Here is a 56,718-nt window from a genome sequence, read left to right as displayed (position 1 = left end):
GCGTACAGGTTGATCGCCCCGATCACCTGGTCGTCGATGTCGACCGGCGCGGAGATCACGCCGCGGACCCCGAGGTCGCGGGCGCGCGCCGTCCAGGCCGGCCACCGTGGCTCCCCGGCCAGGTCGACGGCGAGGATCATCTCCCGGCGCCGGATCGCGCTCATCGCCGGCGAGTCGGGCCCGTTCCGCAGGTCGTCCAGGCCGGCGAGCCGCTCGTCGGAGGCGGCCACCCCGGCGGGCTCGCCCGCGCGCAGGGCCGTGAACCCGCACCAGCGCACGCCGGCGACCGCGTCCCGGGTGACCCGGACCAGCGCCAGCAGCGCCTCATCGAAATCGGTCAGCGTGATCAGGCCGGCGGTGAGCTCGCGCAGCAGCGCGGCGGTCTCCAGCACACCGAGGCTCTGCAGCACCGGCTCCCGCGTGTCCAGGTTCACCGGTCCACAGCCCCCGTACGCCCCCGCGCACACCCAGCGAGCCTCGTCACCTGTGTCATCGTCTGCTCTCTCCCGGACTGGACCGACCAGCCCTACTACCCTCGCAAACCCGGGTCGAAACGGCGTAAATCGGGGTCCCTGCGGCGCGCGTACGCGCAACAGGGACCCCGAAAGCCGCTGAGCCGTCGCGTCAGCGCGGAGCGCCGCTGAGCCGCCGCCCGATCGCCGCGATCAGCCGGTCCAGCTCGGAGCCGAACGGGTTGTCGTGCACCAGGTACGTCCAGGTGGCGGTCGGCCGGACCAGCGCGCCGTCGTCCGGGTCCCAGTCCTCGTCAAATTCGGTCTCGGCGAACGTGGCGAGGGTGCGGGCCTCGATCTCCGGCACCAGGTTGTTGAACGCCGGCACCGCGGCCCGGTGGAACTCGTCCAGCGGGTCGAGCCGGCCCAGCGCGCGCAGGTGCACGCCCTCGCGGACCTCGGACAGCTCGGCCAGGTGCTCCGCCCAGAGCCGGTCCAGGTGGTAGAGCGCGATCGACCGGGCCGCCCGGGCGAGCACGTCCTCGTCCATCTCGCCGGCCTTCTCGGGCATCTTGTCGAGCAGCATCAGCGCGGCCACGTCGCTGGTCAGCAGCCGCTCCCGACGCAGGGCGAGGGCCTTGCGCTGCTGCTCGATCACCACGCTGTAGCGCCACGTGTTGCGGTGGATCTCGTGGTTGACGCCCTCGGCGACCCGCTGGGCGTGCTCCACCGCGTAGTCCACCTGGTCGTCGGTGACCAGGCCGTCCGCATTCATCCGCGGCGACGCCGGCACGGCGTCGGCGGCGTGCCGGACGACCAGGTCGTCCTCCAGGCTGACGAAGAAGACCGAGCCACCCGGGTCGCCCTGCCGGCCGGCCCGGCCACGCAGCTGGTCGTCCACCCGACGGCTGTCGTGCCGGCCGCTGCCGATCAGGTATAGACCGCCCAGCTCGGACACCCGCTCCTGGTCAACCTGGTCGCTGCCGCCGAGCCGGATGTCCACGCCACGGCCGGCCATCTGGGTGGAGACCGTCACCGCGCCGTACGCGCCAGCCTCGGCGATGATCGCCGCTTCCTCGTCGTCGTTCTTGGCGTTCAGCACCACGCAGGGCACCCCGGCCGCGTTCAGCCCGGCGGCCAGCCCCTCGGACTCCTTGACGTCCAGCGTGCCGACCAGCACCGGCCGCCCCGCCTCGTGGCAGCGGCGGATCTCGTCGATCAGCGCCTCGTCCTTCTCCGCCCGGGTGGCGTAGATGCGGTCCGGCTCGTCCTCGCGCACGCACGGGGTGTTCGGCGGGATCACCGCCACCTCGAGGCCGAAGAACTCCCGCAGCTGGTCGCCGACCAGCACCGCGGTGGCGGTCATCCCGCAGACCTTCGGGTAGAGCGCGATGTACGCCTGCATGGCGATGGTGCCCAGCACCTCACCCTCGGCGGTGGCGTCCAAGCCCTCCTTGGCCTCGACCGCCGCCTGGAGCCCGTCCGGCCAGCGGCGGCGCTGGGCCACCCGGCCGCGCATCTCGTCGATCAGCTCGACCGAGCCGTCCCGGACGATGTAGTCCACGTCGCGGTGCAGCAGGGCGTGCGCGTGCAGCGCCACGTTGACCGCGGAGAGCTGTGCGACGTGCTCCTCGTCGTACAGGTCGATGCCGAGCTTGGCCTCGACGGCGGCCAGGCCGGCGGCGGTGAACGCCACGCTGCGCCCGTCCTCGGGGATCGTGTAGTGCTTGCCCCTGCGCAGCCCGCGCACCAGCGCGGCGGCGGCGTGCACCGGGTCCTGCTCGCCCGGCACCGAGCCGGCGAGGACCATCGGCACCCGGGCCTCGTCGATCATGATCGAGTCGGCCTCGTCCACGATCGCGGTGGCCAGCGGCGGCTGCACCCGGTCGGCCACGTCGGTGACCAGCTGGTCGCGCAGGTAGTCGAAGCCCGCCTCGCTGACCGAGACGTAGGTGACGTCACAGGCGTACGCGTCGCGCCGCTCCTGAGGGGTGGAGGCCTCGTTGACCCAGCCGACGCTCAGGCCGAGCAGGGTGTAGACCGGCTCCATCCACTGGGCGTCGCGGCGGGCCAGGTAGTCGTTGACGGTGAGCACGTGCACCGGCCCGTTTCCGAGCCGGACGTGCCCGTACGCGGCGATCGCGGCGGTCAGGGTCTTGCCCTCACCGGTGGCCATCTCGGCGACCTTGCCGGACAGCAGCGACATCGCGCCGAGCAGCTGCACGTCGTACGGCCGCTGGTCGAGGCCGCGGCGGGCGGCCTCCCGACCGACCGCGCAGATCTCCTCGTAGTCGGTCGCCGCGCCGGCGGCCTCGGTCAACTCGGCGTCGTCCAGCGCGGCGAGGTCATCCTCGCGCGCCTCGATCGCCGGCAGCAGTTTCTCCAGCGGAGCAAGATCCACCGTCGAGCCCGGGCGCTGGAGGAACCGCCGGAACTTGCTCTTGAACCGTTGCGACACACCCATGAGCGGCAACGGTACGCGATTCGAACCGGCTTTTGCCGCCCGGCCGCCCAGCCACCGGCCGCATGTCGACGCCGACGCCGCCGGGTCAGCCGACCAGCAGCTGATGGGTGGCCAGCTCCCGGTAGAGCGGGTCGGTGGCGGTCAGCTCGGCGTGGGTGCCCACGGCCACCACCCGACCGCCGTCGAGGACGACGATCTGGTCGGCGTCGACCACGGTGGCGAGCCGGTGCGCCACGATCAACAGTGTCCGGCGGACGGCCACCGCGTCGATGGCGCGGCGCAGCGCGACCTCGTTGCGCGCGTCGAGGTTGCTGGTCGGCTCGTCGAGCAGCAGCACCGGCGGGCCGGCCAGCAGCGCCCGGGCGATGGCCAGCCGCTGCCGCTCACCCCCGGAGAGCAGCACGCCACCCTCGCCCACCTGAACCTCCAGGCCCTGCGGGGACCGCTGCGCCAGATGAGCCAGGTTGACCTTGTCGAGGACCTCGTGCAGTCGGTCGTCGGTGGCGTCCGGGGTGGTGATCAGCAGATTCTCCCGCAGCGTTCCGGCCAGCACCGGGGCCTCCTGCTCGACGTATCCGAGCTGGGCCCGCAGCACGTCGCGGGGCAGCTCCCGTACGTCCCTGCCGTCCAGCCGGACGGCACCGGCGCTCACCTCGTAGAAGCGTTCGACCAGGGCCAGCAGGGTCGACTTTCCGGCGCCGGACGGGCCCACCAGGGCGGTGCGGGTGCCGGCCGGCACCGCGAAGCTCACCTCGTGCAGCACCGCTTCGCCGCCCGGGTAGCCGAACCCCACCCGGTCGAACTCGATCATCGGGGCGGGGCGGCGCGGGGTCGCCGTCACCCCGGTTCCCACCGGCCGGTCCGCCCCGCCCTCCGCCGGCACCGCCAGGATCTCCTCGATCCGCTGCAACGCGCCCAGGCCGGTCTGCAACTGGGTGTACGCGCGCAACACCTGGGCCAGAGGCAGGGCCAGGAAGAACAGGTACATGACGAAGGCGACGAGGTCGCCGACGGTGATCGCGCCGGCGGCCACCCGGGCCCCGCCGATGCCGAGCACCAGCAGGAAGGCGCCCTGCACGGTGACCGAGCCGATCGGACCGACCACCGCCTGCACCCGGGCCACCCGCAGCCCCGCCGCGTACGCCGACCGGGCGCTGCCGGTGACGATCTCCGCCTCGCGGCCCTCGGCCCGGCTCGCCCGGATGGTCCGGGCCGCCGAGATGGCCCGCTCCACCGCCGAGGTCATCTCGCCGATCCGTTCCTGGGCGGCACGGGCCAGCGCCCGGACCCGCCGGGCGAAGGTGGCCGCGAAGCCCAGCCCCAGCCCCACACCGAGCAGGGTGACACCGAACAGCAGCGGGTCGAGCAGCACCATCGCCGTGCCCGCGCCGAGCACCATCACCGCCCCGGTGACCGTCTCGAACAACCCGGAGGTGACCACCGCGCGCAGCAGGGTGGTGTCCGAACCCACCCGGGAGAGCAGGTCGCCGGTGCGCCGGCTGTCGTACTCGGCGATGGGCAGCCGCAGCAGGTGCCCGGCCAGCCGCCGCCGGGTGCCCAGCACCAGCCCCTCGGCGGTGCGCTGCAGCAGGTAGTCGCGCAGCCCGCCGACCGCCGCGCCGAGCACCACCAGCACCACCAGCACCGCCACCAGGTCGGTCACCGCGCCGCCGGCGCTCACCCGGTCGAGCACCGACCGGGTGAGCAGCGGCTGGGCGAGCGATGCCGCCGCACCGGCCAGCGACAGGGCGCCCACCACGGCGAGCGTGCCGCGGTGCTCACGCAGGTACGGCAGCAGCGCGGCCAGGCCGACGGGCCGGGCGTCAGGGGTGCTCATGGCGGGAACGGTAGCCCGCCCGGTCACCCGGGAAGCCCGCTCCGGCGCCGGATCAGCCGGTCAGCACCACCTGAAGCTCGTGGCGGCGGCACTCGGCCAGGTCGGTGAGCAGGGTGGGCGCCTCGTCGAACGGCACCACCGCCGAGATCAGGTGCTTGCGGATCACGTCCCCGTACGCCCGGAGCAGGTCGACGGTCTCGGCGGAGAGCCGCTCCCGGTCCCAGGTGGGCGCGAGCCCGCGCGGCACCCGACCGATCTGCGCGCAGCGCAGCGACAGCCCGTTGTGGTGGAACTCCTCGCCGAACCGGACCGCGTCCGCGCCGCCCTGGTAGAAGGCGAGGTCGATCACGGTGCCCTGTGGCCGCAGCAGCCGCAGCGCGAGTTGCAACGCCCACGCCTGCCCCCGGCACTGGAACACCACGTCGGCGCCGCGGTCGCCGGCGGTGTGCGCCCAGCGGGTCTTGAGCACCGCAGCCGGGTCGTCCGAGCCCGGGTCGAGGGTTTCCAGGCCGAGCGCCTCGGCGACCTGCCGGCGCTGCGGGGTGGGGTCGAGCACCATCACCGAGGCGGCGCCGTGCCGCCGGGCGAACAGCGCGGTCAGCAGCGCCACCACCCCGGCGCCGACCACCGCGACCCGCCGGCCGCGCACCCCGTCGCCCAGCGAGCGGACGCCCGCGCCGTACAGGTCGGCGGCGGCGTGCAGCAGACCGTTGGCGCAGATCGGGCCCATGTGCGCGACGTAGACGCCGAGCAGCGGGTCCAGGTCGTCGGGGAGCGGCACGAACCGTTCGGCGACCGGGTCGGCCAGCCAGCCGGTGCGGTGCCCGTACGTCATCGCACCCACCACGCCCACCGCGACCGCCGGGGTGGCGCTCTCCACCACCCGGCCGACCTGCATGTAGCCCAGCCGGGTCACCGGGTACGGGGTGCTCGCCCCGCCCGGCTGGAACAGCCCCAGGTCGGCGTTCCAGGTGACGTGCAGGTATGGGTTGGTGCCTTTGACGTAGCTCAGTTCGGTGCCGGCGGAGACGCCGCTGAACAGCGTCTCGACCCGGAAGGTGCCGGGGCGCGGCGGGGCGGCGTCCTGCTCGACCAGTTCCACCCGGCCGGGGGCGGAGACCACCACGACCCTGTCACGCATCGACGGTCACGCCGGTCGCGAGCACCGTCGGCCCGACGGGTGTGGTGAGCCGCACGGTCTCGCCGGTGCGGGCCGAGTCGGCCACCGCGAGGGCCAGCCGCTGGGTGCCCAACGCCTCGGCGTACGGGACGCGCACGTCGTCGCCGATGCCGCGCACCGCGTCGATGAAGGCGCGGTCGACCGCTACCCGGGCGGCCTCCGGACCGGCGGGCAGGTGCCGCTCACCGTCGCTGTCGCGGATCAGCAGGCCGTCCTCGGTGATCGACATAGCCAGCCCGTCGGCGAGGATCTCCAGCCCGGCCCGGTGCTTCCAGCCCAGCACGCAGGCCGCGCTGAGCGTGCCGACCGCGCCGCCGGCGAAGCGCAACGTGGCGGTGGTCACCGAGTCGATGTCGGCGCCGTCCACCGGCGGCGGTGTGCCGTTGCCGTACGCGGTGACCTCGGTGACCTCGCCGACCAGCGCGCGGATCAGGTCCAGCACGTGCGCGGCCTGCTCGACCACCGGGCCGCCGGAGCGGTCCCGCCGCGACCACCAGGCCACCGGCGGCACCTTGTCCAGCCAGGAGCCGCTGACCATCCGCACCGGACGGTCGGCGAGCAGCTCGCGGGCCTGATCGAGCACGCTCAGGTAGCGCCAGTGGTGTCCGACGGCGGTACGCAGCCCGCGCCGGGCGATCAGATCGGCGATCCGCTCGGCGGTCACCAGGTCGATCGCGACGGGCTTCTCCACGAACAACGGCACACCGGCGTCGATCACCGCTTCCTCGGCCGGGCCGTGCGCGAACGGTGGCACGCAGACGTAGACTGCGTCCGGACCGGCGGCCAGCAGCTCGGCGACGTCGGCGCAGGCTCGGCCGGCGTGCTGCGCGACCAGCGCCGACGCCGCCTCCGGGGCCACGTCGGTCACGCCGATCAGCTCGACGTCATCGAACCCCGCGAGCACGCGGGCGTGCCGCTGTGCCACTCCACCGGCGCCCACCAGACCCACCCGGCATACACGCATTCGACAAGCCCTTCGAGAGCGTTTCATCTTCGATGGGAGCAGTCCCCCGGGGTGAGCGCAATCAAACGTTCATCCCCCGGGAACGCGGCGAGGTCACCCCTGTGATCAAGCTGTTCGCTGGAGGCGGTTAGCGCATGGTGGGGAATGGGAACAACCAACCTCGGTTATCCGCCCACGATTCAAAAGGGGTGCCCGTGCGGGATACGACATCGAGCGTGTCACCGGTGGTGGAGGCGTGGGCCACGTACCGGACGACGTCGGCGGCGGCGTGGCCGGCACGCCGGCTGCTGCGTGCCAAGGGGCAGAGCCGGGTCAGCGTCGTGCTGCCGGCGCACAACGAGGAGGCCACCGTCGGTGCGATCGTGGCGACCATCCGGGAGCACCTGATGGATCGGGTCGCCCTGGTCGACGAGCTGATCGTGGTGGACTCGCGGTCGACCGACCGCACCGCGCAGGTGGCCCGGGCCGCCGGCGCGGAGGTGGTCAGCCAGGACGAGATGACCCGGGGGCTGCCTCGGCTCACCGGCAAGGGCGACGCGCTCTGGGCCGGCCTGGCCGCCGCGGAGGGGGACGTGGTGGCGTTCATCGACGCCGACCTGCGGGAGTTCCGGCCGCACTTCGTGAGCGGGCTGCTCGGCCCACTGCTGACCGACCCGTCGGTGGAATTCGTGAAGGGCTTCTACCACCGGCCACTGGTGGGCACCGCCAGCGTCGAGCCGGACGGCGGCGGCCGCGTTACCGAGTTGATGGCGCGACCGCTGCTCAACCTCTTCTGGCCCGAGCTGGCCGGCTTCGTCCAGCCGCTCGCCGGCGAGTACGCCGGCCGGCGCGAGGTGCTGGCCCAGGTGCCGTTCGTCTCCGGGTACGGAGTGGAGACGGCGATGCTGATCGATCTGCTCGACCTGGTCGGCCTGGACGCGTTGGCGCAGGTCGACCTCGGTGAACGCAAGCACCGGCACCAGGACACGGCGGCGCTCGGCCGGATGTCGGCACAGATCATGCTGACCGCCTGGGCCCGGTTGCAACGGCGTGGCTGGGCGATCCCCGGCATGTCACCGGAGGTGCTGCTGACCCAGTTCCGCCGCGGCGGCTCCGACACGCTGCCGAACCTCGACCGCGAGATCGTGGTCAGCGACGTGTCCATCGAGGAGCGCCCGCCGCTGGCCGAGCTGCGCCACCGGGTGCCCCGCCGACGGGTGGCCGCGGCGTGAGGGCCGGGGCGTTCATGTCGGGCGCATGGGAGGGCCGGGACCGATGAGCCTCACCGTGCTGATGAACGCCGGCCCGTGGCTGTCCGTGCCGCCGCCGGGCTACGGCGGCATCGAGAACGTTATCGCCACTCTGGTGCCGGAGCTGCGGCGTCTCGGCGTACGGGTGGTGCTCGCCTCGGTGGAGAGCAGCAGCCTGCCGGTGGACGAGAAGGTGTCGGTGTTTCCCGACGGGCAGTTCGCCGCGCTTCAGCGGCCGTACAACCAGGTCTGCGGGATCGCGCAGGCGCACCTGGCCGGGGTGGTGCGCGAGCTGCACGCCCGCGACGACATCGACCTGGTGCACGATCACGTGGAGGCGGTCGGGCTGGCCACCCTCACGGCGATGGGGCCGAGCGGCCCGCCGACCCTGCACACCCTGCACTGGGACCTGGCCAAGCACCCCGCGCTCTACGGCAGCCTGGACGGCGGCGAGCGGGTCCGCGTCAACGGTGTGTCCGCGTCCCAGCTGGCCCGGGCCCCGCAGGCGCTCCGCGAGCACTCGGTGGGGCACGTGCACCTGTCCACCCCGCTGGCCGTGGACGCCGACCGGCGGTCCCTCCCGGAGAAGGGCGAGCACCTGCTCATCCTCGGCCGGATCAACCCGGGCAAGGGGCAGGACGTGGGCGCCCGACTCGCTCACCAGGTCGGTTTCCCGCTGGTGCTGGCCGGGCCTGTCGGCCCCTACCACCGCCCGGCCGACCTGGCCGCGGCCGGCGACGAGGCCCGGCAGAACCCGGACGTGCGGTTCTTCCTCGACGAGGTGGCGCCCCACGTCGACGGTGACCTGGTCCGCTGGGTCGGCACCGTGGCCGGTCAGGAGCGTGACGACCTGCTCGCCAGCGCCCGCGCCTCGCTGTTCCCGCTGCGCTGGGAGGAGCCGGGCGGCACGGCGGTGGTCGAGTCGCTCGCCCTGGGCACGCCGGTGGTGGCGACGGCCCGGGGGTGCCTGCCGGAGCTGATCGAGCACGGTCGCACCGGGCTGCTCACCGCCGACGAGGAGGAACTGGGTGAGCTGGTGCTGGCCGCCGAGCTGCTCGACGCCGACGAGTGCCGTCGGGTGGCCGCGCAGCGGTTCACCCCGGCGGTGATGGCTCAGCGGTACGTCGAGCTGTATCAGCGGGTCCGCCAGCCGGCCAGCGCGCCGCGCCTGCAACCGGTCTGACCGGCGCCTCCGACGGGTTTGCGATCGGCGGCGACGGGTAGCCCGCAGCGCTCACGCCCGCCCCGCAGCGAGGAGTCGGTGATGGTCGGACCGATGGCGCACTCCCGGGCCCGGCACAATCCGGCCGACGGCAAGCCACCGGTACGACGGGCCGCCGGGACCGTGGCGGTGCTGTTCCTGCTGATCGGCGTGCTCGGCTTCGTCCCGGGGATCACCAGCGGCACGTCCGATCTCCGGTTCGCCGGTCACGGCTCGGGCGCGTACCTGTTCGGCGTGTTCCAGGTGTCGGTGCTGCACAACCTGGTGCACCTGCTGTTCGGGGTGGCCGGCCTGGTGCTGGCCCGGACGGTCGGCGGCGCGCGGGCGTTCCTCGTCGGCGGCGGCGCCGTCTACCTGGTGTTGTGGCTGTACGGCCTCGCGGTGGACCACGACACCGGGGCGAACGTGCTGCCGGTCAACGACGCCGACGACTGGCTGCACCTCGGCCTCGGCGTCGGCATGATCGCGTTGGGCGTGCTGACCGGCCGTGCCCGTCCCTGACCGGCCGCGTCACCCGTGACCTGCCTCGCCCGGCCCGTAGGTCCGGTTTGACCGTGGTGCGCCTCGGGTAGTTCGCAGGTCCCGACACATCAGCGAGGTGAGGGTCCATGTCCAGCCGGATCACCTGGGAGGTGAGCGACACCGCACCGGTGGCGGTCGTCCGGCTCTGCGGTCCGCTGGACCTGGGCACCATGCGGTCGGTGCACCGCGTGTTGGACCGGGTGCTGGCCGCTCAACCGGATGCGCTGGTGGTCGACCTCGCCGAGGTCACCGTCCGGGACCGGCTGGCGCTGTCCGTCTTCGCCGCGACGGCCCGGCGGGCCGCGGAGTGGCCGGCCGTGCCGGTGGTGCTCTGCGCGCCACCGCCGGCCGCCGCGCGTTGGCTGGCCGAGTCGACCGCGTGCCGGGTGGTTCCGGTGTCCCGGGACTGCGAAGAGGCGACCCGGGTGGCCGGCGCCGCCGCCCCGCCCCGGTTGCAGGCCCGGCTGGAGCCGGTGGCCGAGGCCTGCCGGCGGGCTCGGGAGCTGGTCGTCGACGCGTGCACGCGGTGGAACCTTCCCGATGCCGCCGGCCCGGCCGCACTGGTGCTCAGTGAGCTCGTCGGCAACGTGGTCCGGCACGCGGGCACGCCGATGCAGGTGACGGTGACCCTGCGCCGGCCGTACCTGCACCTGGCCGTGGTGGACGGCAGCCGGGCGGCGGCCCGGCCGGCCGAGGCGGACCTGCGCGCCGAGGGTGGGCGCGGGCTGCTGCTGGTTCGGGAGCTGGCTCAGCGGTGGGGCAGCGTGCCGGCCGGCCAGGGCAAGGCGGTCTGGGCGATGGTGCCGGCAACGTGAGCGTTCCGGGTGGTTCCGCCAACCTCTGGCGAACTGACTGAAATTGCCGCTCTGCCCTGGTTTCATGGTCAGAGGGTCGGGTAGGTACACCCGTCCTTTTCTGTCACAACGGCGGGGTGAGCAGCCATGGCCAAGCGGGTAACCACGGAACCCAGTCGCGATCGGGGCCCGGCGATCCTGGCACCGGCCCGCTTCGGGGGCTTCCCCGGGCCACTGCGAACGCCGACCCCCGGCAGCTCTCTGATCAAGTTCCTCGCCACCACCGACCACAAGCAGATCGGTGTGCTCTACCTGCTCACCTCGTTCGGCTTCTTCCTGCTGGCCGGGCTGCAGGCGATGCTGATGCGGGGCGAGTTGGCCCGCCCCGGGCTGCAGTTCCTCTCCTCGGAGCAGTACAACCAGCTGTTCACCTCGCACGGCGCGGTGATGCTGCTGCTGTTCGCCACCCCTGCGGCGTTCGGGTTCGCCAACTTCATCGTGCCGATCCAGATCGGCGCGCCGGACGTGTCGTTCCCCCGCCTCAACGCGCTGGCCTACTGGCTGTACCTGTTCGGCGGGGTGATGGTGGTCGGCGGGCTCCTGACGCCCGGCGGCTCGGCCGACTTCGGCTGGACGGCGTACAGCCCACTGAGCAGCGCCGAGCACTCCCCCGGCGTCGGCGCGAACATGTGGGTCATCGGCCTGGTCATCTCCGGCCTGGGCACCATCCTCGGCGCGGTCAACCTGATCACCACGATCCTGACCCTGCGCGCGCCCGGGATGACCATGTTCCGGATGCCGATCTTCACGTGGAACATGCTGTTCACCAGCCTGCTGGTGATCATGGTCTTCCCGCTGCTGGCCGCCGCGCTGCTGGCGCTGTCGGCCGACCGGCTGCTCAACGCGCACGTGTTCGATCCGGGCACCGGCGGCCCGATGCTCTGGCAGCACCTGTTCTGGTTCTTCGGCCACCCCGAGGTCTACATCATCGCGCTGCCGTTCTTCGGCATCATCAGCGAGGTCATCCCGGTCTTCTCCCGCAAGCCGCTCTTCGGCTACACCGGCATCGTGCTGGCCACCGCCGCGATCACCTTCCTGTCGATGACGGTCTGGGCGCACCACATGTTCGCCACCGGCCAGGTGCTGCTGCCGTTCTTCAGCATCCTGAGCTACCTGATCGCCGTGCCGACCGGCGTGAAGTTCTTCAACTGGATCGGCACCATGTGGAAGGGACAGCTCACCTTCGAGACGCCGATGCTGTTCTCCATCGGCTTCCTGGTCACCTTCCTGCTCGGCGGACTCACCGGGGTGCTGCTGGCCAGCCCGCCGGCGGACTGGCACACCCACGACACCTACTTCGTGGTGGCGCACTTCCACTACGTGGTCTTCGGCACGGTGGTCTTCGCACTCTTCGCCGGCTACTACTTCTGGTGGCCGAAGATGACCGGACGGCTCCTCGACGACCGGATCGGCAAGGCGCACTTCTGGACCATGTTCATCGGCTTCCACGGCACCTTCCTGGTGCACCACTGGCTGGGCAGCGAGGGGATGCCCCGCCGGTACGCCGACTACCTGCCGACCGACGGCTTCACCACGCTGAACACGATCTCCAGCATCTTCGCGTTCATCCTCGGCCTGTCCACCCTGTTCTTCATGTACAACGCCTGGAAGTCCTGGCGGTACGGGGCGATGGTGACGGTGGACGACCCGTGGGGCTTCGGCAACTCCCTCGAATGGGCCACCACCTGCCCGCCGCCACTGCGCAACTTCGACCGGATGCCCCGGATCCGCTCCGAGCGTCCCGCGTTCGACCTGAAGTACGGCCCGCTCGTCGCCGACCTGGGCCGGGACCTGCCACAGCGCACGACCAAGCCGCCACAGCACTTCGCCGAGGAGTTGCGTATGGAGCACCACGTGCCGGAGTCGCCCGCCGCCGAGGGCGCGCACGGCGCCCGCGACGCGACCGAGTTCCAGCCGACCCCGCAGTCCGGTGCCCGGCCCGTGGATGTCCCGGAGCCCGAGGGCATCCGCCGGCCGAGCTTCGAGCAGAGCGACGCGCCCGAGGACAAAGAGGAGGCGCCGAAGCCGCACGAGCGGTGGCGGCACCCGCACAGCGACCAGGACCCGGAGGAGCGCTGACCGGCGGTACGCGCTGACGAGGGCCGACACCCGTGGGTGTCGGCCCTCGTCGCGTACGGTGCCCGGCTGCGCTCAGTCCCGCGCGGGTGCCAGGCCGGCGGCGGTGAGCGAACGGCGTACCGCGGGTTGGACCCGGGTCAGCCGCAGCGGCACCCCGGTCCGGGCGGCCGCGTCCCGTCCGGCCATCAACGCGGCGATCCCGCCGGCGTCGAAGCCGCCCGCGCCGACCAGGTCGACGACCACCTCGCTGGGCTGGCCGGTGACCGCCTCCAGCATCGCCCGGCGCAGCTGGTCGGCACCGTCCCGGTCGATCTCGCCGCCGACCTCGACGACCACCCGGTCGCCGTTCTGCTTCACCGAGATCCGGGTCTTGCCCGGGTCCGGCTCGGCGGCGCCGTTCTGCCAGGGCGGCGGCGCGTCGGCGAGCATCGCCTGCCGCAGCCAGGTCAGCGCCCGCGACAGCAGCCGGGAGACGTGCATCTGCGAGATGCCGAACCGGGCGGCGATCTCCGCCTGGGTCTGGTTGCCGTAGAAGCGCATCGCCAGGATCCGCCGTTCCCGCCAGGGCAGGCGGTGCAGCAGGCCGCTCACGGTCACCCGGTCGTCGACCGATTCCAGCGCGTTGTCCGATTCGCCGACCAGGTCACCGAACTCCGCGGAGCTCTCCCCGCCCACCGGGGCGTTGAGCGAGGCCGGGCTGTAGCCGGCCGCCGACTCCAACGCCGCGAGGATCTCCTCCTCCGGCGTCTCCAACCGCTTGGACAGCTCCGCGACGGTGGGCGCCCGGGACAGCTCACTGGTCAGCGCGGCGGTGGCCTGACCGACCTCCAGGATCAGGTCGCGTAGCCGGCGGGGCACGTGCACGCCCCAGGTGCGGTCCCGGAAGTGCCGCTTGATCTCACCCACGATGGTGATCGCGGCGTACGCGGTGAACGAGCCCCGTTCCGGGTCATACCGGTCGACGGCGTTGACCAGGCCAAGGCGGGCCACCTGCTCCAGGTCCTCCAGTGGCTCCCCGCGCCCCCGGTACCGGCGGGCCAGGCGGCCGGCGAACGGCAGCGCGAAGCGGACCAGGTCGTCCCGTGCCTCCTGCCGCCGCTCCGGCGGCAGCCCCTCAATTCGGGCCGCGTACGCCAGCGCTGCCGCATCGAGGTCCTCCAGACCTCGATCGGTGGGTGGTGGTGTGGTCGTGCTCGTCTGTCCGAACATCCGCGCCTCCCTCAGGAAGGTCCCCCGCCCGGATCGGGAAACCGGTCGTGCGCGTGGTCGAGCCACGCACCGGGCCGGAAAAGTGGGTCAGTGACTGGGATGCCAGCGGGCGACAACGCCTTTGCGCAGCGCAATCAGGCCGTCGCAGTCAGCGATGTTCCCGCTCCGTAGGTACTCAATCACGGGACCCCGGGTTCGCGAGGATGTTTCGGCGTGCTCCGCCTCAGGAGATCAGCAACCCCTGGTGGCCGCCGCTGTCCCGGAGCATGGAGAGCGCCTCGGCGGCCCCCAGCGGGGGCGGCGTGGGCAGGTCGTACGGCTGGGCGCGGAGCACCTCGGTGGCCCGGCGGGTGGGTACCGAGGTGACCGGGTAGCCCCGAGCGGCGGTCCGGTCCAACGCCCGACGACGCCGGCCGAACCCGGCCACGGCCAACCACTGCGGCAGCCCGGCCAGGGCGGGCGAGCGCACCCCGGGCGGCTCGGGCAGCACGTCCACCGAGCTGAACGTCTCGCTGCCGGCCAGCCACCACTCGGCCTCGTCCACGCTGCGCCGGGTGGCGTTCTCGCACCAGTACGGCACCAGCCCCGCGCGCACCACCTGCCACGGATCGATCAACCGGCCGCACTCCACCACCAACCGGTCACCGGTCTTGCCGGCGCCGCGGAGCCAGTGCCGGTACAGGTCGGCCACTGCCGCGCTCAGCGCCGCCGGCCGGGGCACCAGCACCCGGTGCAGCGGGTGCTCCCGGCGGGCCGCCCAGTCCCGCGCGGCCAGCTCGAAGCCCGAGTCCACGCCGTGCTCGGCTGCGCCCGAGGGGACGGACATCTCCGGCGGCTCCCACCGGGCGGCATCCCCGCCGACGGAGCGCAGCACCTGCCGCAGCGCGTGGCTGTCGGGGTGGAAGTCCACCGGGTCCAGCCCGCTGGCCGGGCAGCCGACCTGGAAGCTGTGCCCCGGGCCGCGCTCCAGCACCGGCCAGGTCCGCGCGTCGCGAACCAGCACCACCGGGGCCCCGGTGGTCAGCCGGTCGGCCAGGAACTGCGTGTAGGCCGCCGGCAGCGCCCGCCAGCGGGCGGCCAGCGACACGGTCACCCCGGTCAGCGGGCCACGGCTGGCGGGGCAGTGCACCTGGCGGAGATGCACGTCGGGGTTGCCGGCGAGCAGTCGGGCGGCGAGCGCCTCGCCGTGCTCCAGCGCCGCACCCGGGCGGTCCACCGCGCCGCCGGTCCAGTGCACCGACATCTCGAAGCCGGCCGGCAGCCACGGCACGCCGAGTGCCACCGCGAGGTGGGCCGCCGCGCCATGCGGTGAGCCGATCAGCACGCCCGGGTAGCGCTGGCGCGGGTACTGGTCGACGAACCAGCGGGCGACCCGCCCGGCGTCCACCTCGTCGACCTGAGCCATTGTGAGCGCGACCCGGCCGGCGGCCCGGCTGACCGCTGCGCGACGGACCGGCTCCGGGGCGCCGGGGAACCGCGACACCGGCCCGGCGTGCCCGAGGTCGGCGCAGTCCACACCACGCAGTGCCCGGGCGGTGGCGGCGACCAGCACCCGGGCGGGACTGCTCACGGCCACGACCCGGTCGCCGGCCAGACCGGCACCGTCGGCCGTGAGCCCCTTGCGCACCTTGTGCACCGGCTCTACCTTGCCTCGTTCGCTCACCACGCGGCCCGGCTTCCCGTCCCGATGGGGTTCAAACGGGGCATCACCCACCCGGCGGCACAATCCGCTGGTCGGCGGGGGTCCACGGTCATCACCGGCGTTCCACGACGATCCGCCGTGGGCGGCGGGAGCGGGTCGCCGGGGGCGAACGGGCCGGGCACGGTGGCCCGGGTTTCGCCGGGGCCAGGGCGGGCACTTCCGGGCTCATGCGCACCGACGACACGAGCGAGCCGGCCGCCGCGACGATCACCCCGTACCAGGACGGACCGCTGCTGGTCCGCGGCGACTTCGCCCTGGTCACCCCCGACGGTGAGCGGATCGACGCCCGCCGGGGCACGGTGGCGCTGTGCCGGTGCGGCAGGTCGGCGCTCAAGCCGTTCTGCGACGGCACCCACAAGATGGTGAACTTCCGCGCGGGAACCGCCCGGGAGGGGTGACCGCCGCGGTCAGGCGACGCCGGCCAGGGGTCCCGCGGCGGCGGTCGCGGTCGCGGTCGCCGGCAGCGAGACGGTCAGCGCGGTGCGCGCCCGCAGCGAGCTGCGGCCGGCGGCCCAGCTGTCCAGCAGGTGCGCGGCGAACAGCCGGTCCACCGCGAGCGCGGCCGCCGCGCCGAAGAGCACGTCACCGGCCAGCGCCGGCTCGGCGCGGACCAGCCCGCCGCACAGGTCGTGCGCGGCGATCTGCTCGTGCACCGCGTCGGCCTCGACGTGCTCGTCGTAGAAGCGGGTGGCGACCTCGTCCAGGCCGAGCCGGCGCAGCCCGTTGCCGTAGCGGCGGTTCGGCACCGACGAGGTCATCTCGAAGGCGGCCAGGTGACCGAGCAGCGCGCCACGCAGGCGTCGGTGCAGCCCGAAGAGCGACATCAGGTTGTTGGTCGCCAGCGTCACCGCGGGCACCACGTCGAGGTGGGCGCCGTAGCCGGTAACCAGGCCCAGCCGGTCGAGGGTGCGCCGGAACAGCTCGGCGTGCATACGATCCAGCCGGCCGTTGCCGTACTCGTCGGTCTGGATCTCCACCAGGGCGGCCTTCGCCGGGCCGCCGAGGCGGGGCAGCGCCCAGCTGTGCGGATCCGCCTCGCGCAGGTGGTAGACCGAGCGGTGGGCGACGAACTCGCGGAACTGGGCGAGGTCGGCACGCCGCTGGAGGGTGGTCGCCAGCGGAGGCCCGTCGTCGGCCGCGACCAGCTCGGCCAGGGCCGCCGCCACCCCGGCCGGCGGCAGCGGCGGCGGGGCGGACAGCCGGCGCAGCGCCGCCTCGAAGGGCCGCTCGGCACGGGCCCGCAGGGCCAGCAGCGTCGGCTGCCACTCCCAGCTCTCATCCACCCCGCGCCAACCCCGGTAGTGCAGCTCGTAGCAGAGGAACAGGGTCAGCTGGAGATCCTCGTCCGCGAGCGGGTCCGCCGGGTCCAGGTCGGCACCGAGGCCCGCCGGCAGATCGTGCGGCGGACGCCGCAGGGCCCCGGCCACCGCCGCGGAGAGCGGACCGCGCGGCTGCGGTAGGGCCGCGGGACCGTAACGACGGTCGGCGGGCTCCAGCATGTGACCTCCAGCGTCCTCGGGCCGCTACTGATGCCCAGGCGGGCCACCCCTAAACGAGGCCCTCCGCGTTCACGGTGAGCTCCACCTGCTCGCGGACCCGCCGGGCGGCCTCCCCGTCGGCGTACAGGCCGCGCAGGTCGGCGAAGGCCGGCTGCGGCGGCGCCAGTGGCACGGCGGCGTCGACCACCGCCTCCAGCACACACGGCCGGTTCGCGGCGAGCGCCTCGTCCCAGGCCGCACCGACCAGCTCCGGGCGGTCCACCCGGACGCCGTGCAGCCCGAGCAGCCGGGCCCAGCCGGCGTACGGCACGTCCGGGCGGCGCTGCGCCGGGTCGGGCGACGTCTGCCGCCCGCCGCCCATGCCGGACTGGTCACGGTTGTTGAGCACCAGCACCACCAGCCGCGGATCGCGCCACTTCTGCCAGAGGTGCGCCACGGTGATCAGCTCAGCGAGCCCGTTGAGCTGCATGGCGCCGTCGCCGACCAGCGCGAGCACCGGCTGGTCGGGGGCGGCGAGCTTGGCGGCCACCGCGTACGGCAGGGCGCAGCCCATCGAGCCGAGGGTGCCGCACAGCTGCGCGTTCACCCCGGGCGGCAGGACGAGGTGCCGGGCGTACCAGTAGAGGACCGACCCGACGTCCACCGCGACCGCGCCGACGGCCGGCAACCGGGTGGACAGCTCCTGGAGCACGAGCTGCGGGTTGACCGGGTCGGCCGGCGCGGCGGCCCGGTCGGCCGCGGTCGAGCGCCACCGGTCCACCGAGCTCTGCACCGTGGCGCGCCACTGCTGGTTGGGCCGGTGCGGCACCCGCGCCAGCAGCGCCCGCAGCGTCTCGGCGGCGTCACCGACGAGCGGCACGTCCGCCGGGTATCGGGTGCCGATCCGCCGTCCGTCGATGTCGATCTGGACGGTCCGGGCCTGACCGGGCATCGGGAAGTAGTCCGTCCACGGATCGTTGGTGCCCACCATCAGCAGCGTGTCGCAGCCGCCCATCAGCTCGGCCGCGGCCGACGTGCCGACCTCGCCGAGCACCCCGGCGTGGTAGGGCAGCCGCTCGTCGAGCACCGGCTTGCCCAGCAGCGAGGTGGCCACCCCGGCGCCGAGCCGGTCGGCCAACTCGGTGATCTCCCCGGCCGCGTCCCGACCGCCCTGGCCGACCAGGATCGCCGTGCGCTGGCCGCTGCCGAGCAGCTGCGCGGCGGCGTCGAGGTCCATGTCGTGCGGCAGCACCCGGGCCAGCGGCACGCCCGGGGTCGCCGAGATCACGCCGACCGACTGCGGCTGCAGGTCGGGCACCACGGCCTCCTGCAACTGCCGGGGCAGCACCACGCAGGTCGGGCTGCGGGTCGCCGCCGCGGTGCGGAACGCCTGGTCCAGCAGCGCGGGTACGTCCTCGGGCCTGCGGCCGTACTGCACGAACTGGTTGCACACGTCCGCGAAGAGCCGGCTGAGCCCGATCTGCTGGTGCGCGCCGCCGAGCGGCCCGGAGATGTCCTCGCCGATGATCGCCACCACCGGCGTGCTGTCCAACTTGGCGTCGTAGAGGCCGTTGAGCAGCTGGACCGCGCTGGGCCCCTGGGTGGCCAGGCAGACCCCGATGCCGCCGGTGAACTTGGCGTGCCCGGTGGCCATGAAGGAGGCGGTCTCCTCGTGCCGGGCCGGGACGAACGCCGGGTCGCCGCCCGTGCGGTCCAGCGCCCGGACCAGCGGGGCGATCGCCGCGCCCGGGTACCCGAAGGCGCGTGGCACCCGCCAGGCCAGGAGCCGCTCCACCACCAGGTCGGCAACGCTGCGCTCAGCCATTGCCGCGCCCGGGCGTGCTGGCATCGACGTACCGCAGGACCGCGCCGACGCCGTCGCTGAGCTCGGGCGCCTCGTCCGGGCCCAGCACGGTCAGCGCCGCGTCGGTGCCGACCAGCGCCCGGACCAGGGCCGCGTCGGCGCGAACCCGTTGCGGGTCGGTCACCGACATCGCCGCCAACTGCCCCGGGTCGACGGCGATCTCGGTCGGCTCGGGGCCGACCCACAGCTCGCCGTTGGCCGACGGATCGTCCACGATCAGCATGGTGTCCACCTGGTTGCGTTGCAGGGCCGAGACGACCGCGTCGAGCCCGGCGCCGACGTCCTCCTGCACGCCGAACCGGTCCAGCGCGGCGCTGATCCGCTGATCGGCGACCTCCGCGATGGTCTGCACGGTGAGGTCGTCCAGCAGCGTCTGGTCCGCGCCGCCGGCCCGCGAGCCCGCGTCGGTGCGCACCATGAGGTCCTGCCAACGCTCCGGCATCTGGGCGGCAATCATCCCGGTGGCCCGAACATCGCCGGCCACCACCACCACCTCCGCGCCGACCTTCTCGGCCAGCTCCACGGTCGCCGCGGTGACGTCGTCGGCGTTGCGGTGCCAGGCCTCCACGGCGGCCTTCTGGTAGATGTCCTGAGACCAGCCGCCGGGCTGCACCCGGCGCACCTGGAAGGTCTCCCGGCCGACGACGTGCGCCTTCCGGGGCACACCGCCGGCGCTGATCGCGATCGCGTCCGCGCCGGTCCGGTCGGCCAGCACCCGCACCCACGCCACCTGCTCGCCGCGCTGGGCGAGCAACGGCATCACGTGCGGCAGTGGCGCGTAACTCGCCAGGTCGCTCAGTGGTGGCGCGGAGAGGAACTCGGAGAGCACCACCCGGCCGCGGGTGGCGAAGACCGCGAGGCCGTAGTCGCCGACCATCGGGTCGTGGCCACGGATCACCCGGTCCAGCGCGGCGACGGTCGCCTCGTCCGCGCCCTGGTCGGTTAGTTGACGCGCCAGGGCACGCCAGCGCAGTGCCAGCGCCTGGTGGGCGTCCTCCGTGTCGGCGGAGGCGTCCAGGTACACCGAGCACCACGGCCCGGGTCGGTCGTAGAGCGGGCGCAGGAAGGACAGCTGCATGCTCGACCCCTTTCCAGCTCGGCCCCCCGCTTACCCGGGTCGCCGGGGATGTCACCTCGCGGCCGTGAGCCCGTGACCAGGTTTCATTCACGTCGTTCAACCGGGGACGTCGATACGATGCGTGAACAGAAGCGGACTCTCGGTGGTGGAGATGGACAGCGGACTCGATACCAGACGGATCGTGCACCCGACGGAGCGGATCGTCACCGGGCGGTTGGTCCGCCTGCTTGACGGCTACACGCGCGAGGTGCGCATCGGCCAGCCGGTGGTGGTCGTGGTGCTCGCCGCAGCCGCGTTCGCCGCGCTCCCCGCCCTGCTGCTGCGCTCGCTCTTCTCCGCCGGGGGCGGCGGCGCCCGGCGGCGCTGGAAGGAGCTGAAGCAGGGCCCGGAATACCTGGTCATCCCGGTGCGGCTGCGCAACACCGCCGGCCAGCTCTGCGAGGTGGAGCTGCACGGCCACCTGCCGCAGAGCGCCCTGCACCCCGCCGACCAGGTGCAGCTGACCCTGCGCCCGCAACGCGACCCGGAGCTGCCGCCCCGGATCGAGCGGATCGTCAACCTCACCACCGGGCAGCTGCTCACCCCACGTACCGCGACGCTCTGGTCGCATCTCGGCCCGCCGCTGCTGTTGCAGGCGGTGCTGGGCGCGCTGCTGCTCGCCGGCGTCGCGGCCTGCTCCGCGCTGACCTGACCGGCCGGGCCCGGGTTTCCGCGCCCGGCGGGGTGGGCACCGGCATCGGCATGTTTCCCGGATTCACCCTCGACGAGATCGACGTCGGCCCGGTGCGCCTGCGGGTGCGCCACGGCGGGTCCGGCTCGCCGGTGGTGCTGCTGCACGGCCACCCCCGTACCCACGCGACCTGGCACCGGGTGGCGCCGCTGCTCGCCGAGCGACACACGGTGATCTGCCCCGACCTGCGCGGGTACGGCGGGTCGACGAAGCCGGCGGAGACCGCCGACCACTCCGCGTACGCCAAGCGGGCGATGGCCCGCGACGTGGTCGCGCTGCTCGACGCGCTCGGCCACGAGCGGGCCGCGGTGGTCGGCCACGACCGCGGCGCGTACGCGGCGGTGCGCACCGCGCTGGACCACCCGGATCGGGTCAGCCGGCTCGGTGCGCTCGACGGGGTGCCGATCGGTGCCGCACTGGCCAGCTGCGACGCCCGTTTCGCCGCCCGCTGGTGGCACTGGTTCTTCCTCGGCCAGACCGACAAGCCGGCGGAACGGGTGATCAACGCGGATCCGGACGCCTGGTACGGCGGCTCCCCCGCCGAGATGGGCGAGGAGGCGTACGCGGACTACTCCCGGGCGATCCACGACCCGGCCACGGTCCACGCGATGTGCGAGGACTACCGGGCGGGCCTCGGCCCGGACCGGGCGGCCGACGACGCGGACCGCGCCGCCGGGCGGAAGATCGGCTGCCCGGTGCTGTTCGTCTGGGCCGAGCGCGACGACATGGTGGAGCTGCACAGCGACCCGGCGGCGATCTGGCGGGAGTGGGCCGACGACGTCCGGGCCACGTCGATCGACTCGGGCCACCACATGGCCGAGGAGGCGCCGGAGGCTCTCGCCGCCGTACTCGCCGACTTCCTGGCCGACTGACCGGTCAGCACGGCTGGCGGATCAGCGCGACGTGCCGCTCAGCCGACCGGGGCGGGCTCGCGGGCCGGTCGGCGGGCGGACTCGAGCATGCCCCGACGGCGGGCCCAGCGCTCGAAGACCAGGGTGGCGAACGGCGGCACCGCGCAGGCCAGCGCCACGACCGTGGCCAGCAGGCTCCACCGGTGCAGCCGGGCCACCGCCAGCACCAGCAGGACGTACGCGACGAACAGGCCGCCGTGGATCGGGCCGAAGATCTTGACGCCCAGCTCGTTCTCCGGCGGACCGTACTTGACCACCATGCCGATCAACAGGGCCAGCCACGAGCACGCCTCGGCGATCGCCGCCGCGACGAAGAGCCGGGTCACCTTCTCACGCATTCCCACGCCACCACCTCTCGGGCGGCAATGCTAGCGGTGCGCGCCGGCCGCGCCGGAGCGGACCACGCGGGCGCGACAGGGATCACCGGGCTCACAGGTGGGTAGGAAGGGACCATCGGGTCTTCCCCGCTCGCTCGACACGTGCGAGGTTAGGGGGACCAGCGGTGACAGGGTGGTGACCATGGGCGAGGATGTCGGCGTACGGACCTTCAGCCGAGAGGACCGGGCCCGCTACCGGGACAAGGTCCGCCGTTGCCTGGACGTCTTCGCCGAGATGCTGCGCGAGTCGCGGTTCGACATCGACCGGCCACTGACGGGGCTGGAGATCGAGCTGAACCTGGTCGACCAGGCGTCGATGCCGGCGATGCGCAACGCCGACGTGCTGGCGGAGATCGCCGACCCGAGCTTCCAGACCGAGCTGGGCCAGTTCAACATCGAGATCAACGTGGCGCCCCGCCGGCTGACCGGCACCGGCACCGCCGAGTTCGAGGAGCACGTGCGGGCCAGCCTCAACGCCGCCGAGGAGAAGGCCCGCGCGATCGGCGCCCACATGGTCATGATCGGCATCCTGCCGACGTTGCGCCCCGAACACCTGACCGCCGAGACGCTCTCGCACAACCCCCGGTACGCGCTGCTCAACGAGCAGATCTTCGCCGCCCGTGGCGAGGACCTGCCGATCGCCATCAGCGGGGTGGAACGGTTGGCGGTCACCGCCGACACGATCACCCCGGAGGCGGCCTGCACCAGCACCCAGTTCCACCTCCAGGTGAGCCCGGCCCAGTTCGCCGACTACTGGAACGCCGCCCAGGCGATCGCCGGCATCCAGGTCGCCCTCGGCGCGAACGCGCCGCTGTTCTTCGGCCGGGAGCTGTGGCGCGAGACCCGCATCCCGCTGTTCCAGCAGGCCACCGACACCCGGTCGGAGGAGATCAAGGCGCAGGGCGTACGGCCCCGGGTCTGGTTCGGCGAGCGCTGGATCACCAACGTGTTCGACCTGTTCGAGGAGAACGTGCGCTACTTCCCGGCGCTGCTGCCGGTCTGCGACCCGGAGGACCCGGCGCAGGCGCTGGCCGCCGGTGAGGTGCCCCGGCTCGCCGAGCTGCGGCTGCACAACGGCACGGTCTACCGGTGGAACCGGCCGGTGTACGACGTGTCGCGTGGCCGGCCGCACCTGCGGGTGGAGAACCGGGTGCTGCCCGCCGGGCCCACGGTGCTGGACACCATCGCCAACGGCGCCTTCTACTTCGGACTGGTCCGGGCCCTGGCCGAGTCGGACCGGCCGTTGTGGTCGCAGATGTCGTTCAGCGCCGCCGAGGAGAACTTCACCAGCTGCGCCCGGTACGGCATCGACGCGCAGGTCTTCTGGCCCGGCCTCGGCTACCTGCCGGTCACCGAGCTGGTGCTGCGCCGGCTGCTGCCGATGGCGCATCACGGCCTGGACCGCTGGGGGCTCGACCCGGGCGAGCGTGACCGGCTGCTGGGCATCATCGAGCAGCGCTGCCTGACCGGCCGCAACGGCGCGACGTGGCAGGTGGAGACGCTGCACCGGCTGGAGTCCGCCGACCACCTGGACCGGCCGGCGGCGCTGCGCGAGGTGGTCCGGCACTACGTGACGCTGATGCACAGCAACCGGCCGGTGCACGAGTGGCCCATCCCCTGAACCGGCCCATCCCCTGAACCGGCTCGGCCCCTGAGCCGGCGTCACTCCCCCGGGCGGTCCCAGGGTGACGGGTCGTCGCGCAGCCGGCTGTAGAGGTACCCGTCGCGCCACCGCCCGGCCCGAAACTCGCAGGCCCGCACGACGCCTTCGAGCTGGAAGCCGGCCTTCTCCAGCGACCGCTGCTCGGCGACGTTCTCCGGGTGGGTGCCGGCCTGGATGCGCTGCGCCGGGCTGTGCTGGAACAGGTAGTCGCAGAGCAGCGCCTGGGCTCGCCAGCCGATGCCGCGTCCGCGCCACGCCGGCAGCAACACGATCCCGATCTCCCAGTACGACGCCCTGCCGCTGTAGCGCCCGGAGACGTAGCTGACCAAGCCGGCGGCGGCCTGGTCCGGCTCGACCTGGACGATGAGCCGCCCGTCGTCGGCGCCCAGCCAGCCGTCGGCGGCGAACCGCCGCGCCGGTGCGCCCGAGTCCCGGAAGCCGGACCAGTCCAGCCCGATCAGCCCCGGCTCGGTGCAGAACCGTCGGAACATCTCCAGGTCGGCCTCGGCGACCGGCCGCAGTCGCACCGTGGGTTCCCCGCCCGCGTACGTCGCGCCAGGCGCTGACTGTCGCTCGTTCTCCATCACGCCGTTTCCCTCCTCGGTGGCGGCAAGGACGTTGTGGCCGGGGCCGTCAGCGGCTGTCATGCGCGGCGACCAGGCGCTTCGGCGCCCGGTTGCGCCAGGCGTGCTCGATCAGCTCCCGCATGCGCTCCTCGGTGACCGTGGACAGGTCGACGCGGAGGCCGACGAAGATCCGGCCGTTCCGCCACACCTCCTCATAGGTGTCCGGCTGGTCCGCGGGCGCCGTGCTGGCCTCCGCCTGCCCGACACACACGATCGCGTGCGCGTCGCCCTTCTCCAGGTGAGCGAGGAGCTTGTCCGCGACGCGGAAGCCGGGCAGCCGGAAGTGTGGCTTCTCGACGACCTCCGGCAGAGCCATCGCGTAGCTACGGATGTCAGCAAGCCTGATCATGGGTCGAGGACTCCTCGTTGTCGTCGCGGTAGTCGAACCCGTGCTGACGTCAGGTTACGGCTGGCGACGCCGCCGGTGCTGCGCACGCGTCCTTTTTGGACACCCATTGCCATCGACGTGTGTCGTAGGCTGGTGCGGCGCGGACATCGATGTCAATGAGGGGACCGCCTGTGAGTGCTTCCGGAACGGACCGCACCCTGTCCCGACGGCACGTGCTGGGTGTCGGGGCCGGCGCTGCCGGTGCCGCGTTGCTTGCCGGCACGGCCGAGGCGGCGTCCGCCGCGCCGGGTGGCCCGAAGCGCGCGTTGCGTGCGCCGGTGCTGGTGCCCGGTGACCGGGTCCGGGTCGTGTCGCCCGGCGGCACTCCCAACCCGGACAACATGGCCCGCGGTGTGGAGATCCTGCGGAGCTGGGGCCTGGTGGTCGAGCTGGGCACGCACGTCTTCGCCAGGTACGGCTATCTGGCCGGCACCGACGCGCAGCGGCTGGCCGACCTGAACGCGGCGCTCAACGATCCCGGGGTCCGTGGTGTCTTCGGCGCCCGTGGCGGCTACGGCACCCAACGGATCGTCGATCGGATCAGTGTGGCCGGGCTCCGTCGCGATCCCAGGGTGGTCGTCGGGTTCAGTGACATCACCAGCATCCACGGCCGGCTCTGGCGCGAGGCCGGGCTGGTCACCTTCTACGGCCCGATGGTCAACTGGAGCGACAGCCGCACCGGCCCGGAGTCGGCCGAGTCGCTTCGCCGGGCGGTGATGACGACCGCACCCGTCACCATCGCCCGGGATCCTGCCGAGACGGCGGCGCCCGTGCTGGTGCCGGGCCGGGCGACGGGTCCCCTGCTCGGCGGTTGCCTCACCCTGATCTCCACCTCGCTGGGCGCCGCTGACGCCCCGAAGTTCGACAACGCCATCCTGTTCTTCGAGGACGTGGACGAGGCGCCGTACAGCATCGACCGGATGCTGACCGAGTTGCGCCGGGTGGGCGTGCTGTCCCGGGTCGCCGGGGTGGCCATCGGGCAGATCACCAACAGCGTCGGTGGTCCGAACGAATGGGACGCGGCGGCGGTCCTGAAGGACCGCCTCTACGACCTGGGCGTACCGGTCCTCGGCGGGCTCCGGCTGGGCCACGGCAACGGTCAGCTCACCGTTCCGCTCGGTTCGCAGGCCACGATCGACGCCGTGGCGGGAACGCTGACGGTCGAGCCGGGAGTCCGTCCCCGGTAGCCGGCGCAGCGCCGGCTGGTCCGAGGCGTCGTGCGGGGCTCGCCGGAGGGCGGGTCCGGGGGCGATGTCCCCGGTGAACGTCATACCTCACAGTCATATTTATGACTCACAGTCATATCCCCTACGAGTACGCCCGCCGCGGCGACCGCCGGGGCAACGGCCTGGTCGTCGACCTGACCGATCTCGCCGACGTGTGGGCGTGGCACGACCGTCTTCCGGCCGAGCCGCGTCGTGGCGCCGGCCGCTCGCGTACCTGTCGTTGATGATGGGTGCCATGACGTCAGTGGGCGCGCAGCGGGTGCGGGATGCGAACGGCGCGACGCACAGTCCTGTGGAGCAGCGACTGATCGAGTCCGTCGCCCGCGGCGAGGTGCTGGATCTGGCCGGTGACGGGCCGGTCGGTGATGCGGCGATGCGGTCCTGGGGCGACGATCGGACGATCTCCGCTTCGGTCATCCGTGACCTGGTCCGCGGCCGGGTGGTCGACGCGCCCGACCCGCACGGCCTGCGGCTGCGCGGAGCACGGATCGCCGGCCAGATCGATCTGGAGAACATCGCCAGTGAGCTGGCGCTGGAGCTGCGCGACTGCCTCCTGCCCAGCGGCGTGAACCTTCGCAACGCCCGGCTGGCAGCGGTGGCCCTGACCGGGTGCCGCATCGAGCAGGCGCCCGGTTCCGCGGACGCGGCACTCGACGCCACCCGCTGCACCGCGTGGGTGCTCTCACTCGACGGGAGCACGGCCACCGCTGATGCCGCCGCCGGCACCGTTCGGCTCGCCGGCGCACGCGTCGGCACGTTGGACTGCCGCGGAGCGCGGTTGGCCAACAGCTCGGGCCCCGCCCTGGACGCCGACGGCCTCCGGGCCGACCAGAGCGTGTTCCTCAATGACGGGTTCGCCGCCAGCAGTCCCAGCGCACGCGGCACTGTCCGGCTGCTCGGCGCCCACATCAGCGGGCAGCTCAACTGCCGTGGGGCACGGCTGGAGAATACCGCCGGGCCGGCGCTCAACGCCGACAACCTCCGGGTCGACCAGGACGTGCTGCTGTCGAACGGCTTCACCGCCAGCAGCGCCAGCGAGCAGGGCACCGTCCGGCTGCTCGGCGCCCACATCGGCTCGTTGAGCGCCGGCGGTGCGCGGCTGACGAACACCGCCGGACCGGTCCTCGACGGCGACGTCCTCAGGGTCGACCGGGACGTGGCCCTGGACGACGGTTTCACCGCCACCAGCACCAGCGAGTGGGGCACCATCGGCCTGGCCGGCGCACACATCGGCGGAATCCTGGCCTGCGGCGGCGCGCGACTGGAGAACACGATCGGCCCCGCCCTCGACCTCAACAGCGTCCGGGTCGACCAGGACGTGCTCCTGGATGACGGATTCGACGCCATCAGCGGCGGTGACGAGGTGGCGGTGCTGGCGCTGGCCGGAGCGAGGATCGCCGGCGGTCTCCGCTTTGACACCGATCGGATGACGCGCACGGCGCCCGGTCCGGGACCGCTGATCGAATTGGACGGGCTCACCTACAGCGGCCTGCCGCGCCCCGCGTCACTGCCGGGCTGGTTGACCCTGCTGCGCGAGCACACGCCCCGTTACAGCGCCCAGCCCTACCAGCACCTCGCCGCCGCCTACCGGGCCGTGGGCCACGACCGCGACGCCCGCACCGTCCTCATCGCCCAACGCCGCGACCAGATCCAGCGCGCCGGGCTGACCGTCGCCGAACGGGCGTGGGGTCGTCTCATCGGCATCACCCTCGGCTACGGCTACCAGCCCTGGCGTGCCCTGCTCATGCTCCTCGCCACACTGGCGCTCGCCGTCACCCTCAGCGTCATCGGCGGCCACCACGGCGGCCTCGCGCAGAAGCCGGTCACCAGCGCTGCCGCCGGCTGCACGACCATCGACCAGATCGGTGTCGGCCTCGACCTCGGCACCCCACTGCTCAGGACCGGCGCCCGCGACCGCTGCCAACCCACCGACGCCGCTGCCGGTCAGATCCTTATCATCGCCGGCTGGATCCTGCAACTGCTCGCCTGGAGCTTCGCCACCCTCTTCATCGCCGGCTTCACCAGCGCGGTCCGCAAGACCTGACCTGCTCCGCCGGCGGGCGCGGCTCTGCGGTGCTCAGCCGCGCGGGGTGGGAACTCCGAAGAGATCGGTGATGCCGCCGGGAAGCTGGGCGAGCAGGTCGTGACGCTGGTCGTCGTCGAGCGCCTCGGCCACGGTACGCAACACCGCCTGGGCGTGTTGACGTACCTGGTCCGCGTTCGCGACCTGCTCCCGGTCACCGACGTTCTTCAGGAACTCGCCGACGTCCCACCGACGGCCCTGCGGGTTACGGGTGACCGACGCGTCCAACCCCTTCGGTAGCTGTGCCGCGAGGTGGTCGGCCTCCTGTCCGGCGAGTCGTTCGCCGAGCACCGACAGGACGGCCTGTATGGACCGCACGGCCTCGTTCTCGCCGAGGCCCGCGCGCTTCCGTACCGTGGCGATCATCTGCTCGTACTCCATGACCCGCTCCTTCCGTCTTCTCGACCGGCCGTCAGGCCTGCCGGCGGACGAACGGGGCGAGTTCCCAGGCTCCCTGACCGCAAACGGGGTCGCCCGTCGACCCGGACACCCGGCCGTCGGGCGGGAAGGACCTCACATCTCGCCGCGAACCATGCGGATCAGCCGGTCGAGGACGCGGCCCTCGCTCACCCGCAGGCCGTCGTGCTCGTACTCGTTGGTGATCCAGGGGCGCAGGCCGCGCACCGCTCGCGCCGTGGCCAACGAGTCGTCGGTGTCGACGTACATGTCGTCGTGGTAGATCGCGGCGGCGACCGGCACCTCGTTGCGGGCCAACTGCTGCGGGTCGTACAGGTCCGGCCAGTCCGTGCGCCGCGCCAGCAGCTCCGCCGCCTCGCCCAGCGGTTCCAGCGACGGATCGGTGCCAACCATCCACGGGTAGATCATCTCGCCGGTCAGCAGCACCGGTCGGCCCTCCGCCAACGCCCGGTCGGCGTCGAACTGCGGGAACTCGGCCCGTACCGTCTCGGCCGCCCACCCGGTGGCGGCCGGCGACACCGAACGCTGGCCGTAGATCGACTCGTGCAGCAGCGCGTAGAGCGGGCGGCTCGCGTACGACAGGTGGCCCTGGACCTCGGCGAGGAACGGGTCGGAGAGCTGCGGGCCGGGCACCCCGGGCAGGAAGGCGTCTTCGAGCAGGTAGTGCAGGGTGTGCGACCCGTTGCCGGTGCCCAGCGTGATGCCGATCGCCTGGAACGCCTCGGCGGTCAGCAGCCCACCGCCGGGCAGGCGCACCTCCCGCTCCCGCAGGTGCCGCACGACGGCCCGGACGGTCTCGACGTCCTCCGGGTAGCGCGTGTAGTGCGCCTCGACCTTGCGCTGCACGCGTGGGTAGGCGGCCCGGTAGACGTGCTGAGCCGTGCTGCGCAGGCCGGGCAGACCGCCGGTCACGAGGGCCTCGCCGACGCCCTGCGGCGCGTACGACAGGTAGGTGAGGGTGCAGAAGCCGCCGTAGCTCTGGCCGAGCAGGCTCCACCGCCCGTCCTCGCCGAGGAGTTCGCGGCGGATCAGCTCGCAGTCGCGGACGATCGAGTCGGCCCGGAAGTGCGCCAGATACCGGGCCTGCGCGGCGGCGTCTCCGCGCCGCGGCAGCGTGTGCCGGTCGGCGGAGGTGGACCGGCCGGTGCCGCGCTGGTCCAGCAGCAGCACCCGGTAGTCGTCCAGCGCCCGGTCCAGCCAGCTGTCCCGGCCCACCGGGCGCGGTGACCGGCCGCCAGGCCCGCCCTGTAGGAAGAGCAGCCAGGGCAGCGGCTCGTGCTGCTTGCCGGCGGCCACGACCTCGCGGGCGTACACCTCGATCCGCTCGCCGGCCGGGTCCGCGTGGTCGAGCGGCACCTGGAAGCGAAGGTCGGTGATGACGGTGCCTGGTTGGCGGTAGGTCGGCACGGGTGGTCCCTTCCCGGAGGTTGTCCCTGACCGGACATATTCTGACCGGCCACCGGAACCTTCTCCCCGCCCGTTGGTGGAACTGGTGGAAGAAGGGGGGTGGCGGTGTCCGACGGTGATCTGATCTCCGAGCTTTACGCCAGCTGTTTCCGGCGTCTGGTGGTCCAGTTGTACGCGGTGACGGGCGACCTGAACGAGGCGCAGGAGGCGGTCCAGGAGGCGTTCAGCAAAGGCGCTGGCCGCGCCCCGACGTTTCGCCGAGCTGGAGAACCCGGAGGCGTGGCTGCGCCGCGTCGCGGTGAACGTGGCGCGCAGCCGGTACCGGCGTCGGCGCGTACTCGATGGGCTGCTGCGTCGGATCGGTCCACCGCCGGCGGTCGCGGACCACTCGCCGGAGCACCTCGCCCTGCTCGCCGCGCTGCGCGGGCTGCCCGAGGGGCAGCGTTCAGGCTCGCACCCTGAGCAGGGGCGGACGTGTGCCGGCAGCCCCGCCACACGTCCGGCCCATTGACAGTCTCCTCATCGAGGGCCTACACAGGAGTTCGACGCCCATCTATGACAACGATGTCATCCGGGCGTCGTCACCTCGAAGGAGGGTCCGCCTCATGCCCCGATCAGGCCCGTCCCGTCTGCTCAGCCTGCTGGCGACAGCCATCACCGGCACGTCCGTCCTCGTCGCCGTCGCCGCGCCCGCCGCCGCGGCGCCGCTCAACCTCACCTCGTACGTCAACCCGTTCATCGGCACCGACGACAGCAACGCACCGAACCCGGTCGGCGGAGGCGCCGGCGGCAGCACCGTCCCCGGCCCGATCCAGCCGTTCGGGATGGTGCAGCTCAGCCCGGACACCCCGACCGCCTCACCGTCGGGGTACCGGTTCAGTGACACCCAGATCGAGGAGTTCAGCCTCACCCACTTCAACGGGGCCGGCTGCGCCAACAACGAGGACCTCGGCATCCTCCCGATCACCGGCGCCCTCGGCTCCTCGCCGGGCACCGCCTGGACGTCCTACCGCGCCACCCAGAACAAGAGCCAGGAGCAGGCCCGGCCCGGTTTCTACCAGGCGGTGCTCAGCAACTACGGCAACACCAGGGTGGAGGCCTCGGCCACCACCCGCACGGCCGCCCTGCGACTGACCTACCCGTCCACCACCAGCGCCCGAGTGCTGATCAACACCAGTCGCAGCGCCACCGGCAACCGGGCCGGCTCGCTCGCGATCAACGGGTCGACCGTGACCGGCAGCGTCACCGGCGGTGGATTCTGCGGCAGCTCGAAGACGTACCAGATCTTCTACCGGATGGAGTTCGACCGCGCGCCGAGCGGCACCGGCACCTGGCTCGGTGGCACCGTCACCGCCGGCGGCACCAGCGTCAGCGGCACGAACTCGGGCGGCTATCTCACCTTCGACACGTCCGGCAACGCGGTCGTGCAGGTCAAGATCGGGATCTCCTTCGTCAGCCAGGCGGGCGCCGCCGCCAACCTCGCCGCCGAACAGTCGGGCTTCGCCTTCGACACCGTCCGCACCAACGCCGACGCCCAGTGGAACAGCGTCCTGAACCGGATCCAGGCCACCGGCGGCACGGCCGCCGACCTGCAGAAGTTCTACACCGCGCTCTACCGCGTCTTCATCAATCCCAACATCTCCAACGACGTCAACGGGCAGTACCGCGGCTTCGACAACGCCATCCACAGCGCGAGCCATCCGGTGTACCAGAACTACTCCGGGTGGGACATCTACCGCTCGTGGGCGTCGCTGATCGCCTACCTCGCGCCGCAGGAGGCCGCCGACATCGCGAAGTCGATGGTGCTCGACGGCCAGCAGGGCGGCCTGCTGCCGAAGTGGTCACACAACCACAACGAGGCGTTCGTGATGACCGGCGACCCGGGGCCGATCATCGTGGACAGCATCTACCAGTTCGGTGTCCGTGACTTCGACACCGCCGCGGCCCTGGCGCTGATGAAGAAGAGCTCGGCCGGCGGCACCACCCAGGGCAGCCCGATCCGGGGCCGCCAGAGCGGCTACGTGCAACGCCAGTACATCGACGGCGATCCGTCCGACTCGTTGGAGTACTCGGCGAGCGACTTCGCCGTCGCCCAGTTCGCCCGCGCGCTCGGCGACACCGCCACGTACAACACGCACATGACGCGCGCCCAGTGGTGGCGCAACACCTTCAACACCGAGTCGAGCTACGTGCACCCGCGCAACGCCGACGGCACCTGGCCCTGGCCACTCGACCCGGCCAGCCAGTCGAACTTCGTCGAGGGCAACGCCTCGCAGTACACCTGGATGGTCCCGTACAACTTCGCCGGCCTGATCAACCTGATGGGTGGGCGGCAGACCGCGATCCAGCGGCTGGACCACCACTTCACCCAGACCAACGGCGGGCAGTCGCAGCCGTACTTCTACATCGGCAACGAGCCGGAGCACGGCGTGCCGTGGGCGTACCACTTCGCGGCGGCGCCAGCCGGCACGAGCGCCGCCGTACGACGGATCATGAACGAGTCGTTCACCACCGGCGCCGGCGGACTGCCCGGCAACGACGACCTCGGCGCCACCTCGGCGTGGTTCGTCTGGTCGGCGCTCGGCATGTACCCGCCGACCCCGGGCGCGGACACCCTCGCCCTGCACGGCCCGCTCTTCCCCTCGATGCTGGTCGACCGGCCCACCGGTGATCTCCAGATCACCGCTCCCGCCGCCAGCCAGGGCAACCAGTACGTCCAGGGCCTCTCGGTGAACGGCACATCGACGCAGCGGACCTGGCTGCGGTACGAGGACATCGCCGGGGGCGGCACCCTGGCGTACACGATGGGCGGTGCGCCGTCGGCCTGGGGCACCGACCCGGCCAACGTGCCGCCGTCGTTCAACGACGGGTTCACCCCACCGCCGGCCGCCCCGGACCTGGGCACCAACCTCGCCGCCGGCAGGCCCGCCACCGGCTCCGCCGCCTGCAACAGCGCCGAGGGCCCGGAGAAGGCGTTCGACGGGCGGCTCGGCAGCACCAGCAAGTGGTGCTCCCTCGCTGCCGGCACGAAGACCCTCCAGGTCGACCTCGGCGCCAACCAGACGGTGCGGTCCTTCGTCGTCAAGCACGTCGGGCTCGGCGGCGAGACCACCGGCTGGAACACCGGCGCCTTCACCATTCAGACCAGCTCCGACGGCACCACCTGGACGACCCGCGCGACGGTGACCGGCAACCGGTCCAGCCGCACCTACCACCCGATCGGGGCGGTGACCGCCCGCCACGTCCGGCTCGCCATCACCACCCCCACCAACAACGGCAACGGCGCCGCCCGCATCGCCGAGTTCGAGGTGTACGGCGGCGCGGCGGCCACCAACCTCGCGCTGAACCGGCCGGCCGTCGCCGACTCCCAGTGCGCCAGCACCGAGGGGCCGGAGAAGGCCGTCAACGGCAGCACCTCGGGCGGCAACACCGACAAGTGGTGCTCGACCGGCGCCAGCAAATTCCTGCGGATCGACCTGGGCGCGACCCGCGCGATCACCAGCATCCGCGTCCTGCACGCCGGGGCGGGAGGCGAGAACCCGGCCTGGAACACCCGGGACTTCGACCTTCAGGTGTCCCCTGACGCCGCCACCTGGACGACCGCGGCGCAGGTTCGGGGCAACACCGCCGACGCCAGCGAGCATCCGGTCTCGGCCAGTGGCCGGTACGTACGGGTGAACGTGCTCACCCCGACCCAGACCACCGACGGGGCCGCACGTCTCTACGAGGTGGAGGTGTACGGGTGAACACCAGATTCCTCTCCGCCGTACTGGCCGCCGTGCTCGCCACCGGCCTGTCCGCCGCCGGTGCCGGGCCGGCGGTGGCCGGCCAGACCAGCATGCGGGCCGCCGATCCGAGCGTGATCCGCGTCGGCAGCACGTACATCTCCGTCCAGTCGCTCGACGGCGGGATCGCCGTCCGCCAGGCATCGTCGACCGACGGGCTGGCCGCCGCTCCCGCCCACCGGGTGTGGTCGGACACCCGCAACCTGGGCGAGGTCTGGGCTCCGGAACTCGTCACCGACGGCGGCCGCTACTACATCTTCTTCTCGGCCGGGCGCGGCCCCGCACACCGCATGTACGCGATCAGCTCGGCGTCGCCGGCCACCGGCTACACGGCCGAGAGGCAGCTCGCGCTGCCCGGCGGCAAGTGGGCCATCGACGGCAGCCTGTTCACCTTCGACGGGCAGCGGTGGTTCGTCTGGTCGGGGTGGGCCGGCGACACCAACGTCGAGCAGAACATCTACCTCAGCCGGATGAGCGACTCGCTCACCCCGACGGGCAACCGGTTCATCATCTCGCAGCCCCGGGAGAGCTGGGAACGCGTCGTCGGCAACCCGTACATCAACGAGGCCCCCGAGGCGATCAGGGACCCCAACGGGCAGCTGCACATCGTCTACTCCGCCAACGGCAGTTGGAGCAACCAGTACTGCCTCGCGGACCTGCGCCTGCGGGCCGGCGGCGACCCGACCTACGTGTGGGACTGGTACAAGTCGAACGGCTGCCTGTTCGGCTCGAACCGGGCCACCATGATGGCCGGCTGGGACCCCACCCTGCACGTCGACGGCCCCGGCCACCACAGTTTCGTCCTGCTCAACGGCGACATCGCCACGAGCCCGCCCGCTGGGCCTAGGTTCCCGCTGATGTTCCACGCCGTGCCGAAGGGCACCCCGTACTCGTGGGCGAACCGCTACTGGTACACCGGCACCTTCTGCTGGTGGGGAAACACCACCTACCGCCGCGCCAACGTGCCCGGCCCGACGACCGACACCGGGTTCAGCATCAAGTTCTTCGAGTGATCCGCACGCTTCAACGGCCGACGCCGGCCAGCGTGGCGAGACGCGCCACGCTGGCCGGCGTCGGGTGAGCGACGACGGTCAGAAGGTCACGCTGACGCCGGCCGCCTTGCACGCGGCGGTGATGTCCGCGCCGGCCGTGTTAGCGTTCCATCGCGCCCCAGATGGGCCTACCCCCCGGAGGTTGTGGCTACTTCAGCCGCCACGCCGAGATCAACACGACGTACGTGTGTCTCGCGCGGAGTCCGGGGCGTCGGCGCCCTCGGGGCTTTGTCATCGGTGCGGTTGGTGGACGCCGCGGGCTTCCGGTCGGGTCTTCGGATCGACCGGGAAGACGGCACACATGGCAGTCACGTTCAACCACACCATCATCGCCACAAAGGACACGAGCGCGTCGGCCGCGTTCTACCGGGAGCTGCTCGAGCTGCCGGAGGCGCCATCGTGGGGGCCGTTCGCCAACGTCCTGCTCGACGAGGGCGTGCTGCTCCAGTTCGCCGAGCCGCCGGTGGACATCCAGATGCAGCACTACGCGTTTCTCGTCGACGACGAGTTGTTCGCGCGGTGCTTGGCGCGCATCGAGGGGCGCGGCATCACGTACTGGGCCGACCCGCAGATGAAGCGGGAGGGCGAGACCAACACCGAGCACGGCGGGCGGGGCTTCTACTTCTTCGACCCGGCGGGGCACGCCATCGAGATCATCACGCGGCCGTACCTGTAAGCCGCACGGGATGCCACTCTAACCCGCCATAGACATAGGCGCGCACGCATAGCCGGCTAATTCCGGCGGGACTTCGAATAGAGACCCTGGTGGATATCTTAGCGAAATATTTGTTCGGGACGCATAGACGGAGGTGTCGGTGAGACACAGAAGACGATTGCGGTCAAGACTCGCCGCAGTGGTTGCGGCACTGGTCGCCGCACAGGTGGGGCTCGTCGCCGCCCCGGCGTCGGCAGGGGAGAAACGCCTGTGGGAGGTGGAGGTCGCCAAGATCCCCACCGCCAAGTACACCCGCGACGCGAAGGTCTACATCACCGAGTCCGTCCAGGCCCTACGGCCGTACGTGGATGGCGGGCTGGGAGACAGCCGGATCGCCCCGGTGCTGGCGGACGTCGAGAGCCGGTATTTCGACGGCGCACGGCTCAAGAGCGCCGGCGACGGTGCGACGGTGTTCGACAACCTCCAACATCTGGAGTCGTTCCTCAAGAGCCGGCTCACCGGCGCGAGCCCGCCCAACGGCGAGGGCGAGCAGGCACATGTGGTTGCGCTGGTGGAGACCTTGTCCGGGTTGCGCCTGCTGGCGGACGCCGCGATCCAGGATGCCGAGGCGACGATCGGGCCATTCCGGGCCAGCCCGCCGCCCGCGCCCGCCCCGGCTGGCCTGGCCCAGGCGTTCGCGGACCTGGACGCGGCCAAGGTCAGCCTGGCCAAGGCCGACACCATGCTGGCCAAGGCCAATCCGACCCCGGCGACGGTCCATGCGGCGAAAGCCTGGGACAACGGCTTCCGCGTCCTGACCCGGCTGGGCATCACCTACAACGGCGACCACGATGACGACGGGGTCATCGATGTGATCGAGCTGCGGTTCGGGTCCAGCCCGCTGCTGGTCGACTCCGACGGCGACGGGTTGACCGACAAGTTCGAGATCACCGAGTTGGCTGGCTGGACCCGACCCAACGCCGTCGACAGCGATCAGGACGGGGTCGCCGACGGCGCGGAGGACGTCGACGGCGATGGCCTCACCAACCTCGACGAGCAGCGGCTCGGCACCTCGCCCACCAACCCGGACACCGACGGCGACGGTGCCACTGACGGTGCCGAGGTGGCCCAGGGCAGCAATCCGCTCGTCGCCGACCAGCCACGCGCTCCGCCGACACCCGGCGACGTCCCGCCAATCGTCCCCGTCCCCACGGACACCGACACCGACGGCGACGGCCTGCCGGACCTCGTGGAGGAGGACGGCCTCACCGATCCCGCCAACGTCGACACCGACGGCGACGGGCTCTCGGACTTCACCGAGGACGACCTCTCGATCAACCCCCGTGTTCAGGACACCGACGGGGATGGTCTACGCGACGACTACGAGGTCGCCAACGCCGAGTCCCATGGCCTCGACCCTGGCCGATTCGACGAGCAGATCAGCAAATGGACGTACGTCTCCGATTTCCTGCTCGGCATGTTCGCCGGCGACTTCGCCGAGAAGGACTCGATGGCGTGGCTCGCGGGCAACCTGTGTGGCGGCGGGCTGAGCGTCATCCCGGTCGTCGGCTGGATCCTTGGCGGGCTCGCCGACATCCGCGACACCATCGCCGCGCTCATCCACGGCGAGTGGGTCAGCGCGGGTCTCAGCATCCTCGGCGTCGTCCCCTACGTCGGTGACGCGGTCGCGCTCCCCGCCAAGGTCGCGAAGTTCGTCCTCAAGTACACCCACCGCCTCATGCCGGCGGCCCGGTTCGTCGTCAAGTACGACAAGATCCCCGACACCGTTAAGGAGCTCACCTACGAGCTCATCATGCCGGAGGTCTGGGCAGCCCTCGTCGAACCGGAGGGTATGGCGGCCGCCGCCAGCGGCAAAATCAGCAAGGGCAACTTCGATCGGCTGCTCAGAGGTGAGCGCACCGATCTCCAGAAGATCCACTTCGCGCTTAAGGCGGTGGGCAGCAACGGGCGGAATCTGCACGTCCCCGGCCCCGACGTCAGGTGGGCCACGGGCCGTAACGACGGTCAGAACATCTTCGTCGACGAACTCATGGGATACCGTGACGACACCACTCGCGGCCGGCCCCAACTCTGGCTGAGGCAGGCCGGCGTGCCAGGGCAGTTCGAGCCCAGCGGCCGGTCGACCGACTATGGCGAGTACAGCCCTGAAGGCTGGGTCATCCACGAGGTCAAGACCGGCGTCCCGACCGAACACGACCGCCACAACCTCGTTCAGTGCGATGAGGACAGGTGGTACGCCGACCCGGCCAACCAGGACAAGATCCTGGCGGACAACAAGATCAACCCACAGTTCCGAGACACAAAGATCAAGGGAGCACAATGGCACTTCATGCCACACGGTGGGTATAACTCACTCGGCCCATCGGATCTTGTGCTCGATTGTCTGAAGAAGAACAACATCCCCTTCACCATTCACTTCCCGCTGAGCTAGCCGGGTTCGTCGGGGGCCGGGCCGCCAGCCCGGCCCCCGACGCGTTCACCACGAAGGAACATGCGCCCATGACAGTCGAACCACCTCCCTACGCGGTGCCCGACGTCGAGTCCGAGGACCTCACCGGCGACCCGGGCTACGTCCTCTACCGCGTCGACCGACTCGCCGGCTTCCCTCCGGTCGCCGCGGCCACCGGCCGCACCCCGAGCGTCATTCCGGCGATCTGCTCGGACGACAGCGTGATGCGGGAGGTTTTCGCCCAGAGCCGCGACGCGCTCTCCCGGCAGCTCTGGGTCGGTACCGACGACGGGCTGCGCTGGGAGTTGAGCTTCGGCGACGGCGTCAAGTTCATCGTCGACACCGGGGACGAGCCCGTGGATCTGCTCCGGGACGCTCTGGAGGCGCAGCCCTGCGTCCGCAACGCCGAACGCTACTGCGACGAGAACTTCAAGGTCGAAACGACCCGGGTGCTGCGGGCCGACGAGATGGCTGCCTCCTTCATCGACACGGTCGTCACCGCCCACCGCGAGTTCGCCCGTCGCCAGGGCATCGATCTGCCGTACTGAGGCCAGCACGGTGCTTTACGGTGCGGGTCGACGGCACACGAGGAGGAACGACGATGGCTGCGTCCGTACGACGTCTGGCGACCGCGGTGGCCACGGCGTCGACCCTGGTTTCGTTGGGGGCGTGCAGCACCGGTGACGCAGCCGAGGTGCGGACGCCGGGCACGGAGGTGACGGTCACCCCGTCGCCGGCCGCCCAGCAGGAGTTCCAGCGGTTGGAGAAGACGTTCGAGGCGCGGCTGGGGATCTACGCCGTCGACACGGGCACTGGTCGCAGGGTGGAGTACCGGGCCGACGAGCGATTCGCGTACGCCTCGACGTGGAAGGCGTTGGCCGCCGCCGAGGTGCTGGACGAGACCACGGACGCCGAGCTGGATCGTGTCGTGCGGTACTCGGCGCAGGACCTGGTGTCGTACTCACCGATCATCGAGAAGCACGTCGCCGAGGGCATGAGCCTGCGCGCCGTCGCCGACGCCGCCGTGCGCTACAGCGACAACACGGCCGGCAACCTGCTGCTGCGTCACCTCGGGGGGCCGCAGCGGTTCGAGAAGGAGCTGCGCGAGGTCGGTGACACGGTCACCGACGCGGCCCGCTACGAGACCGAACTCAACGAGGCGACGCCGGGTGACACGCGGGACACCAGCACCGCGCGGGCTCTGGCGGACGACCTTCGGGCGTACGCCGTGGGGGACGCCCTGGAGCCCGCGGACCGCGACCTTCTGTGCGGCTGGCTGCGGGGTAACACCACCGGTGGGGCGCTGATCCGTGCCGGGGTGCCGGCGGGCTGGGTCGTCGGGGACAAGACCCGCACCGGGGGGTACGGCACCCGCAACGACATCGCCGTGATCTGGCCGCCCGACCGCGCCCCGATCGTCCTCGCCGTGCTGTCCAGCCGGGGCGAGAAGGACGCCACCCACGACGACGCTCTCATCGCCCAGGCCACCAAGGTGGTCGTCGCCCAGCTGTGACTTCCGGCGGTCACTCCACCGTCCAGGCGATGGCGGGAGGGTGGACCCGAGCGCACAGCGGCCCGCCTGCGGCATCGGTCAAGCCGACTCGGCCGACCAGCGTCCCACTGCCCTCGTGTGCGGCGCGGAGCAGCTCGGTCGGGATGTCGGTGAACATCAACTTCGCCCGTCTGAACATCGCGAAGCCGTCCTCGGTCACCGCGCCCCAGCTCAGGTACAGGAACCGTGCTCCGGGACGCCCGTGCACCCACGGCCCTCCGACATCCAGCATCCCGTCGATCTCCCGGCTGGACACCTCGAAGCGCCAGGTCGTCGTCGCCGCGTCGGCCGGCACCTGATCGACCACCTCGGCCTTGCGCTGGACCCCGACGTGCACGTTGCCGAGCCGCAGCGCGTCGGCTTCCGCACTGGCGCGCCGCCCCGGAAGGTCGCTGCCGTCGATCCGGATCCGCATCCCACCGACTCTAGTGCGGCGGCCGCCGTTCGATATTCCGCTGGTGGGAGCGGATGGACGTGGCGCGGCGCTAGAGCGTCGCCGATGCGCGCGGCGTCAACCGGCCGACGAGAAGGTTCCGCCGGCCACCGCGAAGCTCACCAGAATCGCGCCGGCCAGTGGCACGGCCACCGCGACGGCGAGCGCCCGCCGACGATGCGACCCGCCGGTCAGCACCACGATCAGCAGGCCCAGCGCAAGGTCGATGGCCACGTTCCACCACGCGCCGGGCGGGTAGTTGGGGTCGGTCGCCTTGCCGGCGAACCGGGCCGCCTCCTCGAAGAACACGGCGGCCGGCAGCGCGGTCCCGACGACCTGCCGCCACCCCGCGCCGCGCGCCCAGGTCCCGCCGGTGCCGAAGACCACTCCGGCGAGCACGCCGAAGAGCATCCAGACCAGCGACGACGGCGCCCAGAGCATCGCGAGGTCGTCGCCTTGCAGGAGTGCCGCCGCGAGGTAGTAGCTGGGCACCGCGACGACGAGCAGGACGGCGGCGCCGAGTGCCGAACGCAGCCGCCCGGACCGCGCCCAGTAGCCGAAGAAGAAGGCGGCGACGGCCCAGGTCGCGGTGGAGTTGCCGAGTTCGGCGATGGGGTACGGCAGCCAATTGATCCAGCAGAAGTCGAGGAAGCCGAGCAGGAATCCGCCCGCCACGGAGGCGAGCGCCACCGTCCGGTCACCAGGTCGCATGGCCGCAGAGCATACCGAGTATGCCCCGGCCGGCCTGGTCGGCCCTCGTCTGCGCGATCGGTCTGACAGAGGCCGGATCTAGGTTGCCGTGTTGTCGTACTCCGTCTGGTGGCGGCGGATTTCGACGTGGTGGTCGGCGGACCAGGCGGCCAGGGCCAGGACGGTGGAGAGCAGCGACGTGCCCAGTTCGGTGAGGGCGTACTCGACGCGGGGCGGGACTTCCGGGTAGGAGGTCCGGGTGACGAGGCCGGTGCGCTGCAGGTGCTTCAGGGTCAGCGTGAGCATGCGCTGAGAGATGCCGGGGATCGCGTCGCCCAGGTTCGAGTAGCGGATGGGGCCGTCTGCGAGCGTACCGATGATCAACACGCTCCACTTGTCGCCGACGAGGTCCAGGACCTCGCGGATGAAGTCGGCGTCCTGGTCGTTCCAGTGCGCACAGGGCCCTGGCGCGGCCCGGACGTTCGCCCGGACGTTGGTTCGCCTCCGTCGCAGATCCTCGCCACTCATACCCGCCACCCCTCCGTCAGCCGGTTGCCACGCACATGAATGTACCTTTTGTGGCTCTCCGATTCTAATGCATCATGGGGCTACGAACAGGAAGTGAGAAACGAGGAGGAGTGCCATGAAGATCGAGTTCTGGTCGGACATCGTCTGCCCGTACTGCGGGCTGATGGATCACCGGCTCCACCAGGCCCTGGAGCGGTTCGAGCACGCCGACCAGGTGCAGGTGATCCACCGGTCGTTCCAGCTACACCCCGACCTGCCCCGTGAGGGTGTCAGTCAACGGGAGTTGATCAAGATCGCCGGGGCCCCCGCGACGACCGTGGACCGGGTCCTGCGGCCAATCGAGCGGGCCGCCAAGGCGGAGGGCCTGACGCCCTACCACGCGGTCGACCGCACGCTCGGCCCGACGGACTTCGCCCACGAACTGCTCGCCTACGCGACCGACCAGGGCCGCGGCAACGAGATCTGGTCGGCCATGTTCCGGGCGCACTTCGGGCAGGCCCGCAAGCTGTGGACGACCGAGGAGGTCCTCGACTTCGCCGCCGAGGTGGGCCTGGACCGCGCCGGGGCCGCCGAGGCCCTGCGCAGCCGCCGCTACCGGGCCCGGGTGGCGGCCGATCAGCGCGAGGCACAGCGCCTCGGGGCTCGCGGCGCGCCGTTCCTCGTGTTCGACGGCCGCTTCGCGGTGCCCGGGGCGATCGGCCTCGACGACCTGCTCGCGGTCATGGCCAAGGCGTGGGACGAGAGTCATCCCACTCCGCAGCCGCTGCCGGTTATCGCCGACGCCGAGGGCATCTGCGCCCCGGACGGGTGCGCGGTACCCGACCGCACCATGTGAGCCGCTCGCCCCAGGCGACGGATTTCCCGCTATCAACCCGAGCCGACCGCTCGGGGCAGCAGACACGGACCCACGAGGGCCCGAGACACCGAATTGGAGTTAACAGCCATGTCAGATCTGCAGGCGCAGGACAGTGCTCTGATCCTGATCGACCACCAGGTCATCTCGATGGGGTTCATCAAGACCCAGTCGCCCGACGTCGCCAAGTTGAACAGCATCACCCTGGTGAAGGCGGCGAAGGTCCTCGACATCCCCAACGTCTGGACCAGCAGCACCGAGGACGACAACCAGGACTGGTGGATGCCCGGACTGGAGGAGATCAACCCGGAGGCCTATGCGAACCGGATCAAGCGCACTGGGATCATCGACTCCTGGGACGACCCGAACTTCGTACGGGCCGTCGAGGCCACCGGCCGACGGACCCTGATCATGGCCGGCACCACCAACGACGGCTGCCTGATCTACACCGCGCTCAGCGCCAAGCGGGCCGGATACGACGTCTACGCGGTGCTCGACGCCGGAGGATCGGTGTTCCAGATCTCCGAGGAGGTGGCGCGACTGCGCATGACGCAGGCCGGCGTCACCCTGACCACCACCGCCGCAGTCCTCGGCGAACTCGCCAAGGACTGGGCCACGCCGCACGGCCAGCAGATTCGTCAGATCCTGGCCGACAACTTCAAGACCGTACTCGGTGGATTCGGGTTGGCGAAGTAGGCGCGGCGCCCCAGCGGGCCCGACGGCAGGCTGTGCGCAGCTCACGCCGGGCCCGCTTCAAGGGCGGCGAGCGATCAGTCGCTGGCCTTGTGGTCCTCGCCGTACTCGCCGCGGATGGGTAGGTAGTAGGCGGGTAGGAAGCCGGCGATGATGGCGACGCCCGCGATCGGCACGAACGTGCCGACGAGGATGCCGGAGCCGATCCAGATCAGGGCGAGCGCGAATCGGCGGCCGATGGCCCGGACGCCGAAGGGGCCGAGGCTGGGGTCCAGCAGTTTGGCGCGACGGAGATAGGCCCAAATGATGTTGAACAGGGCTGCCGCCGTCCACACTGTGGCGCCGTAGACGACGACCGCCGTACGCAGGCCCTGCTCCGCGCGTAATGAGCCGGCGAGCAGCGACGTGGAGAACGGCAGGAACGCGATAACCATCAAGAGCAACGTGTTGAGGAACAACACCCCATGGTCGGCGTGCCGGACCCGGTCGAACATGACGTGATGGTTGACCCACACCTGCCCGATGAGCAGGAAGCTCAGCGCGTACGCCAGGTATGACGACCACAACGCCCCGAGGCCCCGCAGGAGATGCCCGAAATCCTCCGGCGGTTGGATCTCCAGCACGAGAAGCGTCACGGCGATGGCGAAGACAGCGTCGCTGAAAGCCACCAGTCGGCCCGGTTGACGCGCGAGCCTCGGGCCATCGCTCCTGGAAAGCATGCCCCAAGTATGCTATTTGTCCGCTTCTGCCGCGCTCGTCCGCGGCCCGCGCGCGGCCTAGTTCTGCGGTGCCAAGGTGCGCAGGACGCAGAACTCGTTGCCCTCGGGGTCTGCCATGACCACCCAGTTCCGGCCCGCGCCCTGGCCCACATCCGTCCTGGTGGCGCCGAGGCTGAGCAATCTGGTCACCTCGTCGTCGGTGCTGCCGTCGATCGGACTGACGTCAAGGTGCAGCCTGTTCTTCACGGTTTTACCCTCGGGCACCTGGATGAACACCAGGGTGGGCGCCATCTGGCGGGCCCGGACATCCTCGACGGTCGGCACCCAGGAGCCGATCTCGACCTTGCCCTCGCCCCGGTCGATCACCTGGAAGTCCAGGACCTCGCACCAGAAGGCCGCGAGCCTCTCCGGATCGTGGCAGTCAACGGCCAACTCGGTGAACCTGCTTGTCACGACTCTCCCTCACAGCGCGGACGGCGCTCAGAGTATGCCGCCCGCCCGACAGATCCAAGATCGTCCTGGCCGCGAAATGATCACCGCTCCCGTTGTCTGAAGTCAGCCCCTCATGCTTGGTCAAGACACAGGCAGAAGGGGTGCCCGGCGGGGTCGAACATCACCCGGACGTTCTGCTGCGGCTGGATCTCCGCCACGGTGGCTCCCAGGGCGACCGCCTCGGCGACGGCCGAGTCCAGGTCGCCGACCTGGAAGTCGAAGTGCATCATGGGGCGCTGTTCCCCGTCGATCGGAGGCCAGACCGGCGTCCGGTAGCCATCCGCCTGCTGGAACACGAAGAAGGGTCCTTGCGGTGAGGCGGCGACGATCGCTGTTCCAGGCTCCTCGTGTCCGATATGCCACCCGAGAAGCTCGGCGTAGAACCTGGCCAGACCGCTGGGGTCCGGCGCCTCGATCGTCGTTCCCCACCACATGCCGCTGGTTCGTGACCTCATGCCCGTAGCCTGCCCTATGATCACGACCTCGTGGTGCCGAGAGCGCGCCAGGTCAGGCGGCGGTCTGCTCTCCAGCCGAAGACCAACCCCCGGCCCGCGCTTGCGCGGACCGCGCCGACGCCACGAGAATCCTGGGCCGTGTCGGAAGATCACCAGCCGGAGAGCGGCGAGGACGAGACGGTCATCGAGAGCTACGTCGCCGGGTGCCCCATCGACCCGGGGTTGGCCGGTCAGATCGTCGGGTTGGCAGACCTACCGTGGAACGATCGGGACCTTACCGACAGGGCGATGCGCGGTCTCGGGTGGTCTGACGACGAGGTACCGACCGACGAAGCTCGCTTCGTCACCGCGGCCGGTCACGCCGTCTACGGCGACTTCTGCCTCTACCTGCCGTTCGCCCATTCCTACGACGTCGGCGGCGAGTTGTGGCCGGACGACTTCTGGGGCTCGCTGCCCGGCTGGTCGAGCCAGCCGGCCGGCCGCGAGGAGTTCAAGGCGCACGTCGACGCTGCCATCGACCGGTTCGCCGAACAGCTCGGCCCACCGGAGTGCGACGTCCGGACCGAAGGCCGGCACCTCTCCATCGGTCGGTACTCGCGGCGGTACGCGGCCTGGCGACGTGACGGCAACATCCTCGTGATCGGCGTGGCCCTGGACGGCTACTCATACGCCCAGGACGAGGAGGCCGTCGTCTACATCGGTGAGTTCGCCAAGGACAGGCCGTTCCCGAACGCCGCGGACTTCCTCAACCTCCTGCACGCCTAGACCCGCTGCCGCGCCAACCGAATATTCCGTGGTGTCGAACAGCTGCCCTGGGATGCTGTCCGGGTGACCGTCATCCGCTCGGTGGTCCTCGTGGGCCTGTTCTCGGCGAAGGACCGCGATTACCAGGATCGCCTCGACGCGCTGGAGGCGCAGGTAACGGCACTGGGAGGCCAGGTGCTGGACCGGTTCGTCCAGCGCAGGGGCGTCTCCGACGGTGGGGTACGACTGATGACCGCGCCATTGTCGCGTCGGTTCCTCATCGGCCCGGGAAAGCTGGACGAGATCGCCACGACCTGTTCGAGCAGAAACGTCGACGCGGTCGTCTTCATCAACGGCCTGAGCGGCTACCAGCGCAGATGGCTGTCGACGCGCCTCGGGCGCCCGGTGCTGACCCAGGCCGACCTCGACCCGTCAGCGCATCACCTGACCAGCCCCACCCGATCTCAGCGTCGCGTTGGCCGTGGCCAGAGACCCAGACGCCAACGGTAGTGCGACATCACCTCGCGTCTCAAACACGCTATACGTGGAGTCGCCGAGCGGGCCGGGCCCGTGTGCGAATGGTCAGCGGGTCAGGCCGACGAGCGTCGCCAGGCGCGCCACGCCGGCCGGCGCCGGGCAACCCCGGGCGACTTCGGCGATCACGGTACGCGCCAGAGGCCGACACCGGACCTCGGCCGGCGCAACGCTGTCCGCGTCCACGAGGGCGCGTGCGGCGCCGCGCAGGTCACCGATCTGGAGGTACGCCCGCGCGGCGTCCACCAGATACGCGCCCCGATACTCGGCCGGCAACCGCCGCCACGCCTCCCGTCGGATCACCGTCACGTGCCGCCGCACCGCCTCGGCAGCGTCACCCCGCTCCACGGCCACCATCACCCGCGCCAGGTCGACAACGATCGGCCCGAAGCTGGTGCGGTGCGTGTCGTCGTACCCCCGAAGCTGGGCAGCGATCCCGGCGGCCCGGTCGGTCAGCTCCTCGGCGCGGCGGCTGTCGCCGCAGCCGGCGGCGGCCAGAGCGGCCTGGAGCAGCAGAGTCCCACCCACAGCCCACTCCCCCGCCGGCCGCTGCGGCGTCGGTGGGATGCGGTTCGCGGCGGTGAGGGTCGCGGTGAGGGCCAGGCGGTCCCGGCCCGACGCGCGCAGCGCCTGCCCGACCGACACGGCCGCCGTCGCGGCGAGGACCCGATCGTCGCCCGCCACGGCCATCGCCCGGTCGGCGGCCAGCCACCCGAGGTCGGCCTCGCCGAGCTTCACCAGCACGGATGAGGTGATCCGGTACGCCTGCACCAGCAGCTCCGCCGCCTGCGCGCCCTGGGCGGCGTCGAGCAGACCCGGCAGCACCCGCACCAACTGCGCGTAGTGCGCGTGCTGGTAGGTCATCCAGGCGTACCCGACGTGCCTTCTCAGCTCATCCGTTGTCTGGGCTGGGGCTTGTGGAGTGTCGTAGCGGGCGAGAGCGGCCCGGATGTCGTCCACCCCGTCCGGCGTGCCGGCCGGCGTGCTCCGCGGCTGGCCGAGCAGCACCTCTGGCTCGACCCGCAGCACGTGGGCCAGTTCCTGGATCACCGAGTACCGGTCCAGGGTGCGGACGCCCCGCTCGACCTTGTCCACCCAGCTCTTCGACCTGCGGAGCCGGTCGGCCAGCATCTGCTGCGTCATCTGCCGCCGCACCCGCCAACACGCCACACGCCGGCCGATCGGTAGGTCATCGCTGGTCACGCCGCCACCGCCGGTCCGGGACCGCGCGGGTCGTGTCCTCCACCGGTACGCGATCCGCCTCGGCCTGGGCCAGGAGGCGTTGCTTGGCGGCCTCCCGCTCGGCCGCCTCCGACTGTTTGCCCTTGTTCTCCGGAGCGCTGTCGTCCTGACCGCTCATCCCCGCCTCCTCAGGTCGAGGCCCAGCGGTGATGCTCGGGGACCGACCACCCGCGTACCAGGCCAACGGGACGCAGCGACGTCCCAAAGCGGACACTAGGGCCGATCAGTGATGCCGAAATTACTGCCAGTTATGCAACCAGGTTGACGCCGATACGCCCAGCGAGCAGCCGCAGGTCGTCGGGAATGGCGCGGCGCTTGGCACGCTGTGCCAGCGTCACGACGGCATCGCGGGCGAGAGTGTTGATGGCGAACGGGATCGGTGCGGCCCGCTCAGCCTGCACAAACGCGGCAAGCGCCTCGGTGTCCCGGCGACCGCCGTCCGCGAGAGCTCTCCCGAGATCAAGCCAGTAGGACTGCTGGCGGATGGACGCCGCGAGGACCTGCGGCCGGACCTTCCGGGATAGTTCGATCACTCGGCCGGACTCGCCCTGCTCCGCAGCGATAGACATCTCCCAGAGCCCGACATTGGTCGGACCGAAACCGCAGCCGTTGAACCCGGCCCCGTCTGACGGGTCGCCGAGGGTCACCGCCTCACGTGCCGCCTCGGCAAGATGATCGCGAGCGACATCCGGACGACCACTTACCGACGAGGTCAGCGCGGCAGAAAGGTGGAGCTGTCCGAGCATCTGTCGCACCCGCTCGTCAGCCGCGTCGGCCTGAAGCTCGCGGAGCGAGCGATCGGCAGCACGGGCGGCAAGCGCGGCCGACTCGATCGGCAGGCTCTGCGCGTAGGCGAACCGGGAGGCGCCGATCCAGGCCGGGTCGTCGGTGTCCTCGGCGACCAGTGCGGCGAGCCGAGCGGCATTGAGCGCCAGGTGTCGGTATCCGAGGTGCCGGAGGCAAGCGGAGGCTTGGTATGCGACCTGGGCGAGCGCGGCCCCACCCACCGCGGCGGCTTCGAGCAGCAGACCGGGGAGCAGGCGAGCCATTGCCGGGTAGTTGCAGGAGGTCCGGAGTTGGTCGCTGCGGGCGATCTCGGCGGCCAGACGGTCCTCGGTGTAGGTCGACGGGCGGCGTTCACCGTCCTCGATTTCGATCAGGGCCGACCAGATCGCCGGTACGCACTCGGCGGCGGTCTCGCGGGCCGGATCGCCGGACTCCGTGCCTTGGCCAAGCAGGTCGGCCACGGTGACCTGGAGTGCGGCAGCGAGAGCGACCAGAGTGGAGCGGCGGTCGATGGTCTTCCGGCCCGACTCAACCTGCGACACGTAGGACTGGGTGACACCAGCGAGCCCAGCGAGGACGGCCTGAGTCATGCCGCCACGGCGCATCCGCCAGTACCGGATCCTGGCACCGATGGTGTCCGGCTTCGTCACCATACCTTCGCCCACTCCCAGGTAGAGGACCGGGATAGCGGCCACGCCCAACTATCCCCGCACGGTTGGACGGTACACCGACAGAGCGTCCAAGCGATGACGCTGAGTGCCCGAGAAGCGTCGCCCCGCGCAGTCGCACTTGGCAAACCGCAGCGTCGGAGCTGGCTACGGTCGCCTGTGACCTGGACGAGCCGGACTGAGGGCCTCGATGTGGCGCTTGCACGGCTTCCGGATCTGTCGATGAGCGTGCGTCGGTAAGGTCAAACGAAACGCCGAAGCGTACGACGTGGAGGGCGAAGCCATTGCCGTGGGCGCTCAGGAGCGCGGGTGAGGGAGTTCGAGGTGTAACCGCTCTGATGTCGAGCGATTTCATGACGATGGTGCTCAATGAGTTCGGGGTAGTCGGCCAGGTGTCTGCGGCGCGGCTCGAGTCCCGGTCTGGCGCTGGGGTCCGTGCCGTGCGCACGACCGACGGGCAGACCGCATACCTTAAGGTCACTCCCGCCCTGCTGGGGCCGCAGGCACTGGCAGCAGCTCGGCGGGAACTCTTCTTCTACCAGGACGTCGCGCCAGTCGCCTCGGTGCGCACACCGAGGCTTCTCGATTGCGTGGATGCCGAGGACGGTGTAGCCGTGCTACTTGAGGCGGCAGGCGAGCCCAAGGAGCCCACGTCATGGACTGCAGGCATGTGGGCAAGCCTGGGTCGGGAGCTGGCCACCCTACACAGCATGCCGCTACCAAAGGGCGGGGGCTGGAACCGCCCCGATGCGCTGCGCGAGGCCCTGGCCGACCCGGACCTGGAAGAGATCCACGCCTTCTGGGCCCCCGTGCTTCCGCAGCTTGCCGACCTCGTCTCCCGGCGCGTCGAACTTGAAGATCACATTGGGGCACTACCGCCGGTCTTCATCCACGGCGACTGCCACACAGACAACATCGTGCACTCTGCCGGCTCACTGGTGTTCTGTGACTGGCAGGCGGCCGGCATCGGTCGGGCTGTATCCGACCTGGCCTTCCTCAGCGTCCGTGTCACACCCGCCGGCGTGACCGTCCCCCGGGCTCTGATCGACGCCTACCTGGATCATCGGCCGTCCGAGCGCCACACGCTGCAGCGTGCGCTGCTGGCGGAAGAGCTCGCCATCCTCGTCTTCCTGTGGCCGCCCTTCGCCGCGTTCAACAGCCCGTCGGGGATCACCCACGTCCGCCGCAGAGCGCGCGAACTCACGGGGCAGTGGTTCGAGACACTAGCCTGACAAAACGTCCGCTGGGACCCGCACGGGCATCCGGATCTGCCGCCGTTCGTGCGCTTGGCTTGCTGGTCGACTGTCACCGTCGCGCTGATTGCGTTGGATCGCCGCCGTGGACATTCCCGGCAGCGGCTTCCCGGAGGAGGGCTGGCCGGGGCGCCGGCTGCAGGTTGGCCCGGAAGTCGTCCTGCGGCCGGCCCGGCCGCTCACTCGGTGCGTGATGATCGACATGGCACAGGATCGGGCGGGCGAGCGGAACGATCTGCTCAAGACCCTCGCTGAGTACCATGAACTGGCCTTCGGGGTTTTCGCCACGGTCGAGCGGTCAGGCCGGGTCGCCGCTGGCCATGTGCGCTCCTGGGCGTAGGTCGAAAGAAGCGCCGCGATATCCGCAACTGCCGCGATATGCGTGCGTCCTCCTTCAAGCGATTCGACATCAACGTCACAACGCCACGATCGCCGCCGTCTCCGCCGGCAACTGGATTCGGTCCCGCATCACCGTGACCCCCTCCCCCGTGGCCAGCAGCACCCGCCGCGCCACCTCCGGCAGGCTCACCCCTTGCCCCCGCCCAGCCAGGTTCGCCACCACCAGCGTCTCCCCCCGCCGCATCAGCAGGAACTGATCCCCGTGCTGAACGGATACCGCGTGCAGCCGAGGATCCGACAGGTCCGGAAGAGACCGACGCAGCGCGATAAGCCGCTGGTAGAACGAGAACATCTCCCGATGCTCAGGCTTGTCCAGCTCCGCCCAGTCCAACCGCGACCGCACGAACGTCTCCGGATCCTGCGGATCCGGCACGTCCCCCTCCGGCCACCCGTGCGCCGCGAACTCCCGCCGCCGCCCGTCCACCACAGCAGACGCCAACTCCGGCTCTGGATGCGACGTGAAGAACTGCCACGGCGTAGACGCCGCCCACTCCTCCCCCATGAACAGCATCGGCGTAAAGGGCGCGGTCAGCAGCAAGACAGCGCCGACCCGCAGCAGCGAAGGCGACAGCGAAGCCGAGATCCGATCACCGGTAGCCCGGTTGCCGATCTGGTCATGGTTCTGCAAATAGGCAACCAGCCGATGACCAGGGACGCGCGAGTCCAGAGGCCGCCCATGGTGGCGGTTACGGAAGCTGGACCAGGTGCCGGCGTGGAAGAACCCACCCGTGAGCACGTCCGTCAGCGTCTCCAGGGAGCCGAAGTCCCCGTAGTAGCCCTGCCGCTCCCCCGTCAGCAACGTGTGCAGCGCGTGGTGCGCGTCGTCGTTCCACTGGGCGTGCAGCCCAAAGCCGCCCGCCTCCCGAGGGGTGATGAGCCGTGGGTCGTTGAGGTCGGATTCGGCAATCAGTGACAGCGGGCGGCCCAGGTGCGTCGACAAGGACTCGACCTCGATGGCCAGCTCTTCGAGCAGCGGCACCGCTCGGGTGTCGGGCAGGGCGTGCACGGCGTCCAGGCGCAGCCCGTCGACGTGGTAGTCGCGTAGCCACATGAGCACGCTGTCGATGATGTAGCGGCGTACCTCGTCGGAGTGCGGGCCGTCCAGGTTGACCGAGCGGCCCCAACTGTTGCTCTGCTCGGCGAGGTACGGTCCGAACCGCGGCGCGTAGGCCCCGGAGGGCCCGAAATGGTTGTAGACGACGTCGAGGATCACCCCCAGCCCCTTGGCGTGAGCAGCGTCGACGAGGCGTTTCAGGCCGTCCGGGCCGCCGTAGGGCTGGTGTGGGGCGTACCAGCAGACGCCGTCGTACCCCCAGTTGTGTTCGCCGTTGAAGGCGTTGACCGGGAGCAGTTCGATCAGGTCGACACCGAGTGAGACGAGGTGGTCGAGGCGGTCGATGGCCGCGTCGAAGGTGCCCTCGGGGGTGAAGGTGCCGATGTGCAGCTCGTAGAGGATGCTGCCGGGCAGTTGCCGGCCCGTCCACGCGTCGTCGGTCCACTCGAAGGCGGCGTGGTCGTAGCGTCGGCTGGGCCCGTGCACACCCGCAGGTTGCGACGGCGACCGGGGGTCGGGCAGTGGGGTTTCGTCGTCGTTCAGCAGAAAGGAGTAGTCGAGCCCGGCGTCGGGCACCTCGACCCGCCACCAGCCGTCGGCGGCGGCGCGCATCTCGTGGTCCGCGTCGCCCGGCAGGCGCAGCCGGACCCGGGTGGCGTCCGGCGCCCACACGGTGAATTCGGTCATCACGCAGCCTCCACGGAAGCGGTGGGAGGAGCCAGCAGTGCGACGGGATAGTCGGCCAGCAGGTCGGCCACGGAGGTCTCTCCGCCACTGTAGACCCGGCCGGTGAACAGGTCCTTCACCTCGTTAACGGGAAGCGACAGGACTGTGTCACACCAGCCACCGACACGGGCCAGGCCCAGCGGCAGGCGGGTGGCCACCCCGATCGCGCCGCCCCGGTCGAAGGCCACCGCGAACCGCCCCTCCGGCCCGTGCGCCGGCACCGACCGGTAGCCGGTGAACAGCTCCGGGTGCGCCCGGCGCAGCCGCAGGGCCCGCGAGACCACCAGCAGCTTCGCGGCGCCGCTGTCGTCCACCGGCGGACGCCAGCCGCCGTCCAGACGCGCCAGCAGCTCCCGGCGTACGGAGAAGTCGACCGGGCGGCGGTTGTCGGGGTCGACGAGGGAGTTGCCCCACAGCTCGGTGCCCTGGTACGTGTCCGGAACACCGGGCATGGCGAGCTGCACCAGCTTCTGGCCCAGTGAGTTGGACCAGCCGGCCGGGGTGATCGCCGTCGCGAGCTCGGTCAGCTCGTCGTGCAGGCTCGGGTCGTCGTACATCAAATCGACCACGGCGTGCAGCGCCTGCTCGAAGACCGGGTCGGGGTCCGCCCAACTGGTCGAGGTCGACGCCTCCCGCGCGGCCTTCTCGACGTACGTGTGCAGCCGCTCCCGTTCGATCGGCCAGGCGCCGACGGCGGTCTGCCAGAGCAGGTGGGCGAAGGCCGGGTCGGGCAGCGGTGCGTACTCCATCCAGCTCTTGACCTGCTCGGCCCATTGGCCCGGCAGCTCGCTGAGCACGGCCAGGCGGGCGCGGACGTCCTCGCCGCGTTTGGTGTCGTGGGTGGAGACGGTGGTCATGCTCGCCGGCCAACGGACCTGCCGGGCGGCGGCGAAGCGGTGGAACTCCGCCGGCGGTACCCCGAAGTGGGCGGGGCTGTCGCCGACCTCGTTGAGCGCCACGAACCGGGTCCAGCGGTAGTAGGCGGTGTCCTCCACGCCCTTGGCCATCACCGCGCCGGTGAACTGGGGGAAACGCTGGGCCAGCTCGTCGTCGGGGTCGCGCAGCCGGCGGGTGACCCCGTCCAGGGCTGTGGTCAGATCCGGGCGGCGCCGGCCCGCCTCGGAGCGGGCGGCGGCGAGGTGCTGGTCGCCGTGCGGCGGGTAGCCCCGATACACGGCGAACGCGGCGGCCAGCTCGGCGAGCGCCGCGCGGGCCTGCTCGGTTGGCACCTCGGGGGCGAGGGCGGCCAGCCGGGTCAGCTCGGCGGCGAGCAATCGGGTGGCGGCGGCCAGCTTGGTGGCGTGGGTCAGGTCCTCCCACGAGGTGTGCTGCCCGGTCAGCCGGGTGTCCAGCACGGTGAAGTCACCCTCGGCGTCGGTGTCGACGAAGAGCCCGCCGACCGCGGCGAGAGCGTCGTAGCCGGTGGTGCCGTCCACCGGCCAGTCCGGCAGTTCCTCGCCGTACTCCAGGATCTTCTCCACCACGAGCCAGGCCTCCGGCGCGGCCTCCCGCAGCCGGGCCAGGTAGCCGCCGGGGTCGCGCAGGCCGTCCGGGTGGTCGACCCGGATGCCGTCGACCTCCCCGGCGGCGGCCCAGCGCAGGATCAGCTCGTGGGTGGCGGCGAACACCGCCGGGTCCTCCACCCGCAGCCCCGCCAGGTCCGAAACGGCGAAGAACCGGCGGTACGTCAGCTCGGCGTCACCGCGCCGCCAGGAGGCCAGCTCGTAGTGCTGCCGTTCGTGCACCTCGCGGGCGCTGCCGTCGCCGGTGCTGTCGGCGATGGGGAACCGGTGCTCGTGGTAGCGCAGCTCCCCGTCGACCACCTTGAGGTCGTCCAGGGCGTCCGGCGCGTCGGCCAGCACCGGCAGCAGCAGCCGGCCCCGGTCCCAGTCGATGTCGAACCAGTCGGCGTACGTCGAGGCGCGCCCCCGGCGCAGCACGTCCCACCAGGCGGGGTTGGCTGGCGGCACGGCCACCCCGGCGTGGTTGGGCACGATGTCGACGACCAGGCCGAGCTTGGCGTCGCGCAGCGCGCGCAGGAGCCGCTGCCGAGCGGCTTCACCGCCCAGCTCCGGGTTGACCGCGCGGTGGTCGACCACGTCGTAGCCGTGCGCCGAGCCGGGGGTGGCGGTCAGCAGCGGCGCGCTGTAGAGGTGGCTGACGCCGAGATCGGCCAGGTAGTCGACGATCTCGGCGGTGGCGTCCAGGTCGAAGCCGGGGCGGACCTGCACGCGGTAGGTGGTGCGGACGTCGTTGGGTTTGTCGGTGTGAGGGGGCACCGCCATCTCAGATCATCCTTTCCAACACCACCAGAGAACGGTCCGGCACCCGGACGGTGCCACCCGCGCTGATCACCGTGACGTCGTCTGGTTCGGGTTCGGCGGTGCTGATCACCCGTTCCCACTTCTGGCCGTACTCGCTGCCGGGCAGGGTGAAGTCAAGCGGCGCGTCGTGGGCGTTGAAGCACAGCAGGAACGAGGCGTCGTGGTGGCGCTGGCCGTACTGGCCGCGCTCGCGGATGCCCTCGCCGTTGACGAAGAGCGCCACCGAGCGGCCGAAGTCGTTGCCCCAGTCGTCGCCGGTCATCTCCCGCCCGTCCGGGGTGTACCAGGCCAGGTCCGGCAGCGGCTCGTCGACCTCGCGCCCGCCGACCGGCAGGCCGGTGAAGAACCGGCGGCGGCGGAACACCTGGTGCCGGGCCCGGAACGCGGTCAGCGTCCGGACGAACTCCAGCAGCTGGGAGTCGGTGTTGTCCCAGTCGACCCAGGCCAGCTCGCTGTCCTGGCAGTAGGCGTTGTTGTTGCCGTGCTGGGTGCGGCCCAGCTCGTCGCCGTGGCCGATCATCGGCACACCCTGGGAGAGCATCAGCGTGGCCAGGAAGTTGCGCCGCTGTTTGGCCCGCAGGGCGAGCACCGCCTCGTCGTCGGTGTCGCCCTCGACCCCGCAGTTCCAGGACCGGTTGTGGCTCTCGCCGTCCCGGTTGTCCTCGCCGTTGGCCTCGTTGTGCTTGTCGTTGTACGACACCAGGTCGTTGAGCGTGAACCCGTCGTGGACGGTGACGAAGTTGATGCTGTGGAAGGGGCGGCGGCCGTCGTCCTGGTAGAGGTCGGCGGAGCCGGAGATCCGGGACGCGAACTCGGCCAGGGTGGCCGGCTCACCACGCCAGAAGTCCCGCACGGTGTCGCGGTACTTGCCGTTCCACTCGGTCCACACCGGCGGGAAGTTGCCCACCTGGTAGCCGCCGGGGCCGACGTCCCACGGCTCGGCGATCAGCTTGACCTGGCTGACCACCGGGTCCTGCTGGACCACCTCGAAGAAGGTGGAGAGCCGGTCCACCTCGTAGAACTCGCGGGCCAGGGTGGCGGCCAGGTCGAAGCGGAAGCCGTCGACGTGCATCTCCTGCACCCAGTAACGCAGCGAATCCATGATCAGCTGAAGTGAGTGGGGGCTGCGCACGTTGAGGCTGTTGCCGGTGCCCGTGTAGTCGACGAAGTAGCGGCGGTCCTCCTCGCTGAGCCGGTAGTAGCTGGGGGCGTCCACGCCCTTGAAGCTCAGCGTCGGCCCGAGGTGGTTGCCCTCGGCGGTGTGGTTGTAGACCACGTCGAGGATGACCTCGATGCCGGCCGCGTGCAGCGCCTTGACCATGCCCCGGAACTCCTGCACCTGCTGCCCCAGGCGGCCCAGCGCGGAGTAGCCGTGGTGCGGGGCGAAGAAGGCGATGGTGTTGTAGCCCCAGTAGTTGCGCAGCCCCAGGTCGACCAGCCGGTGGTCGTGGATGAACTGGTGCACGGGCATCAGCTCGATGGCGGTCACACCGAGCCGGGTCAGGTGCTCGATCATCGGCGGGGAGGCGATGCCGGCGTACGTGCCGCGCAGCTCCTCGGGGATGTCCGGGTGGCGCATGGTCAGCCCCCGTACGTGTGCCTCGTAGATCACCGAGTGGTGGTACGGGGTGCGCGGTGGCTTGTCGTTGCCCCAGTCGAAGTACGGGTTGACCACCACCGACTTGGGCATGAACGGCGCCGAGTCGGTCTCGTTCATCCGCTCCGGCTCGGCCATGTCGTAGTCGTAGACCGCCGGGTCCCACGTCACGTCGCCGTCGATCGCCTTGGCGTACGGGTCGAGCAGCAGCTTGTGCGGGTTGCAGCGCAGCCCGTTCGCCGGGTCGTACGGCCCGTGGACCCGGTAGCCGTAGCGCTGCCCCGGCTCGATCCCCGGCAGGTACGCGTGCCAGACGTAGGCGTCCACCTCGCGCAGCTCGACCCGCCGCTCGGCGCCGGTGTCCCACTCGTCGAAGAGGCACAGCTCCACCCGCTCGGCCAGCTCCGAGAAGATGGCGAAGTTGGTGCCCATCCCGTCGTAGGTGGCGCCCAGGGGGTACCGCTCGCCCGGCCAGACCTGCATGTCGCTCCTTCAGACCTTGGTCATGTGCGCACCGCGCCACGAGCGCACCGGCGTGGGCCCAGCGCGCACGTCGGTATTGCCCCCCGCCCCGCGGCGCCAATCCATCCTTTCAGGGGACGCCCGGAATGCACCTGTCTGATGCGCGCCAGGCCTTCAGGTGTCTTCCGTCACCTTGTCCCTTCTGAGGATGCGCGACGGCGCTCGATGCCCTTTGCTTGTTCGGGGACGCTCCCGCGCGTACCCCACTCGGCCTTCGGCCACCCCGCCACCTCCCGCTTCGCCGCCACCGACGCCGGCGCGTACCACCATGCATGGACGGAGATTGATGTGACGACCCTGCGGGTCGACGAGCAGCTCGCTGCCACCAAGGACCGGGCCCACCGGCCCACCCTGACCTCCCGGCCCCAGGTCCCGGCGCAGCCCGGCCCGGGGGTCCCCCCGCAGACCCGCCGCATCCTGATGCTCTCCTGGGAGTACCCGCCGGTGCTCGTCGGCGGCCTCGGCCGACACGTCCACGCCCTCTCCGTCGCCCTCGCCACCGCCGGCCACGACGTCACCGTCGTCACCCG

General features: G+C 71.4%; 52 protein-coding genes (1 of these 52 only partly in view). 25 read left to right on the top strand and 27 right to left on the bottom strand.

The features are described 5' to 3' along the window. The 5 genes from ACWD6N_RS23845 to ACWD6N_RS23825 all read right to left on the bottom strand — a co-directional run. Positions 1-434 carry the 5' portion of a GAF and ANTAR domain-containing protein gene (locus ACWD6N_RS23845; RefSeq protein ID WP_387328013.1) on the bottom strand. It extends 307 nt beyond the left edge of the window, so the window shows 434 of its 741 coding nt (coding positions 1-434); its start codon is at positions 432-434; its stop codon lies off the left edge, out of view. Positions 435-624: 190 nt separating this feature from the next. Then, positions 625-2,916 carry an accessory Sec system translocase SecA2 gene (secA2, locus tag ACWD6N_RS23840; protein WP_387328010.1) on the bottom strand — a complete coding sequence of 764 codons (2,292 nt, stop codon included), beginning with the start codon at positions 2,914-2,916 and terminating at the stop codon, positions 625-627. Between the two features lie 85 nt (positions 2,917-3,001). Next, complete coding sequence (locus ACWD6N_RS23835) at positions 3,002-4,753, bottom strand: ABC transporter ATP-binding protein (RefSeq protein WP_354967667.1); 1,752 nt, start codon at positions 4,751-4,753, stop codon at positions 3,002-3,004. 52 nt (positions 4,754-4,805) lie between these two features. After that, positions 4,806-5,894 carry a zinc-binding dehydrogenase gene (locus ACWD6N_RS23830; RefSeq protein WP_354967666.1) on the bottom strand — a complete coding sequence of 363 codons (1,089 nt, stop codon included), beginning with the start codon at positions 5,892-5,894 and terminating at the stop codon, positions 4,806-4,808. Further along, positions 5,887-6,897 (bottom strand): Gfo/Idh/MocA family protein, encoded by a 1,011-nt coding sequence (locus ACWD6N_RS23825; RefSeq protein ID WP_354967665.1) that lies wholly within the window; start codon positions 6,895-6,897, stop codon positions 5,887-5,889. Before ACWD6N_RS23825 ends, ACWD6N_RS23830 begins: the two co-directional genes overlap by 8 nt. A 194-nt stretch (positions 6,898-7,091) precedes the next feature. Between ACWD6N_RS23825 and ACWD6N_RS23820 the strand changes: the two genes are divergently transcribed. The 5 genes from ACWD6N_RS23820 to ctaD all read left to right on the top strand — a co-directional run bounded on the left by ACWD6N_RS23820 (position 7,092) and on the right by ctaD (position 12,803). Beyond that, the gene (locus ACWD6N_RS23820; protein WP_354967664.1) at positions 7,092-8,108 is read left to right on the top strand and encodes a glucosyl-3-phosphoglycerate synthase; all 1,017 of its coding nucleotides are present in this window, start codon (positions 7,092-7,094) and stop codon (positions 8,106-8,108) included. 43 nt (positions 8,109-8,151) lie between these two features. Next, on the top strand, positions 8,152-9,309 hold the full coding sequence (locus tag ACWD6N_RS23815; protein ID WP_354967663.1) for a glycosyltransferase: 1,158 nt from the start codon (positions 8,152-8,154) through the stop codon (positions 9,307-9,309). 81 nt (positions 9,310-9,390) lie between these two features. Further along, the gene (locus ACWD6N_RS23810) at positions 9,391-9,849 is read left to right on the top strand and encodes a DUF4383 domain-containing protein (RefSeq protein WP_354967662.1); all 459 of its coding nucleotides are present in this window, start codon (positions 9,391-9,393) and stop codon (positions 9,847-9,849) included. Between the two features lie 107 nt (positions 9,850-9,956). Continuing rightward, positions 9,957-10,685, top strand: coding sequence for an ATP-binding protein (locus ACWD6N_RS23805; protein WP_354967661.1), 729 nt, complete (start codon positions 9,957-9,959; stop codon positions 10,683-10,685). Positions 10,686-10,811: 126 nt separating this feature from the next. Then, complete coding sequence (gene ctaD / locus ACWD6N_RS23800; RefSeq protein ID WP_354967660.1) at positions 10,812-12,803, top strand: aa3-type cytochrome oxidase subunit I; 1,992 nt, start codon at positions 10,812-10,814, stop codon at positions 12,801-12,803. Positions 12,804-12,875: 72 nt separating this feature from the next. Here ctaD and ACWD6N_RS23795 read toward each other — a convergent pair whose 3' ends face one another. Next, positions 12,876-14,012 carry a SigB/SigF/SigG family RNA polymerase sigma factor gene (locus tag ACWD6N_RS23795; protein ID WP_354967659.1) on the bottom strand — a complete coding sequence of 379 codons (1,137 nt, stop codon included), beginning with the start codon at positions 14,010-14,012 and terminating at the stop codon, positions 12,876-12,878. A 223-nt stretch (positions 14,013-14,235) separates the two neighbouring features. Continuing rightward, positions 14,236-15,648, bottom strand: coding sequence for a hypothetical protein (locus tag ACWD6N_RS23790; protein WP_387328000.1), 1,413 nt, complete (start codon positions 15,646-15,648; stop codon positions 14,236-14,238). A gap of 233 nt (positions 15,649-15,881) precedes the next feature. Between ACWD6N_RS23790 and ACWD6N_RS23785 the strand changes: the two genes are divergently transcribed. After that, a complete protein-coding gene (locus ACWD6N_RS23785; protein WP_354967658.1) occupies positions 15,882-16,112 on the top strand; it encodes a CDGSH iron-sulfur domain-containing protein in 231 nt (76 codons plus the stop codon). 9 nt (positions 16,113-16,121) lie between these two features. Here the strand turns inward: ACWD6N_RS23785 and ACWD6N_RS23780 are convergent, their stop codons facing one another. Genes ACWD6N_RS23780 through ACWD6N_RS23770 form a run of 3 tightly spaced genes read right to left on the bottom strand, consistent with a single transcriptional unit; the run spans position 16,122 to position 20,134 of the window. Beyond that, complete coding sequence (locus ACWD6N_RS23780) at positions 16,122-17,213, bottom strand: iron-containing redox enzyme family protein (protein ID WP_354967657.1); 1,092 nt, start codon at positions 17,211-17,213, stop codon at positions 16,122-16,124. A 49-nt stretch (positions 17,214-17,262) separates the two neighbouring features. Next, on the bottom strand, positions 17,263-19,017 hold the full coding sequence (locus ACWD6N_RS23775; RefSeq protein WP_354967656.1) for a thiamine pyrophosphate-binding protein: 1,755 nt from the start codon (positions 19,015-19,017) through the stop codon (positions 17,263-17,265). Further along, the gene (locus tag ACWD6N_RS23770) at positions 19,010-20,134 is read right to left on the bottom strand and encodes a baeRF2 domain-containing protein (protein WP_450005172.1); all 1,125 of its coding nucleotides are present in this window, start codon (positions 20,132-20,134) and stop codon (positions 19,010-19,012) included. The genes ACWD6N_RS23775 and ACWD6N_RS23770 overlap by 8 nt, the downstream gene beginning before the upstream one ends. Positions 20,135-20,276: 142 nt before the next feature. Here ACWD6N_RS23770 and ACWD6N_RS23765 point away from each other — a divergent pair, with 142 nt between their 5' ends. Together ACWD6N_RS23765 and ACWD6N_RS23760 are read left to right on the top strand one after the other, a co-directional pair. Next, positions 20,277-20,825 (top strand): hypothetical protein, encoded by a 549-nt coding sequence (locus ACWD6N_RS23765; protein WP_450005174.1) that lies wholly within the window; start codon positions 20,277-20,279, stop codon positions 20,823-20,825. A gap of 50 nt (positions 20,826-20,875) precedes the next feature. Continuing rightward, positions 20,876-21,736, top strand: a complete 861-nt coding sequence (locus ACWD6N_RS23760; protein WP_354967654.1) for an alpha/beta fold hydrolase — start codon at positions 20,876-20,878, stop codon at positions 21,734-21,736. Between the two features lie 38 nt (positions 21,737-21,774). Here ACWD6N_RS23760 and ACWD6N_RS23755 read toward each other — a convergent pair whose 3' ends face one another. After that, a complete protein-coding gene (locus ACWD6N_RS23755) occupies positions 21,775-22,113 on the bottom strand; it encodes a DUF3817 domain-containing protein (protein WP_354967709.1) in 339 nt (112 codons plus the stop codon). Positions 22,114-22,294: 181 nt separating this feature from the next. On the opposite strand from ACWD6N_RS23755, the gene ACWD6N_RS23750 reads away from it, so the two are divergent. After that, entirely contained in the window at positions 22,295-23,773 is a 1,479-nt protein-coding gene (locus tag ACWD6N_RS23750; protein WP_354967653.1) for a glutamate--cysteine ligase, read from the top strand. Positions 23,774-23,814: 41 nt separating this feature from the next. On the opposite strand, the gene ACWD6N_RS23745 is transcribed toward ACWD6N_RS23750, so the two are convergent. Together ACWD6N_RS23745 and ACWD6N_RS23740 are read right to left on the bottom strand one after the other, a co-directional pair. Then, the gene (locus ACWD6N_RS23745) at positions 23,815-24,462 is read right to left on the bottom strand and encodes a GNAT family N-acetyltransferase (RefSeq protein ID WP_354967652.1); all 648 of its coding nucleotides are present in this window, start codon (positions 24,460-24,462) and stop codon (positions 23,815-23,817) included. Next, complete coding sequence (locus ACWD6N_RS23740) at positions 24,449-24,790, bottom strand: MmcQ/YjbR family DNA-binding protein (protein ID WP_354967651.1); 342 nt, start codon at positions 24,788-24,790, stop codon at positions 24,449-24,451. The genes ACWD6N_RS23745 and ACWD6N_RS23740 overlap by 14 nt, the downstream gene beginning before the upstream one ends. A 305-nt stretch (positions 24,791-25,095) precedes the next feature. Between ACWD6N_RS23740 and ACWD6N_RS23735 the strand changes: the two genes are divergently transcribed. The 3 genes from ACWD6N_RS23735 to ACWD6N_RS23725 all read left to right on the top strand — a co-directional run bounded on the left by ACWD6N_RS23735 (position 25,096) and on the right by ACWD6N_RS23725 (position 28,099). After that, positions 25,096-26,016 carry a S66 peptidase family protein gene (locus ACWD6N_RS23735; protein WP_354967708.1) on the top strand — a complete coding sequence of 307 codons (921 nt, stop codon included), beginning with the start codon at positions 25,096-25,098 and terminating at the stop codon, positions 26,014-26,016. Between the two features lie 101 nt (positions 26,017-26,117). After that, positions 26,118-26,279 (top strand): hypothetical protein, encoded by a 162-nt coding sequence (locus ACWD6N_RS23730; RefSeq protein ID WP_354967650.1) that lies wholly within the window; start codon positions 26,118-26,120, stop codon positions 26,277-26,279. Positions 26,280-26,290: 11 nt separating this feature from the next. Beyond that, the gene (locus ACWD6N_RS23725) at positions 26,291-28,099 is read left to right on the top strand and encodes a hypothetical protein (protein ID WP_387327992.1); all 1,809 of its coding nucleotides are present in this window, start codon (positions 26,291-26,293) and stop codon (positions 28,097-28,099) included. A 33-nt stretch (positions 28,100-28,132) separates the two neighbouring features. Here the strand turns inward: ACWD6N_RS23725 and ACWD6N_RS23720 are convergent, their stop codons facing one another. Together ACWD6N_RS23720 and ACWD6N_RS23715 are read right to left on the bottom strand one after the other, a co-directional pair. After that, the gene (locus ACWD6N_RS23720; RefSeq protein ID WP_354967648.1) at positions 28,133-28,519 is read right to left on the bottom strand and encodes a DUF2267 domain-containing protein; all 387 of its coding nucleotides are present in this window, start codon (positions 28,517-28,519) and stop codon (positions 28,133-28,135) included. Positions 28,520-28,651: 132 nt separating this feature from the next. Further along, positions 28,652-29,962, bottom strand: coding sequence for an alpha/beta fold hydrolase (locus ACWD6N_RS23715; protein WP_354967647.1), 1,311 nt, complete (start codon positions 29,960-29,962; stop codon positions 28,652-28,654). A 605-nt stretch (positions 29,963-30,567) separates the two neighbouring features. Between ACWD6N_RS23715 and ACWD6N_RS23710 the strand changes: the two genes are divergently transcribed. From ACWD6N_RS23710 to bla, 6 genes are all read left to right on the top strand, one after another. Continuing rightward, entirely contained in the window at positions 30,568-33,708 is a 3,141-nt protein-coding gene (locus ACWD6N_RS23710; protein ID WP_354967646.1) for a GH92 family glycosyl hydrolase, read from the top strand. Beyond that, a complete protein-coding gene (locus ACWD6N_RS23705) occupies positions 33,705-34,760 on the top strand; it encodes a glycoside hydrolase family 43 protein (protein WP_354967645.1) in 1,056 nt (351 codons plus the stop codon). The genes ACWD6N_RS23710 and ACWD6N_RS23705 overlap by 4 nt, the downstream gene beginning before the upstream one ends. Positions 34,761-35,100: 340 nt before the next feature. Then, on the top strand, positions 35,101-35,475 hold the full coding sequence (locus tag ACWD6N_RS23700; RefSeq protein ID WP_450005171.1) for a VOC family protein: 375 nt from the start codon (positions 35,101-35,103) through the stop codon (positions 35,473-35,475). A gap of 178 nt (positions 35,476-35,653) precedes the next feature. After that, the gene (locus ACWD6N_RS23695) at positions 35,654-37,906 is read left to right on the top strand and encodes a hypothetical protein (RefSeq protein ID WP_450005170.1); all 2,253 of its coding nucleotides are present in this window, start codon (positions 35,654-35,656) and stop codon (positions 37,904-37,906) included. A gap of 68 nt (positions 37,907-37,974) precedes the next feature. Next, on the top strand, positions 37,975-38,472 hold the full coding sequence (locus ACWD6N_RS23690) for a hypothetical protein (RefSeq protein ID WP_450005169.1): 498 nt from the start codon (positions 37,975-37,977) through the stop codon (positions 38,470-38,472). 53 nt (positions 38,473-38,525) lie between these two features. After that, the gene (gene bla, locus ACWD6N_RS23685; RefSeq protein WP_354967641.1) at positions 38,526-39,437 is read left to right on the top strand and encodes a class A beta-lactamase; all 912 of its coding nucleotides are present in this window, start codon (positions 38,526-38,528) and stop codon (positions 39,435-39,437) included. Between the two features lie 10 nt (positions 39,438-39,447). On the opposite strand, the gene ACWD6N_RS23680 is transcribed toward bla, so the two are convergent. From ACWD6N_RS23680 to ACWD6N_RS23670, 3 genes are all read right to left on the bottom strand, one after another. Then, positions 39,448-39,891, bottom strand: a complete 444-nt coding sequence (locus ACWD6N_RS23680; protein WP_354967640.1) for a DUF5990 family protein — start codon at positions 39,889-39,891, stop codon at positions 39,448-39,450. Between the two features lie 96 nt (positions 39,892-39,987). Next, positions 39,988-40,620 carry a DUF6518 family protein gene (locus ACWD6N_RS23675; RefSeq protein WP_387327979.1) on the bottom strand — a complete coding sequence of 211 codons (633 nt, stop codon included), beginning with the start codon at positions 40,618-40,620 and terminating at the stop codon, positions 39,988-39,990. Positions 40,621-40,698: 78 nt separating this feature from the next. After that, positions 40,699-41,127, bottom strand: coding sequence for a winged helix-turn-helix transcriptional regulator (locus ACWD6N_RS23670; protein ID WP_354967638.1), 429 nt, complete (start codon positions 41,125-41,127; stop codon positions 40,699-40,701). A 115-nt stretch (positions 41,128-41,242) separates the two neighbouring features. Between ACWD6N_RS23670 and ACWD6N_RS23665 the strand changes: the two genes are divergently transcribed. Then, on the top strand, positions 41,243-41,962 hold the full coding sequence (locus ACWD6N_RS23665) for a DsbA family oxidoreductase (RefSeq protein WP_387327976.1): 720 nt from the start codon (positions 41,243-41,245) through the stop codon (positions 41,960-41,962). Positions 41,963-42,070: 108 nt separating this feature from the next. Then, positions 42,071-42,676 carry an isochorismatase family protein gene (locus tag ACWD6N_RS23660; RefSeq protein WP_074309497.1) on the top strand — a complete coding sequence of 202 codons (606 nt, stop codon included), beginning with the start codon at positions 42,071-42,073 and terminating at the stop codon, positions 42,674-42,676. Between the two features lie 74 nt (positions 42,677-42,750). Here ACWD6N_RS23660 and ACWD6N_RS23655 read toward each other — a convergent pair whose 3' ends face one another. From ACWD6N_RS23655 to ACWD6N_RS23645, 3 genes are all read right to left on the bottom strand, one after another. Continuing rightward, positions 42,751-43,341 (bottom strand): TMEM175 family protein, encoded by a 591-nt coding sequence (locus tag ACWD6N_RS23655; protein WP_450005168.1) that lies wholly within the window; start codon positions 43,339-43,341, stop codon positions 42,751-42,753. A gap of 108 nt (positions 43,342-43,449) precedes the next feature. After that, positions 43,450-43,845: a VOC family protein gene (locus ACWD6N_RS23650; protein ID WP_354967635.1), complete on the bottom strand. Its 396-nt coding sequence runs from the start codon at positions 43,843-43,845 to the stop codon at positions 43,450-43,452. Between the two features lie 110 nt (positions 43,846-43,955). After that, positions 43,956-44,339 carry a VOC family protein gene (locus ACWD6N_RS23645; protein WP_354967634.1) on the bottom strand — a complete coding sequence of 128 codons (384 nt, stop codon included), beginning with the start codon at positions 44,337-44,339 and terminating at the stop codon, positions 43,956-43,958. A gap of 138 nt (positions 44,340-44,477) precedes the next feature. On the opposite strand from ACWD6N_RS23645, the gene ACWD6N_RS23640 reads away from it, so the two are divergent. Together ACWD6N_RS23640 and ACWD6N_RS23635 are read left to right on the top strand one after the other, a co-directional pair. Then, complete coding sequence (locus ACWD6N_RS23640; RefSeq protein WP_354967633.1) at positions 44,478-45,104, top strand: hypothetical protein; 627 nt, start codon at positions 44,478-44,480, stop codon at positions 45,102-45,104. Between the two features lie 63 nt (positions 45,105-45,167). Then, complete coding sequence (locus ACWD6N_RS23635) at positions 45,168-45,593, top strand: HflX-like GTP-binding protein (RefSeq protein ID WP_354967632.1); 426 nt, start codon at positions 45,168-45,170, stop codon at positions 45,591-45,593. Positions 45,594-45,665: 72 nt separating this feature from the next. Here ACWD6N_RS23635 and ACWD6N_RS23630 read toward each other — a convergent pair whose 3' ends face one another. The 3 genes from ACWD6N_RS23630 to ACWD6N_RS23620 form a co-directional block, all read right to left on the bottom strand. Further along, positions 45,666-46,820, bottom strand: a complete 1,155-nt coding sequence (locus ACWD6N_RS23630; protein ID WP_354967631.1) for a helix-turn-helix domain-containing protein — start codon at positions 46,818-46,820, stop codon at positions 45,666-45,668. Further along, the gene (locus ACWD6N_RS23625) at positions 46,807-46,977 is read right to left on the bottom strand and encodes a hypothetical protein (protein ID WP_354967630.1); all 171 of its coding nucleotides are present in this window, start codon (positions 46,975-46,977) and stop codon (positions 46,807-46,809) included. Before ACWD6N_RS23625 ends, ACWD6N_RS23630 begins: the two co-directional genes overlap by 14 nt. Before the next feature lie 130 nt (positions 46,978-47,107). Further along, positions 47,108-48,298 carry a helix-turn-helix domain-containing protein gene (locus tag ACWD6N_RS23620; protein WP_354967707.1) on the bottom strand — a complete coding sequence of 397 codons (1,191 nt, stop codon included), beginning with the start codon at positions 48,296-48,298 and terminating at the stop codon, positions 47,108-47,110. Between the two features lie 353 nt (positions 48,299-48,651). Between ACWD6N_RS23620 and ACWD6N_RS23615 the strand changes: the two genes are divergently transcribed. Both ACWD6N_RS23615 and ACWD6N_RS23610 read left to right on the top strand, forming a co-directional pair. Continuing rightward, positions 48,652-49,545 (top strand): phosphotransferase family protein, encoded by an 894-nt coding sequence (locus ACWD6N_RS23615; RefSeq protein ID WP_354967629.1) that lies wholly within the window; start codon positions 48,652-48,654, stop codon positions 49,543-49,545. 106 nt (positions 49,546-49,651) lie between these two features. Beyond that, complete coding sequence (locus ACWD6N_RS23610; RefSeq protein ID WP_354967628.1) at positions 49,652-49,906, top strand: MOSC domain-containing protein; 255 nt, start codon at positions 49,652-49,654, stop codon at positions 49,904-49,906. Between the two features lie 75 nt (positions 49,907-49,981). Here ACWD6N_RS23610 and treZ read toward each other — a convergent pair whose 3' ends face one another. From treZ to glgX, 3 genes are read right to left on the bottom strand one after another with little or no spacing between them, the layout of a single operon-like run. Next, positions 49,982-51,706, bottom strand: coding sequence for a malto-oligosyltrehalose trehalohydrolase (treZ, locus tag ACWD6N_RS23605; RefSeq protein WP_450005167.1), 1,725 nt, complete (start codon positions 51,704-51,706; stop codon positions 49,982-49,984). After that, entirely contained in the window at positions 51,706-54,030 is a 2,325-nt protein-coding gene (gene treY / locus ACWD6N_RS23600) for a malto-oligosyltrehalose synthase (protein ID WP_450005166.1), read from the bottom strand. Before treY ends, treZ begins: the two co-directional genes overlap by 1 nt. Position 54,031: 1 nt before the next feature. Then, a complete protein-coding gene (glgX, locus tag ACWD6N_RS23595) occupies positions 54,032-56,149 on the bottom strand; it encodes a glycogen debranching protein GlgX (protein ID WP_354967625.1) in 2,118 nt (705 codons plus the stop codon). 327 nt (positions 56,150-56,476) lie between these two features. Here glgX and ACWD6N_RS23590 point away from each other — a divergent pair. Next, on the top strand, positions 56,477-56,718 hold a 242-nt coding region (locus tag ACWD6N_RS23590; protein WP_449940306.1), incomplete at its 3' end, for a glycogen/starch synthase.

This window comes from Micromonospora sp. NPDC005163, assembly GCF_053599835.1.
The sequence above is the reverse complement of the archived record's forward strand: the minus strand, read 5'-3'. Positions and strand labels throughout refer to the sequence as shown.

Coding starts and splice junctions, on each gene's coding strand:
- secA2 (WP_387328010.1), bottom strand. CDS start 2,916: ATGGGTGTGTCGCAACGGTTCAAGAGCAAGTTCCGGCGGTTCCTCCAG.
- ACWD6N_RS23835 (WP_354967667.1), bottom strand. CDS start 4,753: ATGAGCACCCCTGACGCCCGGCCCGTCGGCCTGGCCGCGCTGCTGCCG.
- ACWD6N_RS23830 (WP_354967666.1), bottom strand. CDS start 5,894: ATGCGTGACAGGGTCGTGGTGGTCTCCGCCCCCGGCCGGGTGGAACTG.
- ACWD6N_RS23825 (WP_354967665.1), bottom strand. CDS start 6,897: ATGCGTGTATGCCGGGTGGGTCTGGTGGGCGCCGGTGGAGTGGCACAG.
- ACWD6N_RS23815 (WP_354967663.1), top strand. CDS start 8,152: ATGAGCCTCACCGTGCTGATGAACGCCGGCCCGTGGCTGTCCGTGCCG.
- ACWD6N_RS23810 (WP_354967662.1), top strand. CDS start 9,391: ATGGTCGGACCGATGGCGCACTCCCGGGCCCGGCACAATCCGGCCGAC.
- ACWD6N_RS23805 (WP_354967661.1), top strand. CDS start 9,957: ATGTCCAGCCGGATCACCTGGGAGGTGAGCGACACCGCACCGGTGGCG.
- ctaD (WP_354967660.1), top strand. CDS start 10,812: ATGGCCAAGCGGGTAACCACGGAACCCAGTCGCGATCGGGGCCCGGCG.
- ACWD6N_RS23795 (WP_354967659.1), bottom strand. CDS start 14,012: ATGTTCGGACAGACGAGCACGACCACACCACCACCCACCGATCGAGGT.
- ACWD6N_RS23785 (WP_354967658.1), top strand. CDS start 15,882: ATGCGCACCGACGACACGAGCGAGCCGGCCGCCGCGACGATCACCCCG.
- ACWD6N_RS23780 (WP_354967657.1), bottom strand. CDS start 17,213: ATGCTGGAGCCCGCCGACCGTCGTTACGGTCCCGCGGCCCTACCGCAG.
- ACWD6N_RS23775 (WP_354967656.1), bottom strand. CDS start 19,017: ATGGCTGAGCGCAGCGTTGCCGACCTGGTGGTGGAGCGGCTCCTGGCC.
- ACWD6N_RS23770 (WP_450005172.1), bottom strand. CDS start 20,134: ATGCAGCTGTCCTTCCTGCGCCCGCTCTACGACCGACCCGGGCCGTGG.
- ACWD6N_RS23760 (WP_354967654.1), top strand. CDS start 20,876: ATGTTTCCCGGATTCACCCTCGACGAGATCGACGTCGGCCCGGTGCGC.
- ACWD6N_RS23755 (WP_354967709.1), bottom strand. CDS start 22,113: ATGCGTGAGAAGGTGACCCGGCTCTTCGTCGCGGCGGCGATCGCCGAG.
- ACWD6N_RS23750 (WP_354967653.1), top strand. CDS start 22,295: ATGGGCGAGGATGTCGGCGTACGGACCTTCAGCCGAGAGGACCGGGCC.
- ACWD6N_RS23745 (WP_354967652.1), bottom strand. CDS start 24,462: ATGACAGCCGCTGACGGCCCCGGCCACAACGTCCTTGCCGCCACCGAG.
- ACWD6N_RS23740 (WP_354967651.1), bottom strand. CDS start 24,790: ATGATCAGGCTTGCTGACATCCGTAGCTACGCGATGGCTCTGCCGGAG.
- ACWD6N_RS23730 (WP_354967650.1), top strand. CDS start 26,118: ATGACTCACAGTCATATCCCCTACGAGTACGCCCGCCGCGGCGACCGC.
- ACWD6N_RS23725 (WP_387327992.1), top strand. CDS start 26,291: ATGACGTCAGTGGGCGCGCAGCGGGTGCGGGATGCGAACGGCGCGACG.
- ACWD6N_RS23720 (WP_354967648.1), bottom strand. CDS start 28,519: ATGGAGTACGAGCAGATGATCGCCACGGTACGGAAGCGCGCGGGCCTC.
- ACWD6N_RS23710 (WP_354967646.1), top strand. CDS start 30,568: ATGCCCCGATCAGGCCCGTCCCGTCTGCTCAGCCTGCTGGCGACAGCC.
- ACWD6N_RS23700 (WP_450005171.1), top strand. CDS start 35,101: ATGGCAGTCACGTTCAACCACACCATCATCGCCACAAAGGACACGAGC.
- ACWD6N_RS23690 (WP_450005169.1), top strand. CDS start 37,975: ATGACAGTCGAACCACCTCCCTACGCGGTGCCCGACGTCGAGTCCGAG.
- bla (WP_354967641.1), top strand. CDS start 38,526: ATGGCTGCGTCCGTACGACGTCTGGCGACCGCGGTGGCCACGGCGTCG.
- ACWD6N_RS23680 (WP_354967640.1), bottom strand. CDS start 39,891: ATGCGGATCCGGATCGACGGCAGCGACCTTCCGGGGCGGCGCGCCAGT.
- ACWD6N_RS23675 (WP_387327979.1), bottom strand. CDS start 40,620: ATGCGACCTGGTGACCGGACGGTGGCGCTCGCCTCCGTGGCGGGCGGA.
- ACWD6N_RS23670 (WP_354967638.1), bottom strand. CDS start 41,127: ATGAGTGGCGAGGATCTGCGACGGAGGCGAACCAACGTCCGGGCGAAC.
- ACWD6N_RS23665 (WP_387327976.1), top strand. CDS start 41,243: ATGAAGATCGAGTTCTGGTCGGACATCGTCTGCCCGTACTGCGGGCTG.
- ACWD6N_RS23660 (WP_074309497.1), top strand. CDS start 42,071: ATGTCAGATCTGCAGGCGCAGGACAGTGCTCTGATCCTGATCGACCAC.
- ACWD6N_RS23645 (WP_354967634.1), bottom strand. CDS start 44,339: ATGAGGTCACGAACCAGCGGCATGTGGTGGGGAACGACGATCGAGGCG.
- ACWD6N_RS23625 (WP_354967630.1), bottom strand. CDS start 46,977: ATGAGCGGTCAGGACGACAGCGCTCCGGAGAACAAGGGCAAACAGTCG.
- ACWD6N_RS23620 (WP_354967707.1), bottom strand. CDS start 48,298: ATGGTGACGAAGCCGGACACCATCGGTGCCAGGATCCGGTACTGGCGG.
- ACWD6N_RS23615 (WP_354967629.1), top strand. CDS start 48,652: ATGTCGAGCGATTTCATGACGATGGTGCTCAATGAGTTCGGGGTAGTC.
- treZ (WP_450005167.1), bottom strand. CDS start 51,706: ATGACCGAATTCACCGTGTGGGCGCCGGACGCCACCCGGGTCCGGCTG.
- treY (WP_450005166.1), bottom strand. CDS start 54,030: ATGGCGGTGCCCCCTCACACCGACAAACCCAACGACGTCCGCACCACC.
- glgX (WP_354967625.1), bottom strand. CDS start 56,149: ATGCAGGTCTGGCCGGGCGAGCGGTACCCCCTGGGCGCCACCTACGAC.